This is a genomic window from Streptomyces dysideae (assembly GCF_001514305.1).
Lineage (GTDB): Bacteria > Actinomycetota > Actinomycetes > Streptomycetales > Streptomycetaceae > Streptomyces > Streptomyces dysideae.
Window position 1 is genome coordinate 1 of the sequence record NZ_KQ949125.1, and the last position, 57,671, is coordinate 57,671.

General features: G+C 70.1%; 46 protein-coding genes and 2 pseudogenes (1 of these 48 running past the window's edge). 34 read left to right on the forward strand and 14 right to left on the reverse strand.

All coding sequences use genetic code 11. The features are described from left to right. Positions 1-1,016: homocysteine S-methyltransferase family protein (locus tag AQJ91_RS43980; protein ID WP_199848182.1), on the reverse strand; the 1,016-nt coding region annotated here is incomplete at its 3' end. Between the two features lie 439 nt (positions 1,017-1,455). Between AQJ91_RS43980 and AQJ91_RS43985 the strand changes: the two genes are divergently transcribed. The 4 genes from AQJ91_RS43985 (at position 1,456) to AQJ91_RS54935 (ending at position 6,955) form a co-directional block, all read left to right on the forward strand. Then, positions 1,456-3,504: an APC family permease gene (locus tag AQJ91_RS43985; protein WP_067034462.1), complete on the forward strand. Its 2,049-nt coding sequence runs from the start codon at positions 1,456-1,458 to the stop codon at positions 3,502-3,504. 74 nt (positions 3,505-3,578) lie between these two features. Further along, complete coding sequence (locus AQJ91_RS43990) at positions 3,579-4,910, forward strand: class I SAM-dependent RNA methyltransferase (RefSeq protein ID WP_067034465.1); 1,332 nt, start codon at positions 3,579-3,581, stop codon at positions 4,908-4,910. Between the two features lie 551 nt (positions 4,911-5,461). Continuing rightward, the gene (locus AQJ91_RS43995) at positions 5,462-6,448 is read left to right on the forward strand and encodes an FGGY-family carbohydrate kinase (protein ID WP_267891311.1); all 987 of its coding nucleotides are present in this window, start codon (positions 5,462-5,464) and stop codon (positions 6,446-6,448) included. Positions 6,449-6,460: 12 nt separating this feature from the next. Beyond that, positions 6,461-6,955: an FGGY-family carbohydrate kinase gene (locus AQJ91_RS54935; protein ID WP_199848184.1), complete on the forward strand. Its 495-nt coding sequence runs from the start codon at positions 6,461-6,463 to the stop codon at positions 6,953-6,955. Between the two features lie 58 nt (positions 6,956-7,013). Here the strand turns inward: AQJ91_RS54935 and AQJ91_RS44000 are convergent, their stop codons facing one another. Then, positions 7,014-8,000 carry a carbohydrate kinase family protein gene (locus AQJ91_RS44000; RefSeq protein ID WP_067034468.1) on the reverse strand — a complete coding sequence of 329 codons (987 nt, stop codon included), beginning with the start codon at positions 7,998-8,000 and terminating at the stop codon, positions 7,014-7,016. A gap of 261 nt (positions 8,001-8,261) precedes the next feature. On the opposite strand from AQJ91_RS44000, the gene AQJ91_RS44005 reads away from it, so the two are divergent. From AQJ91_RS44005 to AQJ91_RS44035, 7 genes are all read left to right on the forward strand, one after another. Next, positions 8,262-9,614 carry an ABC transporter substrate-binding protein gene (locus AQJ91_RS44005; protein ID WP_067034471.1) on the forward strand — a complete coding sequence of 451 codons (1,353 nt, stop codon included), beginning with the start codon at positions 8,262-8,264 and terminating at the stop codon, positions 9,612-9,614. A gap of 78 nt (positions 9,615-9,692) precedes the next feature. Then, positions 9,693-10,655: a carbohydrate ABC transporter permease gene (locus tag AQJ91_RS44010; RefSeq protein ID WP_067034474.1), complete on the forward strand. Its 963-nt coding sequence runs from the start codon at positions 9,693-9,695 to the stop codon at positions 10,653-10,655. Beyond that, positions 10,652-11,536 carry a carbohydrate ABC transporter permease gene (locus AQJ91_RS44015; protein ID WP_079085662.1) on the forward strand — a complete coding sequence of 295 codons (885 nt, stop codon included), beginning with the start codon at positions 10,652-10,654 and terminating at the stop codon, positions 11,534-11,536. The genes AQJ91_RS44010 and AQJ91_RS44015 overlap by 4 nt, the downstream gene beginning before the upstream one ends. Further along, positions 11,533-12,540 (forward strand): zinc-dependent alcohol dehydrogenase family protein, encoded by a 1,008-nt coding sequence (locus AQJ91_RS44020; RefSeq protein WP_067034477.1) that lies wholly within the window; start codon positions 11,533-11,535, stop codon positions 12,538-12,540. The genes AQJ91_RS44015 and AQJ91_RS44020 overlap by 4 nt, the downstream gene beginning before the upstream one ends. Before the next feature lie 26 nt (positions 12,541-12,566). Further along, a complete protein-coding gene (locus tag AQJ91_RS44025) occupies positions 12,567-13,601 on the forward strand; it encodes a zinc-dependent alcohol dehydrogenase (RefSeq protein ID WP_067034479.1) in 1,035 nt (344 codons plus the stop codon). Between the two features lie 167 nt (positions 13,602-13,768). Further along, positions 13,769-14,578: a DeoR/GlpR family DNA-binding transcription regulator gene (locus tag AQJ91_RS44030; protein WP_067034483.1), complete on the forward strand. Its 810-nt coding sequence runs from the start codon at positions 13,769-13,771 to the stop codon at positions 14,576-14,578. Next, positions 14,575-15,312 (forward strand): HAD family hydrolase, encoded by a 738-nt coding sequence (locus tag AQJ91_RS44035; protein WP_067034486.1) that lies wholly within the window; start codon positions 14,575-14,577, stop codon positions 15,310-15,312. Before AQJ91_RS44030 ends, AQJ91_RS44035 begins: the two co-directional genes overlap by 4 nt. A 93-nt stretch (positions 15,313-15,405) precedes the next feature. Here AQJ91_RS44035 and AQJ91_RS44040 read toward each other — a convergent pair whose 3' ends face one another. After that, positions 15,406-16,287, reverse strand: coding sequence for a helix-turn-helix domain-containing protein (locus tag AQJ91_RS44040; protein WP_079085664.1), 882 nt, complete (start codon positions 16,285-16,287; stop codon positions 15,406-15,408). Between the two features lie 171 nt (positions 16,288-16,458). Between AQJ91_RS44040 and AQJ91_RS44045 the strand changes: the two genes are divergently transcribed. From AQJ91_RS44045 to AQJ91_RS44090, 10 genes are all read left to right on the forward strand, one after another. After that, positions 16,459-17,472, forward strand: a complete 1,014-nt coding sequence (locus AQJ91_RS44045) for a zinc-dependent alcohol dehydrogenase family protein (protein WP_067034488.1) — start codon at positions 16,459-16,461, stop codon at positions 17,470-17,472. Between the two features lie 85 nt (positions 17,473-17,557). After that, positions 17,558-18,229, forward strand: coding sequence for an SDR family NAD(P)-dependent oxidoreductase (locus AQJ91_RS44050; RefSeq protein ID WP_067034490.1), 672 nt, complete (start codon positions 17,558-17,560; stop codon positions 18,227-18,229). A 9-nt stretch (positions 18,230-18,238) separates the two neighbouring features. Further along, entirely contained in the window at positions 18,239-18,757 is a 519-nt protein-coding gene (locus AQJ91_RS44055; RefSeq protein WP_079085665.1) for a cyclophilin-like fold protein, read from the forward strand. A gap of 82 nt (positions 18,758-18,839) precedes the next feature. Continuing rightward, the gene (locus tag AQJ91_RS44060) at positions 18,840-19,607 is read left to right on the forward strand and encodes an SDR family NAD(P)-dependent oxidoreductase (RefSeq protein ID WP_067034495.1); all 768 of its coding nucleotides are present in this window, start codon (positions 18,840-18,842) and stop codon (positions 19,605-19,607) included. 52 nt (positions 19,608-19,659) lie between these two features. Continuing rightward, positions 19,660-20,073, forward strand: coding sequence for a (R)-mandelonitrile lyase (locus AQJ91_RS44065; protein WP_067034498.1), 414 nt, complete (start codon positions 19,660-19,662; stop codon positions 20,071-20,073). Positions 20,074-20,306: 233 nt separating this feature from the next. Then, positions 20,307-20,948, forward strand: a complete 642-nt coding sequence (locus tag AQJ91_RS44070; RefSeq protein ID WP_067034502.1) for a (2Fe-2S)-binding protein — start codon at positions 20,307-20,309, stop codon at positions 20,946-20,948. A gap of 12 nt (positions 20,949-20,960) precedes the next feature. Beyond that, positions 20,961-21,941, forward strand: coding sequence for an FAD binding domain-containing protein (locus AQJ91_RS44075; protein WP_067034505.1), 981 nt, complete (start codon positions 20,961-20,963; stop codon positions 21,939-21,941). Then, a complete protein-coding gene (locus AQJ91_RS44080) occupies positions 21,938-24,133 on the forward strand; it encodes a xanthine dehydrogenase family protein molybdopterin-binding subunit (protein WP_067034508.1) in 2,196 nt (731 codons plus the stop codon). The genes AQJ91_RS44075 and AQJ91_RS44080 overlap by 4 nt, the downstream gene beginning before the upstream one ends. 173 nt (positions 24,134-24,306) lie before the next feature. After that, positions 24,307-25,437: an XdhC family protein gene (locus tag AQJ91_RS44085; RefSeq protein ID WP_067034511.1), complete on the forward strand. Its 1,131-nt coding sequence runs from the start codon at positions 24,307-24,309 to the stop codon at positions 25,435-25,437. A 786-nt stretch (positions 25,438-26,223) separates the two neighbouring features. Further along, on the forward strand, positions 26,224-29,526 hold the full coding sequence (locus tag AQJ91_RS44090) for a type ISP restriction/modification enzyme (RefSeq protein ID WP_234383402.1): 3,303 nt from the start codon (positions 26,224-26,226) through the stop codon (positions 29,524-29,526). Between the two features lie 135 nt (positions 29,527-29,661). Here the strand turns inward: AQJ91_RS44090 and AQJ91_RS44095 are convergent, their stop codons facing one another. After that, entirely contained in the window at positions 29,662-30,330 is a 669-nt protein-coding gene (locus AQJ91_RS44095) for a nucleotidyl transferase AbiEii/AbiGii toxin family protein (protein WP_199848185.1), read from the reverse strand. Positions 30,331-30,335: 5 nt separating this feature from the next. Next, positions 30,336-30,728, reverse strand: a complete 393-nt coding sequence (locus AQJ91_RS44100; RefSeq protein WP_079085667.1) for a hypothetical protein — start codon at positions 30,726-30,728, stop codon at positions 30,336-30,338. A gap of 570 nt (positions 30,729-31,298) precedes the next feature. On the opposite strand from AQJ91_RS44100, the gene AQJ91_RS44105 reads away from it, so the two are divergent. After that, entirely contained in the window at positions 31,299-32,018 is a 720-nt protein-coding gene (locus AQJ91_RS44105) for a CDP-alcohol phosphatidyltransferase family protein (protein WP_067034520.1), read from the forward strand. Here AQJ91_RS44105 and AQJ91_RS44110 read toward each other — a convergent pair. After that, complete coding sequence (locus tag AQJ91_RS44110) at positions 31,978-32,457, reverse strand: FAD synthase family protein (protein ID WP_067034523.1); 480 nt, start codon at positions 32,455-32,457, stop codon at positions 31,978-31,980. The two genes, AQJ91_RS44105 and AQJ91_RS44110, sit on opposite strands and share 41 nt — an antisense overlap. Positions 32,458-32,816: 359 nt before the next feature. On the opposite strand from AQJ91_RS44110, the gene AQJ91_RS44115 reads away from it, so the two are divergent. Genes AQJ91_RS44115 through AQJ91_RS44125 form a run of 3 tightly spaced genes read left to right on the forward strand, consistent with a single transcriptional unit; the run spans position 32,817 to position 37,013 of the window. Further along, positions 32,817-34,013 carry a glycosyltransferase gene (locus AQJ91_RS44115; protein ID WP_067034584.1) on the forward strand — a complete coding sequence of 399 codons (1,197 nt, stop codon included), beginning with the start codon at positions 32,817-32,819 and terminating at the stop codon, positions 34,011-34,013. 4 nt (positions 34,014-34,017) lie between these two features. Further along, complete coding sequence (locus tag AQJ91_RS44120; RefSeq protein WP_067034527.1) at positions 34,018-35,712, forward strand: lipopolysaccharide biosynthesis protein; 1,695 nt, start codon at positions 34,018-34,020, stop codon at positions 35,710-35,712. Further along, positions 35,709-37,013, forward strand: coding sequence for an MATE family efflux transporter (locus tag AQJ91_RS44125; RefSeq protein WP_234383403.1), 1,305 nt, complete (start codon positions 35,709-35,711; stop codon positions 37,011-37,013). Before AQJ91_RS44120 ends, AQJ91_RS44125 begins: the two co-directional genes overlap by 4 nt. A gap of 34 nt (positions 37,014-37,047) precedes the next feature. On the opposite strand, the gene AQJ91_RS44130 is transcribed toward AQJ91_RS44125, so the two are convergent. Next, a complete protein-coding gene (locus tag AQJ91_RS44130) occupies positions 37,048-38,553 on the reverse strand; it encodes a hypothetical protein (RefSeq protein ID WP_407697049.1) in 1,506 nt (501 codons plus the stop codon). Between the two features lie 122 nt (positions 38,554-38,675). Here AQJ91_RS44130 and AQJ91_RS44135 point away from each other — a divergent pair, with 122 nt between their 5' ends. Together AQJ91_RS44135 and AQJ91_RS44140 are read left to right on the forward strand one after the other, a co-directional pair. Further along, complete coding sequence (locus tag AQJ91_RS44135; protein WP_067034530.1) at positions 38,676-39,215, forward strand: WcaF family extracellular polysaccharide biosynthesis acetyltransferase; 540 nt, start codon at positions 38,676-38,678, stop codon at positions 39,213-39,215. Beyond that, on the forward strand, positions 39,212-40,339 hold the full coding sequence (locus tag AQJ91_RS44140) for a glycosyltransferase (protein WP_067034533.1): 1,128 nt from the start codon (positions 39,212-39,214) through the stop codon (positions 40,337-40,339). The genes AQJ91_RS44135 and AQJ91_RS44140 overlap by 4 nt, the downstream gene beginning before the upstream one ends. On the opposite strand, the gene AQJ91_RS44145 is transcribed toward AQJ91_RS44140, so the two are convergent. The 3 genes from AQJ91_RS44145 to gmd form a co-directional block, all read right to left on the reverse strand. Then, complete coding sequence (locus AQJ91_RS44145; protein ID WP_067034536.1) at positions 40,318-41,001, reverse strand: hypothetical protein; 684 nt, start codon at positions 40,999-41,001, stop codon at positions 40,318-40,320. The two genes, AQJ91_RS44140 and AQJ91_RS44145, sit on opposite strands and share 22 nt — an antisense overlap. A gap of 118 nt (positions 41,002-41,119) precedes the next feature. After that, positions 41,120-43,843, reverse strand: a complete 2,724-nt coding sequence (locus AQJ91_RS44150; protein ID WP_067034539.1) for a CBM96 family carbohydrate-binding protein — start codon at positions 43,841-43,843, stop codon at positions 41,120-41,122. A 237-nt stretch (positions 43,844-44,080) separates the two neighbouring features. After that, positions 44,081-45,094 carry a GDP-mannose 4,6-dehydratase gene (gmd, locus tag AQJ91_RS44155; RefSeq protein ID WP_067034542.1) on the reverse strand — a complete coding sequence of 338 codons (1,014 nt, stop codon included), beginning with the start codon at positions 45,092-45,094 and terminating at the stop codon, positions 44,081-44,083. Between the two features lie 152 nt (positions 45,095-45,246). On the opposite strand from gmd, the gene AQJ91_RS44160 reads away from it, so the two are divergent. Continuing rightward, positions 45,247-46,191, forward strand: a complete 945-nt coding sequence (locus AQJ91_RS44160) for a GDP-L-fucose synthase family protein (RefSeq protein WP_079085670.1) — start codon at positions 45,247-45,249, stop codon at positions 46,189-46,191. Positions 46,192-46,262: 71 nt separating this feature from the next. On the opposite strand, the gene AQJ91_RS44165 is transcribed toward AQJ91_RS44160, so the two are convergent. After that, positions 46,263-47,666, reverse strand: a complete 1,404-nt coding sequence (locus AQJ91_RS44165; RefSeq protein WP_234383404.1) for a sugar transferase — start codon at positions 47,664-47,666, stop codon at positions 46,263-46,265. 594 nt (positions 47,667-48,260) lie between these two features. Between AQJ91_RS44165 and AQJ91_RS44170 the strand changes: the two genes are divergently transcribed. From AQJ91_RS44170 to AQJ91_RS44190, 5 genes and pseudogenes are all read left to right on the forward strand, one after another. Beyond that, positions 48,261-49,193 (forward strand): LCP family protein, encoded by a 933-nt coding sequence (locus tag AQJ91_RS44170; RefSeq protein ID WP_234383405.1) that lies wholly within the window; start codon positions 48,261-48,263, stop codon positions 49,191-49,193. Between the two features lie 113 nt (positions 49,194-49,306). Beyond that, positions 49,307-50,818 carry a glycoside hydrolase family 71 protein gene (locus tag AQJ91_RS44175; RefSeq protein WP_067034548.1) on the forward strand — a complete coding sequence of 504 codons (1,512 nt, stop codon included), beginning with the start codon at positions 49,307-49,309 and terminating at the stop codon, positions 50,816-50,818. A 1,636-nt stretch (positions 50,819-52,454) separates the two neighbouring features. Further along, positions 52,455-53,248, forward strand: a pseudogene (locus AQJ91_RS44185) (sensor histidine kinase); the annotation flags it as partial. Beyond that, positions 53,245-53,371, forward strand: a pseudogene (locus tag AQJ91_RS51310) (DNA-binding response regulator); the annotation flags it as partial. The pseudogenes AQJ91_RS44185 and AQJ91_RS51310, both read left to right, overlap by 4 nt. 216 nt (positions 53,372-53,587) lie before the next feature. Then, positions 53,588-53,899 carry a hypothetical protein gene (locus AQJ91_RS44190; protein ID WP_067034551.1) on the forward strand — a complete coding sequence of 104 codons (312 nt, stop codon included), beginning with the start codon at positions 53,588-53,590 and terminating at the stop codon, positions 53,897-53,899. A 209-nt stretch (positions 53,900-54,108) separates the two neighbouring features. Here the strand turns inward: AQJ91_RS44190 and AQJ91_RS44195 are convergent, their stop codons facing one another. Beyond that, entirely contained in the window at positions 54,109-54,609 is a 501-nt protein-coding gene (locus tag AQJ91_RS44195) for a MarR family winged helix-turn-helix transcriptional regulator (protein WP_067034555.1), read from the reverse strand. Positions 54,610-54,735: 126 nt separating this feature from the next. Between AQJ91_RS44195 and AQJ91_RS44200 the strand changes: the two genes are divergently transcribed. Next, positions 54,736-55,257 carry a YceI family protein gene (locus AQJ91_RS44200; RefSeq protein ID WP_067034558.1) on the forward strand — a complete coding sequence of 174 codons (522 nt, stop codon included), beginning with the start codon at positions 54,736-54,738 and terminating at the stop codon, positions 55,255-55,257. Here AQJ91_RS44200 and AQJ91_RS44205 read toward each other — a convergent pair. After that, entirely contained in the window at positions 55,235-55,507 is a 273-nt protein-coding gene (locus tag AQJ91_RS44205; protein ID WP_067034561.1) for a hypothetical protein, read from the reverse strand. The two genes, AQJ91_RS44200 and AQJ91_RS44205, sit on opposite strands and share 23 nt — an antisense overlap. Before the next feature lie 18 nt (positions 55,508-55,525). Further along, a protein-coding gene (locus AQJ91_RS44210) for a bifunctional nitrate reductase/sulfite reductase flavoprotein subunit alpha (RefSeq protein WP_067034563.1) crosses the window boundary here: on the reverse strand, positions 55,526-57,671 show its 3' portion. The gene runs 1,862 nt beyond the window's last position; 2,146 of the gene's 4,008 nt are visible here — the last part of the coding sequence; its start codon lies off the right edge, out of view — the gene reads right to left on this strand; its stop codon occupies positions 55,526-55,528.

Below are 57,671 nucleotides of genomic sequence, written 5' to 3' on the forward strand. Positions count from 1 at the left end.
TAGAGAGAGGCGGCCCCCGGCTCGGGGCGTGGATCCCGCGTGCCCGGCGCCAGTCCACGTACCCGCTCGACGACCTGCCGCAGGTGCTCGGGGGTGGTGCCGCAGCAGCCACCGACCAGGTTCAGGCCGTAGCCGCGGACGAAGTTCTCCTGGGCGTCGGCGAGTTCCTCCGCCGTGAGCGGATAGTGGGCGCCGTCCTTGCCCAGGACCGGCAGGCCCGCGTTCGGCATGCAGGACAGCGGGATGCGGGAGTGGCGGGACAGATAGCGCAGGTGTTCGCTCATCTCGGCCGGACCGGTCGCGCAGTTGAGGCCGATCATGTCGATGCCCAGCGGCTCCAGCGCCGTCAGGGCGGCGCCGATCTCCGAGCCCAGCAGCATCGTGCCGGTCGTCTCGACCGTCACCGACACGATCAGGGGCACCGCCACGCCCAGCGCCGTCAGGGCCTTCCTGGCGCCCAGCACCGCCGCCTTGGTCTGCAGCAGGTCCTGCGTCGTCTCCACCAGCAGCGCGTCCGCGCCGCCCGTGACCAGGCCCTCGGTGTTCCGCTGGTACGCGTCCCGCAGGACGGTGTACGGGGCGTGGCCCAGCGTCGGCAGCTTGGTGCCCGGTCCCATCGAGCCCAGGACCCAGCGCTGCTGCCCGGTCGAGGCCGTGAACTCGTCCGCGACCTCGCGGGCGACACGGGCGCCCGCCTCGGACAGTTCGAAGACCCGGTCCGCGATCTCGTACTCGGCCAGCGCCGCGTGGTTCGCGCCGAAGGTGTTCGTCTCCACGCAGTCCACGCCCACCGCGAAGTACGCCTCGTGCACCGAGCGCACGATGTCCGGGCGCGTCAGGTTCAGGATCTCGTTGCAGCCTTCCAGCTGCTGGAAGTCCTCCAGGGTCGGCTCCTGGTCCTGGAGCATCGTGCCCATCGCCCCGTCGGCCACCACCACACGGGAGGCGAGCGCCTCGCGGAGGGCGGACACACGGGTCCGGCTGTCGATGGAAGGGGTCAGTGGCGACGAGGCCATATAAGGGCTCCCTCGAGTGCGACGGCTGTCGGCTTAGCTGCCGCGGTGACGGCAAGCTCCGTACAACCGTACTCGGCGTGACTGATTTCACGACCCCCCGAGAAATGGGTCGTATCAGCGGCGGCTGATGCTGCGGACGCTGACGAGGGTGAGGATCCCGAGGCCGACGAGGGCGGCTGCGGCGCCGATGAGTTCTGCGGTGGTGTGCATGGGACCTCCGGGGGCGGCGACAGCCGGGGAAACGGGCGGGATTCAGTTATATAGGCATGCGGATGCCGCGACCTGCGGAATCCGTAGCCGGACCGGCTCCCGATTTCACCCGGAGGGCAGACGGGGACCAGACGGGGACACGGGCGAGGAGGGGGCGGGGAGGCGACCGCGTGCGGATGTGGGGTGGCGGGTGAGCGGCCTCGCAATCGAACGCCTACGATCCTCTGTTGTGTCCAAACTGACCGACGTGCCCAAACGGATCCTGATCGGGCGCGCACTGCGCAGTGACCGGCTGGGCGAAACGCTCCTGCCGAAACGCATCGCCCTCCCCGTCTTCGCTTCCGACCCGCTGTCCTCCGTGGCGTACGCGCCCGGCGAGGTGCTGCTGGTCCTGTCCATCGCGGGTGTGTCGGCGTACCACTTCGCCCCCTGGATCGCGGTCGCGGTCGTCATCCTGATGTTCACCGTGGTGGCGTCGTACCGGCAGAACGTGCACGCCTATCCGAGCGGTGGCGGCGACTACGAGGTGGCCAACACCAACCTCGGCCCCAAGGCCGGGCTGACGGTCGCCAGTGCCCTGCTAGTCGACTACGTGCTCACGGTGGCCGTCTCGATCTCCTCCGGGGTGGAGAACCTCGGCTCGGCCATCCCCTTCTTCGTCGAGCACAAGGTGCTCTGCGCGGTCGGCATCATCGTGCTGCTGACGCTGATGAACCTGCGCGGTGTGAAGGAGTCCGGCAAGCTCTTCGCGATCCCGACGTACGTCTTCGTCACCAGCGTCTTCGCCCTGATCGCGTGGGGCGCGTTCCGCGGGCTGGTGCTGGGCGACGACATGAAGGCGCCCACGTCGGACCTGCACATCGAGTCCGAGCACCAGGGCCTCGCGGGCTTCGCCCTCGTCTTCCTGCTGCTGCGGTCCTTCTCCTCCGGCTGTGCCGCGCTCACCGGCGTCGAGGCGATCAGCAACGGCGTGCCCGCGTTCCGCAAGCCGAAGTCGAAGAACGCGGCGACCACGCTCGCGATGATGGGCCTGTTCGCGGTGTCCATGTTCTGCGGCATCGTCGGCCTGGCTCTCGCCACCGATGTGCACATGGCGGAGAACCCGGCGACGGACCTGCTGCGCGACGGCGTCCCGGTGGGCGGCGACTATGTGCAGAACCCGGTGATCTCCCAGGTGGCGGCCGCTGTCTTCGGCGACGGAACCTTCTTCTTCATCCTGCTCGCCGCGGCCACCGCGCTGGTGCTGTTCCTCGCGGCCAACACCGCCTACAACGGCTTCCCGCTGCTCGGCTCGATCCTCGCCCAGGACCGCTACCTGCCGCGCCAGCTGCACACCCGCGGTGACCGGCTCGCCTTCTCCAACGGCATCGTGCTGCTGGCGGGCGCGGCCACTCTGCTGGTGATCGTCTACAACGCCGACTCCACCCGCCTGATCCAGCTGTACATCGTCGGTGTCTTCGTCTCCTTCACGCTCAGCCAGACCGGCATGGTCCGCCACTGGAACCGCCACCTGGCCAACGAGACGGATCCGGCCAAGCGCCGCCGCATGATCCGCTCGCGCGCGATCAACACGTTCGGCGCCTTCTTCACCGGCCTGGTGCTGGTGGTCGTCCTGGTCACCAAGTTCGAGCACGGTGCCTGGGTGTCCCTGGTCGGCATGGTGATCTTCTACGCGATCATGACCGCGATCCGGAAGCACTACGACCGCGTCTCCGAGGAGATCGCGGCGCCCGAGGGCCCCAGCGACGACAGCGTCCGGCCCTCCCGGGTGCACTCCGTCGTGCTGGTCTCCAAGATCCACCGGCCGACGCTGCGGGCCCTCGCCTACGCCAAGCTGATGCGCTCGGACACCCTGGAGGCGCTCAGCGTCAACGTCGACCCGGCGGAGACCAAGGCGCTGCGCGAGGAGTGGGAACGGCGCGGGATCGACGTACCGCTGAAGGTGCTCGACTCGCCGTACCGCGAGATCACGCGGCCGATCGTCGAGTACGTGAAGGGGCTGCGCAAGGAGTCGCCGCGCGATGCGGTGTCCGTGATCATCCCCGAGTACGTCGTCGGCCACTGGTACGAGCAACTGCTGCACAACCAGAGCGCGCTCCGGCTGAAGGGCCGGCTGCTGTTCACGCCCGGTGTCATGGTGACCTCGGTGCCGTACCAGCTGCAGTCCTCGGAGGCGGCGAAGATCCGGGAGCGCAAGCGGCAGGAGTGGAACGCCCCGGGGGCGGTGCGGCGCGGTCCGGCGCAGGAGCGGCCCAAGGAGGCCAGCGGGAAGGACTGACCCGTGCGGTGAGCCCGTAGACTGGTGGGCTGTTGTCCGCTCGTTCCCTTTCTCTTCTCTGGAGTCACCCCACCATGCAGGCAGAACCGAAGAAGTCGCTGGTGGGGGAGGAGTGCGAGGTCGAGATCGGCCCCGTCGCCCACGGCGGGCACTGCATCGCCCGTACCGATGACGGCCAGGTGCTGTTCGTCCGGCACACGCTGCCCGGCGAGCGGGTCGTGGCCCGGGTGACCGAGGGCGAGGAGGGCGACCGCTTCCTGCGCGCCGACGCGGTGGAGGTGCTGTCGCCGTCCAAGGACCGCATCGAGGCGCCCTGCCCCTACGCCGGCCCCGGCCGCTGCGGCGGCTGCGACTGGCAGCACGCCAAGCCGGGGGCGCAGCGCCGGATGAAGGGCGAGGTCGTCACCGAACAGTTGCAGCGGCTCGCCGGTCTCACACCGGAGGACGTCGGCTGGGACGGCACGGTGATGCCGGCCGAGGGCGACAAGCTGCCCGCCGGGCAGGTGCCGCAGTGGCGGACGCGGGTGCAGTACGCCGTGGACGCCGACACCGGCCGGGCCGGGCTGCGTCGGCACCGCTCGCACGAGGTCGAGCCCATCGACCACTGCCTGATCGCTGCCGAGGGGGTCAGCGAGCTCGGCGTCGAGAAGCGTGACTGGACCGGCATGGAGTCCGTCGAGGCGATCGCGGCGACCGGCTCGCAGGACCGGCAGGTGATCCTGACGCCGCGGCCGGGCGCACGCCTGCCCCTGGTCGAGCTGGACCGGCCGGTCTCCGTGATGCGGGTCGAGGAGAAGGACGGCGGCGTCCACCGCGTCCACGGCCGCCCCTTCGTCCGGGAGCGCGCGGACGGCCGTACGTACCGTGTCGGCAGCGGCGGCTTCTGGCAGGTGCACCCGAAGGCGGCGGACACGCTGGTGACGGCGGTCATGCAGGGTCTGCTGCCCCGCAAGGGCGAGATGGCGCTGGACCTGTACTGCGGTGTGGGCCTGTTCGCGGGCGCGCTGGCGGACCGGCTCGGCGACCAGGGCGCGGTCCTCGGCATCGAGACCGGCAAGCGCGCGGTGGAGGACGCCCGGCACAACCTCGCCGACTTCGACCGCGTACGTATCGAGCAGGGCAAGGTCGACGTCGTTCTGCCGCGCACGGGTATCACCGAGGTCGACCTGATCGTCCTCGACCCGCCGCGGGCGGGGGCGGGGCGGAAGACGGTGGCGCATCTGGCGTCGCTGGGGGCGCGGCGGATCGCGTATGTCGCGTGTGATCCGGCCGCGTTGGCTCGGGATCTGGCGTACTTCCGGGACGGGGGGTATCGAGTGCGGATGTTGCGGGTGTTCGATCTCTTCCCGATGACCTCGCATGTGGAATGTGTGGCGATTTTGGAACCTGCGGCGAAGGGCGTCTGACCTGCCCGTTTCCTGACTCAGGCGTCGGCTCTACCTGTTTTCCTTCATGCAGCGGGTCGAGCGGACGGTTCGCGCATCGTGCAGGCGCTGATCTGTGGTTTTGTAGCCGGGCGCGGTCTGAGTCGCCCGAGCGCCGTGGCATCGCTCAAAACTCTTGACGCTCAGATGACGCCCATTCAAGGCGCATCAAAGGAAGAAGAGCAACGCCGTCGGACTGACGGATGACGGTCAGGGCGCGTCGACCGGCTACGTGGGACGATCGGCCCGGTGGATGGTGGCTTCGGCACGCGAGGAGACCCCGGTGTGCGTTCTGGTCATCGGTGATCGATGCACCCCGCCGGGTACGTCGACGCCCTGGCAGAGGTGTGCGGCCCGTTTCGGACCGGGGCGCGGCGTTGACTGAGCGGCAACGAAAGGGCTCCGGCGCGACCACGACGCTGCGTTCGGCGTGGCTCGTCGCCGGACTCGCGGCGACCGGCCGGTGCGCCGCGACGGACACTGCCTGCGGCCTGGGGCGGGTGTGAGCTGTGGCGCGTGGACTGGTGCTCGGTGTGGACGCGGGCCATACCGTGACCAAGGCCGTGTTGTTCGATGCCACCGGCCGAGCGGTGGCGCGGGGCAGCGGCCCAGTGCCCCTGAAGACCCCTCAACCCCATTGGGTGGAGAGGGATATGGACGACGTGTGGCGGACGGCGTTCCAGGCCATCGCCGCCTGTCTCGCCGAGGCGGGGCCGGACGCGGGGCGAGCCGTCGCCGCGGTGGGACTGGCCGGGCACGGCGACGGCCTGTACGCCGTCGACGAGTTCGGCCGGCCGGTGCGCGCCGGCATCGTGGCGATGGACACGCGCGCCGAACCAATGCTGGTGGAGTGGCGGCGCACTCCGGTCTGGTCGCGCGCGCTGGAGTTGTCGGGCACTGTGCCGTTCGCTGGTTCCCCGGCCGCCCTGCTGGCCTGGCTCGCCCGCCACGAGCCGGGAGCGCTTGTGCAGGCCCGTTGGCTGTTGTCCTGCAAGGACTGGCTGCGCCTGAGACTGACGGGCGCGGTGGCCACCGATCCGACGGACGCCAGTGCCTCGTTCACCGACCTGCGTCGGGGCGGCTACTCGCCGGAGCTGCTCGATCTGTACGGCCTCGGCGCGCTCGCTCGTCTGCTGCCGCCCGTGCTGGCCTGCGACGCGGTGAGCGGAACCGTCACCCGTGAGGCCGCGGCGCTCACTGGGCTCATCGCCGGCACGCCCGTCGTCACGGGCGCCCATGACGTCGATGCCGCCGCGCTCGGGATCGGCGGCACGACGCCGGGCGAGCTGTGCCTGATCGCCGGGTCGTTCAGCATCAACCAGGTGGTCAGTGAGCGTCCGGTGGTCGATCCGCGCTGGCAGGTCCGTCACTTCGTCCGGCCGGGGCAGTGGATGAGCATGTCCACCTCACCCGCGTCGGTGGCGAACCTGGAGTGGTTCCTGCGGGTCACGGGCGCGCCGGCCGACCAGCGGTACGGCGTCCACGAGGCGATCGGCCGCGAGGTCGAGGCGTGCCTGTAGGGTCCGTCGGAGGTGCTGTTCCACCCGTTCGTCTACGGCTCTCCGCACCCGCATCCCGCGTCCGGGACGTTCCTCGGCCTTCGCGGTTGGCACGGCCGCGGCCACGTGCTGCGGGCCCTGATGGAAGGGGTGGTCCTCAATCACCGCTGGCACGTCGACGCGCTCTGCTCGAAGCTGCCGGTCACCGGGGCGGCGGCCCGGCTGACCGGCGGCGCCGCCCACAGCGCGGTGTGGAGCCAGATGTTCGCAGACGCGCTGCGACGGCCGGTGGTGGTGACCGATGTGCAGGAGAGCGCGGCCCGGGGAGCGGCTCTGCTCGCCGCCACCGCCGTCGGAATGCTCGACGACGTGACGGACCCGCGCGTCACCGCCGCCGTACTCAGGCGCCACGAACCCCGCCCCGACCGGGTCGCCGTACTCGACGAGGCGTACCAGGTGTACCGGGAGGCGTTGGAGGCTCTCGGACCGGTCTGGGCCCGCTTGGACGCGCCCGAGGCTCCGGAGTGAGTGCCGGACACGCCCGCGACGTGAGGGATCGACGGGCATCCAGGCGCTGCCGCTGCCGCTACACGGGGGTCGGCGCGCCGTCGTAGCGGTACGGCGGCTGGGCACCGGCGCGGGTGCAGGTGTCGGCCGCGATGTCCACGGCGTACGACAGCAGCCGGGCAAGCTCGCCGGCGGCGAGGTGGTCGACGCCGTCGCGGCTGAGTCGGCCGGTGTGGTGCAGATGGGCGAGCACTCCGGCGGTGAAGGCGTCGCCCGCTCCTACCGTGTCGACGACCCGGACCGCCGGGGCCGGCACATGGACGCGGGCGTCGCGGCCGATGGCCCAGGCGCCCTGGGAGCCGAACGTGATCAGGACGAGTCCCGCGCCTGACGCGAGCCAGCGTTCGGCCACCGCCTCGTACGGCTCATGCGGGTGGAGCCATGCCATGTCCTCGTCGCTCGCCTTCACCACGTCGGCGAGCGCCACCCACTCGGCGAATCGCCGGAGATAGGCGGCGCGGTCGGTGACCAGGCCCGGCCGCACGTTCGGGTCGAGGGACACCAGCCGCCGGCCCGCCTCCCGGCGAATCAGTCCGTCGAGCGTGGAGGCCAGGGGTTCGAGCAACAGACCCAGCGACCCGAGGTGCAGAGCCGTCCCCGCGGGCAGCGCGCCGCCGTCCGGGAGAGCAGCGAGGTGTTCGGGGCGCAGGCCGCGGTCGGCGGTGCCGTTCGCGTGGAAGGAGTAGGCGGCCGACCCGTCCTCGCGCAGCTGCACGGCTGCGATAGTGGTGGGTTCGGACGCGGGCAGCGCATGGGTGAGCCGGGTGCCGGATGCCGCGAGGTGCGCGCGCAGGAGATCGCCGAAGCGGTCGTCGGAGAGGCGCGCGAGCAGTGCCGTGGGGACTCGGAGTCGGCCGAGACCGGCGGCGACGTTGAGGCAGGAGCCGCCCGGGCGCGGCTGGAAGGCCGCGGCACCATCGGCCGTACGGGCAGGGGTGAGGTCCACCAGCGCGTCTCCGGCGACGACGACGGCAGGCTGGTCTGCGGGTTCCGGTCTGGCGCTCATGTGGGTTCCTCGGGGATGGCGGCGGCACGTTCGAGGGCTGGGGCTGGGCTGTTCGGTGGAGTCCCGTAGCCCCGCAGAGAACGCTTGACGATAAGTTCGAAGAGAATTTCTCGCAAGATGTGTTAACAACGGCGCAGTCTCCTGCTAATAATTCGGCCATCGAAACGCGCCCGACTCCCCAAGGACGCATCCACACCCCTGCTCGACCCGCCGCGCCTCAGTCGAGGTCCCGGCGAACCAGCACGAGAGGCCCCCCGTCACATGGCATCGACCAGATACGCCCTCATAGCCGGCGCCGCCGCCACCGCCCTGCTCGCCACCGCCTGTTCCGGAGCCGGAGCGGGCGGGTCCTCGGGCGGAGGGAAGAGCATCAACGTCCTGATGGTCGGCAACCCGCAGATGGAGGACATCGCGAAGCTGACCAAGGACAACTTCACCGAGGACACCGGGATCAAGGTCAACTTCACGATCCTTCCCGAGAACGAGCTGCGCGACAAAGTCACCCAGGACATCGCCACCCAGGCCGGCCAGTACGACGTCGCCACCATCGGCGCCTACGAGGTGCCCATCTGGGAGAAGAACGGCTGGCTGCACGACCTGGGCTCGTACGCCGACAAGGACACCGGCTTCGACAAGGCCGACCTGCTCAAGCCAATGGTGCAGTCGCTGACGGGCTCGGACGGCAAGCTCTACGCCCTGCCGTTCTACGGCGAGTCCTCGATGCTCATGTACAACAAGGACGTCATGAAGGCGAAGGGCATCACGGTGCCCGAACGGCCGACCTGGCAGCAGATCGCCGACATCGCGGCCGAGGTCGACGGCGCCGAGCCGGGAATGAAGGGCATCTGCCTGCGCGGTCTGGCCGGCTGGGGGGAGCTGGGTGCGCCGCTGACGTCCATGGTCAACACCTTCGGCGGCACCTGGTTCACCGAGGACTGGAAGGCGCAGGTCAACAGCGGCGGCTTCAAGGAGGCCACGAAGTTCTACGTCGACCTGGTCCGCGAGCACGGTGAGGCGGGCGCCCCGCAGGCCGGGTTCACCGAGTGCCTGAACGCGCTGAGCCAGAAGAAGGTCGCCATGTGGTACGACGCGACCAGCGCGGCCGGGTCGCTGGAGGACCCCGCCTCCAGCAAGATCGCCGGCAACGTCGGCTACGCCTACGCACCGACCGTCAAGACGGACAGCAGCGGCTGGCTGTGGGCCTGGTCGTGGGCCATGCCCAAGACCACGAAGAACGCCGACGCGGCCTCGAAGTTCATGCTGTGGGCCTCCAGCAAGAAGTACGAGAACCTCGTCGGCGAGAAGCTCGGCTGGTCGCGTGTACCGGCCGGCAAGCGGGCCAGCACGTACGAGATCCCGGAGTACAAGAAGGCCGCCGCCTCCTTCGGTGACATCACCCTGAAGTCCATCGAGGGCGCCGACCCGGCCAACCCGGGCGTCCAGCCCCGGCCGACCGTGGGCATCCAGTACGTGGCCATCCCCGAGTTCCAGGACCTGGGCACCAAGGTCACCCAGGAGATCTCCGCCGCCATCGCCGGCAAGACCAGCGTGGACAAGGCCCTCGACGACGGCCAGAAGCTGGCCGAAGAAGTCGCCAAGACCTACCAGAAGTGACCTTCAGCGCCCGGCCGGCCTCGTGCCGGCCGGGCGCCGCTTCCCCAACCCCGGCCTTCACCGGCAGAGGAACCATTCATGACCACGCTCACCGCACCCCCCAAGACAGCACCCCCACCCGTCCGTACCCGGAAGTCCTCAGGCACGGCCGCCAAGTGGAAGCGCCGCATCCCGCTGCTGCCCGCGCTGATCTTCACCATCGTCGTCACGCAGCTGCCCTTCGTGGCCACGTTGATCATCTCCACCTTCCAGTGGAACATCCTCAAGCCGGGCGAGAGGCACTTCGTCGGCCTGTCCAACTTCTCGTTCGTCTTCACCGACGAGCGGCTGCGCACGGCCGTGCTCAACACCGTCGTGCTCACCGCCTCGGTGGTGATCATCAGCGTGATCCTCGGACTCGGCCTGGCGATGCTCCTCGACCGCCGCTTCGCCGGCCGCGGGCTGGCGCGCACCCTGCTCATCGCCCCGTTCCTGGTCATGCCGGTCGCGGCGGCGCTTTTGTGGAAGCACGCCATCTACAACCCCGACTACGGACTGCTCAACGGCACCCTCAACGCCGTCTACCGGCTCTTCGGCGCGGACAACGGCCCCACGGTCGACTGGATCTCCTCCTACCCGATGCCCGCCGTCGTGGTCTCGCTGGTCTGGCAGTGGACCCCGTTCATGATGCTGATCCTCCTGGCCGGCCTGCAGGCGCAGCCCGGTGACGTCCTGGAGGCGGCCCGCATGGACGGCGCCTCCGCGCTGCAGACCTTCCGCCACATCACGCTGCCGCACCTGCGCCAGTACATCGAGCTGGGCGTCCTGCTCGGCACGATCTACGTCGTGCAGACCTTCGACGCGGTCTTCACCATCACCCAGGGCGGCCCCGGCTCCCAGACCACCAACCTGCCCTACGAGATCTACCTGACCATGTTCCGCAAATACGAGTACGGCGAGGCAGCCGCCGCCGGTGTCGTCGTCGTCCTCGGCGCGTTCGTCATCGCGACCTTCGCGCTGCGCACCATCGCGTCGCTGTTCCGCGAGGAGGTTTCCCGATGACCCATGCAGCAGTCGCCGCGCCCGGGACGAGGTTCAAGAAGCTCCTTCGCCGTAAGGACGACCGTGGCGGTGCGCCCAAGCTGTCGCCGCTGTGGACGTTCGTCGCCTGGCTCGCCACCCTGGCCTTCTTCGCGCCAGTGGCCTGGATGGTCCTCACCTCCTTTCACCAGGAGGCCGACGCGGCGACCAACCCGCCGACCCCGTTCGCGCCGCTCACCTTCGACCAGTACGAGCTGCTGTTCAGCCGGGACATCACCCCGTTCCTTCTCAACTCGGTCATGGCCAGTGTTCTTTCGACGCTGCTGGTCCTCGCCCTGGCGGTGCCGGCGGCCTACGCGCTGTCCATCAAGCCGGTCGAGAAGTGGACCGACGTGATGTTCTTCTTCCTGTCCACCAAGTTCCTCCCGGCCATCGCGGCCCTGCTGCCGGTGTACCTGATCGTCAAGGACGCCGGGATGCTGGACAACGTGTGGACGCTGGTCGTCCTCTACACCGCCATGAACCTGCCGATCGCGGTATGGATGATGCGCTCCTTCCTCGCCGAGGTCCCCAAGGAGATCCTGGAGGCGGCCGAGGTCGACGGCGCGGGCCTGCTCACCGTGCTGTGGCGGGTGGTCGCGCCGGTCGCCATGCCCGGACTCGCCGCCACCTCGCTGATCTGCTTCATCTTCAGCTGGAACGAGTTCATGTTCGCCGTGAACCTCACCGCCACGCAGGCGTCCACCGCGCCGGTGTTCCTGGTCGGCTTCATCACCAACGAGGGCCTGTTCCTGGCCCGGCTGTGCGCGGCGGCCACCCTGGTCTCGCTGCCCGTCCTCATCGCCGGTTTCGCCGCCCAGGACAAGCTCGTCCGCGGCCTGTCGCTGGGAGCGGTGAAGTGAGGGCGGCCGTCATCACCCAGCCCAGCAGTATCGAGATCGCCACGGTCGACGACCCCGCTCCCGGCCCGCGCGAGGTCGTCGTCGAGGTCGCGGCCACCGGGCTGTGCGGCACAGATCTGCACATCCTCCAGGGGGAGTTCGCCCCGAAGCTGCCCATCATCCCCGGCCACGAGTTCGCCGGGCAGGTCGTGGCCCTCGGTAGCGAGGTCACCGAACTCGCGCTCGGCGACCAGGTCGCCGTGGACCCGTCGCTGTACTGCTTCGAGTGCCGCTACTGCCGCCTCGGCCACAACAACCTCTGCGAACGCTGGGCCGCCATCGGAGTCACCCACCCGGGCGCCGCCGCCGAGTACGCCGTGGCGCCCGTCGCCAACTGCGTACGACTGCCCGACCACGTGGACGCCCAGGACGCGGCCCTGATCGAGCCGCTGTCCTGCGCGGTGCGCGGCCACGACGTCCTGCGCAGCCGCCTCGCCTCCCGCGTGCTCGTCTACGGCGCCGGAACCATGGGCCTGATGATGCTCCAGCTCGCCAAGGCCACCGGCGCCGCGAGCGTCGACATCGTCGACATCAACGCCGAACGCCTGGCCACGGCATGGCAATTGGGCTGCTCCGCCGGTGCCGCGTCCGCCGACGAGCTCGACCGGCCGCCCTACGGATGGGATCTGGTCGTCGACGCCACCGGAAACGCGAAAGCCATTCAGGATGCCCTCGGCCGGGTGGGCAAAGGGGGCACGTACCTGCAGTTCGGGGTCGCCGACTACGCCGCACGGGCCACCATCGAGCCGTACAGGATCTACAACCAGGAGATCACGATCACCGGCTCCATGGCGGTCCTGCACAGCTTCGAACGCGCGGCGGACCTCTTCGCCACCGGTGTCATCGACCCCCGCGTCTTCATCAGTGACCGCCTTCCCCTGGCGGCGTTCCCGGACGCCGTCGCCCGCTTCCAGGCAGGCATCGGCCGCAAGATCCAGATCCAGCTCGGCCTCGCCACCGCGTGAACGCCCGAACCGAACGGAACCCCCACATGACCGAGCAGATCCGCCGCGTTCTCGTCCGCTCCCTCGACGACATCACCCTCGAGGAGGTGCCCGCCCCCGTACCCGGCGACGACGAACTCCTGCTGCGCACCACCGTCGTCGGCGTGTGCGGCTCCGACACCCATGCGGTGGCCGGCCACCACCCCTTCATCGACCTGCCCTACCGCCCCGGCCATGAGGCAGTCGGTGTCGTCGCCGCGGCAGGCAAGGGCGCCGAGGACTTCGCGCCCGGAGACCGGGTGATCATCGAGCCCAACCTGTACTGCGGTCGGTGCCCCCAGTGCCGCTCCGGCCGCTACAACATCTGCCAGGAGCTGAAGGTCTTCGGCTGTCAGACACCCGGCGCCATGGCCGACTTGTTCACCATCCCGGCCGACCGCGTCCACCGCGTCCCCGACGGCATGACCGACATCGAGGCCGCCCTCGTCGAACCCCTGGCCACCCCGGTGCACGCCGTGGCGAAGGCCGGGGACCTCACCGGACGCACGGTCGTCGTGCTCGGCGCCGGGCCCATCGGTCTGCTCGTCCTCGCCGCCGCCCGGCACGCCGGCGCCGCGAAGATCGCCGTCACCGACCTGCTGCCGGGCAAGCGGGACCGCGCCCTGCGTCTCGGAGCCGATACGGCCCTGCCTGCCGACGCCACCGACCTGGCCGACCAGGCCCACGCGGCGCTCGGCGGACCGGCCGACGTGGTCTTCGACTGCGTGGCGCGCGAACAGTCCATCGCCCAGGCCACCGACCTGGTCACCAAGGGCGGCACGATCATCGTCGTCGGCGTAGGCGCCGCCGGCACCACCCCGGTCCGCCTCGACCTGATCCAGGACCGGGAGATCCGCATGGAGGGCACCCTGATGTACACCGGCGACGACTACCGCACCGCGATGTCCCTGATCTCTTCCGGCGCCATCGACACCGCCGAGATCGTCACCGCCACCTACCCGCTGGAGGATGCCGCCAAGGCGTTCGCCGCATCCGTCGACCCCGAGCAGGTCAAGGTACTGGTCACGGTGGACGGACCGTAGCCCACGGCAATGCAGGTGTGGATGCCGATATGGACACAGATGTGCACGTCGTACGCAGTAGCCGCCGCCACACGAGCGGCCCGGCGCCCGCGAGCCGGACGGGCCCCGACCCGCACCGGTCCGTGTGGGAAACTGCGAGACCGGAGCAACCGGGAAGGAGGGGCGCCGTGACCGCCCGTACGCGACTGTCACAGGCGGCCGTCGAGGAACGGCGCCAGGCCGTGCTGCGGTACGTCGCCGAACACGGCGAGACCCGCATCGACGACCTCGCCCGGCACTTCGACGTCAGTCTGATGACGATGCACCGGGACCTCGACGACCTCACCGGGCGTCATCTGCTGCGCAAGGAACGCGGCCGGGCCGTCGCCTTCCCCGCCCTCACCATGGAGACGGCCACCCGCTTCCGCGAGAACAGCGCCCTCGCGGCCAAGAACGCGCTGTGCGCGGCCGTCGCCGACCGGATCAGGCCGGGCAGCACGGTGCTCATGGAGGACTCGACCACCCTGTTCCCCCTGGTCCCGGCGCTGGCGGAGATGGATCAGCTGCACGTCGTCACCAACTCGGTCGGCCTCGCCCAGCGCCTCGGGTCCGCCGCCCCCGCGGTGAACGTCACCCTGCTGGGCGGCCACTACCGCGGCGACTTCAACTCCTGCACCGGCCCCACCGTCACCCGGTCCCTGTCCCGGATCCGGGCCGACCTCGCCCTGATGTCCGCCACCGCCGTCCTGGAAGGACGCCTCTTCCACCCCCTGAACGACTACGTCGAGGTCAAGCTGGCCATGCTCGCCTCCGCCGAACAGGCGCTGCTCCTGGTGGACCACTCGAAGTTCGGCAAGACCGCCACGTACGAGTACGGGTCCGTGGCCGACTACCACACCGTCATCACCGACACCGGCACCCCCGACGCGGAGCTCGCGGCCATACGCGGCCTCGAAGTCCCCGTCGAGACGGTCGAACCCGAAGAGCCCTCCCCATGATCCACACCCTGTTCGAAACGCCCAGCGCCTACCGTCCCAGCGACGTCGAGAGGGCCGCACCCGTACCCGCGGTCCAGGCCGTCCTGTTCGACTTCAGCAACACCCTCTTCCAGATGATCGACCTGGAGACGTGGCTGCGGCGGGTCGGCTCCGCAGCCGGCCGCCTGGCCGTGCTGGACGAGCCCGACGCAGTGGCCAAAATCTCCGACCAGTTGCGCGCCGCCTTCCGGCTGCCCTCCGTCGTCACCCTCCAGGAAGGCCGTGATCTCTCTTCCGCACAGCACCGCCGCGCCATGTGGGGATGGTGGGGACAGGTGGACTTTCTGCGCGGCGCGGAGGAGGCGGCCTACCGGGAACTCACCGCCCCGGACGCCTGGGTTCCCTATCCCGACACCGAACCGGTCCTGCGTGCCCTGCACCAGCGCGGACTGCGCATCGCCGTCGTCAGCGACTTCGCCTGGGACCTGCGCACCCACCTCGCCCACCACGGGCTGGACGCCTTGATCGACACCTGCGTGATCTCCTACGAGCAGGGTCGGGAAAAGCCCGACCCACAGCTGTTCCTCAAAGCCTGTGCCGACCTCGGTGCGGACCCCCGCGCCACCCTCATGGTCGGCGACAACCCGGTCCGCGACGGCGGCGCGGCCGTCTGCGGTCTGCGTACCTACATCCTGCCGGCGGAACACCGCATCGGAGAGCGCGGCTTGATGGACGTGCAGCGGCTCGTGGTCTGAGCGTGGTGGTCCACGGGCGTGTGGGGAACCGCCCCGACGGATCAGGGCGTCGGCGCGATCCGTCGGCCGCCTCCATGGCGGCGGCCGGCGCGGTCAGCCGACGGGGTAGGAGGCCGGCAGGTCCTGGTCGGCGGCCCAGGAGGCGAGGATGCGGAGCCGTTCGTGGGTGGGGGAGCCGGGTGCGGCGGTCCAGACGGTGAGGTGCTGGTCGGGGTCGGTGTTGGCGGTGAGGGTGTCCCAGTCCAGGACGAGTTCGCCGACTACGGGATGGTTGAGTGTCTTCGTGCCCACGGTGCGGGCGGCGACGTGGTGATCGCCCCACCATCTGGCGAACTGCTTGTCCCGCAGGGACAGTTCACCCACCAGCTCGATCAGGCGGGGGTCCTCGGGATACTTCGCGGCCTCCATGCGCAGTTGGGCGACGGCGATGTGCGCGGAGCTCTCCCAGTCGGCGTACAGGGTGCGCATGGCCGGGTCCGTGAAGATGATCCGCGGGTAGTTGCGGTGCCTTTCCGGGATGCGGGAGAAGTCGGTGACCAGGGCGGCGGCCAGCGCGTTCCAGGCCAGGATGTCCCCGCGCCGGCCCTGCACGACGGCGGGAGTGGCGGTGAGGTCGTCCAGGACCCGCTGCAACTGTGGCTGGACCTTCTGCCGGCCGCGGCGCCGGGTGCGGGTGGTGGTCTTGCCCGCGAGCTGGAAGAGGTAGCCGCGCTCGTCGTCATCCAGACGGAGGACGCGGGCGAGGACGTCCAGCACGGGTGCTGATGCCTGCATACGGCCCTGTTCGAGGCGGGTGTAGTAGTCGGTGCTGATGCTGGCGAGCTGGGCGACCTCCTCGCGGCGCAGCCCCTCCACCCGGCGGGGCCTGTCGGTCTCGGGCAGTCCGACCGTGCGCGGGCTCAGCTCGGAGCGGCGCTTCTTGAGGAATTCTCCCAGCTCATTGAGGGGGACGTTGGCGGTCATGCTTCCCAGCATGACATCGATCCCACCCGGTGAAGGGGGGAGAATCTACTCCCAGGATGTTCCCTTCCCGGGATGATTTTCGCCGCTTTTCGCCCCTGCCCTCGCCTGTGAGGCTCGATATCGAGCAGCCGAGCCCGACCCCGTCTGCGGCTCACCGATCCCCGCACCGAAGGAAGCACCCCCATGCGCGGAGCAGTCATCTACGCCCCCGGCGACGTGCGCTTCGAGAACCTCGACGACCCGAAGATCCTCCAGCCGACCGATGCGGTGATCCGCACGGTCGCCACCTGCGTGTGCGGCTCGGACCTGTGGCCGTATCGCGGTGCGGAACCCATCGGCGACCCGCACCCGATGGGGCACGAGTACGTCGGCGTCGTCGAGGAGGTGGGCGGCGAGGTCACCCACGTCGAGCCGGGTCAGTTCGTGGTCGGCTCCTTCGCCACCTCGGACAACACCTGTGCGAACTGCCTGAACGGCTGGCAGTCCTCCTGTCTGCACCGCGAGTTCATGAGCACCTGCCAGGCCGACTACGTGCGTATCCCCAACGCCCACGGCACCCTCGTCGCCACCGACGGGCACCCGGACGCCGCGTTCGTGCCCGGCCTGCTGGCCGTCTCGGACGTGATGGGCACCGGTTGGTACGCGGCCCTCGCGGCGGAGGTGAAGCCCGGCTCAACCGCCGTCGTCGGCGACGGAGCGGTCGGTCTCTGCGGCGTCATCGCCGCCGAAGAACTGGGGGCCGAGCGAATCATCGCCATGAGCCGCCACGAGAGCCGGCAGAAGCTCGCCCTCGAATTCGGCGCCACCGACATCATCAGCGAACGCGGCGACGAAGGCATCGCCCGCGTCAAGGACCTCACCGGCGGCATCGGCGCCGACTCCGTGCTGGAGTGCGTCGGCACCGCCGAGTCGATGCGTCAGGCCCTGCACTCCGCCCGGCCCGGCGGCAACGTCGGCTTCGTCGGCGTCCCGCACGAGGTGCAGGTCGACGGGGAGGAGCTGTTCTTCTCCCAGGTCGGCCTGCGCGGCGGCCCCGCACCCGTGCGCCGCTACCTGCCCGACCTGATCGACCGCGTCCTGACCGGTCGCATCAACCCGGGCAAGGTCTTCGACCTCACCCTGCCCCTGGACCAGGTCGCCGAGGGCTACAAGACGATGGACGAGCGCCGCGCCGTCAAGGCCCTCCTCAAGCCCTGACCCCGATCACGTCCACACCCGGGGGCGCACCCGGGCGGTGCGGCCACAGGACCGGCAACCACCCCGCTCACACAAAGGACTGACCATGACGACCTTCGCCCTCGTCGGCGCCGGCCCCGGTCTCGGGCTCGCCACCGCCCGCCGTTTCGGAGCGACCGGCCACGCCGTCGCCCTCATCGCCCGCAGTGCGGAGAAGCTGGATGGCCTGAACGCCGACCTCGCCCGCGACGACATCCAGGCTCGCGGCTTCACCGCCGACGTCCTCGACATCGAGTCGCTGACCGCGGCCCTGTACGCGGCTGCGGCCGACCTGGGCCCCATCGAGATCCTCCAGTACAGCCCCGTGCCGCGCGCCGACTTCATGAAGCCGGTCCTCGACACCGGCGTCGACGACCTCGACGCCCCGCTCGCCTTCTCCGTCAAGGGCCCCGTCACCGCCGTGAACGCAGTCCTGCCCGGCATGCGGCAACTGGGCCGCGGCACCTTGCTGTTCGTCAACGGCTCCAGCGCCGTACGCCCCAACCCGAACGTGGCCGGCACCTCGATCGCGTTCGCCGCCGAGAGCGCCTACGCCCGCATGCTGCACGACACGCTCGCCGCGGAGAACATCCATGCCGCCCAGTTGATCATCCCCGGAGCCATCCGGCCCGACGCCGAGCACAGCAGCCCCGAGGTGCTGGCACAGCGGCTGTACGACATCCACCAGCAGCGGGACGGCTTCCGCCACTACTCCGAGCCCCTGCCCGACCAGCCATAGGAAGACCTCGTGAACCCGGCACCCCTTCGCGCTTTCGCCCGCGTGGTCCCGGCCGCCGCCCTGCTGCTGGTCGTGACCGCCTGCACCAACGATTCCCCGGCCGCCGCCCCCTCCCGTCCCGCATCGCCTCAGGCTTCGACAGCACCGGCCGCCACCACATCACCCGGCAGGACAACCGCCATGAACATCCGGCTCACCCTCAACGGCCACCGCATCGCCGCCACCCTGAACGACAGCGCCACCGCCCGCGACCTCGCCGCCCAGCTCCCCCTCACCCTGTCGCTGCGCGACTTCCACCAGGCCGAGAAGATCGCCGACCTGCCGCGAGAACTGTCCACCTCCGGCGCCCCGGAGGGCGCCGACCCCGAGGTCGGTGACCTGGCGTACTACGCGCCCTGGAACCAGCTCGCCACCTACTACCGCGACGCCCCGTACGCGGCCGGCCTGGTCCCCCTCGGGCACATGGCCGACGGCGGTGCCGAGCAGCTCGCCACCGCCGACGAGATCACCATCGAAGCCGCGCCCTGACCTGCCCCACCGCTCGCCCTGCACGCCCACCCCTGACATCAGCGGTGCTGCCATATCTCCGCGCCTGAAGGGACAACACGACGTGAATCCCACGTACGACTTCACCGGCCGGGTCGCGCTCGTCACCGGGGCCGGCTCCGGTATGGGCCTGGCGACCGCCCGCGCGTTCGCCGCGTCCGGGGCCGCCGTCGCCCTCACCGACATCGACGAAACGGCCCTGAACGCGGCCGAGAAGGAACTCACCGGAGCCGGCCACCAGGTCCTCGCCCTGACCTGCGACGTCAGCGACGAGGACCAGGTCGCCGCCGCGGTCGACCGGACCGTGGAGACCTTCGGCCGCCTCGACATGGCTTACAACAACGCCGGCATCCAGATCCCGCCCAGCGACGCCGCCGACGAACCCGCCGAACGGTTCGACCGCGTCAACGCCATCAACCTCCGCGGCGTCTGGGCCTGCATGAAACACGAGCTGCGGCACATGCGCGCCCAGGGCAGTGGCGCCATCGTCAACTGCTCCTCCCTCGGCGGCCTCGTCGGCCTCCCCGGCCGCGCCTCGTACCACGCCTCCAAGCACGGAGTCATCGGCCTGACCACCAGCGCCGCCCTCGAATACGCCCCGCGCGGCATCCGCATCAACGCCGTCTGCCCCGGCACCATCGACACCCCGATGGTCAGCGACATGATCGCCAAGGGGGAGCTCGACCGGGCGGAGGCCGAGGCGAACCAGCCCATCAACCGCCTCGGCACCGCCGAGGACATCGCTCAGGCGGTCCTGTGGCTGTGCAGCCCCGGAGCGGGCTTCGTCGTGGGTGTCGCCCTCCCCGTGGACGGCGGCTACGTCGCCCGCTGAAGACAGCCCACGCACGAAGGGAGAGCTGCACGAAGGAGAGTTGAGAGACACCATGGAATTCATCAAGCAGCAGCCCAGCAGCAAGGCCCCGGCGGACTGGTTCACCGGCGACGTGTGGTGGGACGTCATCGTGGCAGGGCGGGATCCGTCCCGGATGCGCGCCAACCTGGTCCGCTTCTCGCCGGGCGCCCGCACCCACTGGCACTCCCACGCAGTGGGCCAGACCCTGCACGTCGCTTCCGGGATCGCCCTGATCGGCACCCGGGACGGCACCGTCTTCGAGGCCCACCCCGGGGAGACCGTGGCCTGCCCGCCGAACGAGGAACACTGGCACGGTGCCGCCACCGACCGGTTCATGGAACACATCGCTCTGTGGGAGGTCACAGGCGACGGCACCCCCGAGACCACCTGGGCCGAGCCGGTCACCGACCAGCAGTACAACGGCCCCCGCACCCGCAACCAGTAGCCCCCGGCCCATCGATCACGCAGCCCCTGATGATGTCGGCCGGTCGCTCCTGATGGAGCGACAAGGGGGGAGGAAAGTCTCCCTGCCACGAGCGTTGCCGACGGTGCAAGACTCCCCAGGTGACCAGTCGCTGCTGCCAGAGCGCGGTTGCCCGGTTCTCCCGGTGACGACGATCCACTCTCTCGTCCCGCTGTTGTGTACGGCCGATCCGTCCGCGATACGAAGGCGTACGTATGTCCACTGAACTCCCTGAGTCTGCCGCTCCACCCCCCACCGGATCCGGCGAGCCCTTCTCCTCGGTGCCCACTCGGCGCACCTTCATCGCCACCAGCGCCGCGGTCGGCGGTGCCGTCGTGGCCGGAGGGGCCTTCATCGCCCTCCCGGAGGAGGCGACCGCCGCGGGGGCGTCGCCCTCCAGCCGGGTCTCTCTGACGGTCAACGGCACCCGCCGGACCGTGACGGTCGACAACCGCACCTCGCTCCTTGACCTGCTGCGCGAGCACCTCGGGCTGACCGGCTCGAAGAAGGGCTGCAACGCCGGGGCCTGCGGAGCCTGCACCGTGCTGGTCGACGGCCACCGGGTCAACGCCTGTCTGACGCTCGCCGTCCGGCTGGAGGGCACCGAGGTCACCACGATCGAGGGCCTGGCCGACGGCGGCGAACTCCACCCGTTGCAGCAGGCGTTCATCGACCAGGACGCCTTCCAGTGCGGATACTGCACCCCGGGTCAGATCGTCTCCGGGGTGGGTTGCGTCCAGGAGGGGCACACCGGTTCCCCGGAGGAGATCCGGGAGTGGATGAGCGGAAACATCTGCCGCTGCGGCTGTTACGTCAAGATCGTGCGCGCGGTGGAGCAGACCGCGGGCCGGAAGTGAGGATCGGCCGCCATGTATCCCTTTGCCTACACGCGCGTCTCCGACACTCGTGAAGCTCTCAACGCCGGTCGTCGCGGCGGGCGTTACATAGCCGGGGGCACCACCCTGGTCGACCTCATGCGCGAGGCCGTCGAACGCCCCGAGACCCTCGTCGACATCACCGGCCTCCCGCTGGGTGAGATCACTGTCACCGAGCGGGGGGGACTGCGGATCGGCGCCCTGGTGACCATGTCCGAGGCCGCCGCCCACGCCAAGGTGCGCACCCTGTATCCCGTCGTCTCCGAGGCGCTGGAGCTGAGCGCTTCGGCCCAGCTGCGGAACATGGCGACCATCGGCGGCAACATCATGCAGCGCACCCGGTGCACGTACTTCCGGGACGTGACCGCCGACTGCAACAAGCGTGAGCCGGGCTCGGGTTGTGCCGCCCTGCACGGCCACAACCGCACGCACGCCATCCTCGGGACCTCCGACGCCTGCGTGGCCACCCACCCCTCCGACGCGGCCGTGGCGTTCGCCGCTCTGGAGGCCCGGGTGCACCTGCTGGGCCCGGACGGTGCACGCCAAGTCCCCTTCGTCGACTTCCTGTTGCGTCCCGGCAGCACCCCACAGCGCGAACAGGCCCTGCGCCAAGGTGAGTTGATCGCCGCAGTAGAGATCCCCGCTCTTCCCCGCCCGCTCAGGTCCGGCTATCTGAAGGTGCGTGACCGGCAGTCGTACGAGTTCGCCCTGACGTCGGCGGCCGTCGCGCTGCATGTACGTGGTGGAGTGATACGGCAGGCCAAGATCGCCGCGGGGGGCGTGGGCACCGTGCCCTGGAAGCTGCCCGCCGTCGAGCAGCACCTCGTCGGTGAACGCCCCTCGCAGGCCCTCTGGTCGGCCGCTGCCGCGAAGGCGGCGGACGGCGCCCGTCCCCTTCAGCACAACCGGTTCAAGGTCGAGCTGCTCAAGCGCACTGTCGAACGCCAGCTGCGCGTCGTAGGAGGTACCAAGTGAGCCCCCAGCCGCAGGCAGCCGTGGGCGCGCCGCTGTCCCGGGTGGACGGCAGGCTCAAGGTCACCGGACAGGCGTTGTACGCCGCCGAGCACGACGCCGACGGGGCGGTGCACGCCGTCATCGTCGACGCGGCCATCGGCCGCGGCCGTATCACCGGCGTCGACACGGCTGACGCCGAAAAACACCGGGGCGTGCTGCGGGTGATCCATCACGGCAACGCGCCGACGCTGCCGTACCGCGACAACTCCGGCTCCAACAACCCGCCCGGGCGCAGGCTTCGGGTTTTCCAGGACGACCGGGTGCTCTTCCACGGTCAGCCGGTCGCCGTCGTCGTGGCCACGACCCTGGAGGCCGCGCAGCACGGGGCGAGTCTGGTCAAGGTCGGCTACGACGCGCAGGAGCCCTCGACGGACCTCGCCGAGGCCGAGCCGGGCAAGCCGACGGACTACGCGCGCGGTGACGCGGAGGCCGGCCTGCGCTCCTCGGCCGTACGGCTGGACGTGACCTACCAGTTGGCGCGCAATCACCACAATCCGATGGAGCCGCACGCCACGATCGCCCGCTGGGACGGCAACAGGCTGACCGTGTGGGACAAGACGCAGTGGGTGATGGGCACGCATGACGAGCTCGCCGCCGTGTTCGATCTGCCCGCGGATGCGGTGCGCGTCATCAACCCGTTCGTCGGCGGAGGCTTCGGCAGCGGACTGCGCTGCTGGCCGCACACCACCGTCGCCGCCCTGGCCGCGCGGGAGACGGGCCGCCCGGTCAAGCTGGTGCTCAGCCGCAGGCAGATGTACTTCGGCACCGGTTTCCGGCCGTCGTACGAGTACCGTCTGCGCCTCGGCAGCGACCGGCGCGGTCGGCTGTCCGCCGCCATCCACGACATCGACGCCGAGACCTCCTCGTACGAGACGTTCACCGAGGCCGTCATGGGCGCCGGGCAGATGCTCTACAGCATGCCCCACGTCAGCCAGGCGTACCGGACGGTGCCGCTGGATGTGAACACGCCGATCTGGATGCGCGGCCCCGGCTTCGCCTCGGCGTCGTTCGTGATCGAGTCGGCCATGGACGAACTCGCGCACGAACTCGGCATCGACCCGATCGAGCTGCGCCGGCGCAACGAGCCCAGCGAGGACGAATCGAGCAATCTGCCGTTCTCCACCCGACGGCTGCGCGAGTGCTGCACGGTGGGCGCCCGTGAGTTCGGCTGGCACCGTCGCAGTCCCAAGCCCCGCTCGACGCGTGATGGCGACTGGCTGATCGGCCTGGGCATGGCCGCCGGTGTCTATGACCCCGGGCGGTATCCCGGGGATGCCCGGGCCCGCCTGGACGCCGACGGCACCGCGGTGGTCGAGGCGGCCACCAGTGACATGGGCCCGGGCACCTACACCTCCCAGACCCAGGTCGCCGCGGACGCACTCGGGCTGAACATGCGCACGGTCACCTTCCGGCTCGGCGACTCCCTGTATCCGCGGACCTCGCCGCACGGCGGCTCGTCGACCATGGCCAGCGTTGGTACCGCTGTCGTGGATGCCTGCAACCAGGTACGGCAGCAGGCGATCAGGCTGGCTGTCGAGGACCGCGAGTCGCCGCTGTACGGGGTGGACACGGACGAGGTGGTGGTGCGCAGCGGCCGGCTGCATGTGCAGGGCAACCCGGCGCGCGGTGAGACGTATCGCAGCCTGCTGGCCCGCAACAACCGCTCCCACCTGGAAGCAAACGGCTCCTACACCGGGCCTCCCAGTCCCGCACGGCACTCCTACCACGCCTACAACGCGACCTTCGCCGAGGTCGCCGTGGATGCGACGCTGGGTCTGGTGCGGGTGCGGCGGATGCTCGGGGTGTACGACGCGGGCCGGATCATCAGCCCCAAGCTCGCCGACAGCCAGGCCATCGGCGGCATCGTGGGCGGCATCGGCACGGCCCTGCTGGAGCACACCGTCACCGACCACCGCGACGGGCGGATCGTCAACGCCAACCTGGCCGACTACCTCGTCCCCGTCAACGCCGACGTCCCCGAGGTCAGGGCGATCTACCTGGACGGTGAGGACAACGACGGCAACGCGCTCGGCGTCAAGGGGCTTGGCGAGGTCGTCCAGGTGGGTGTGGCGGCCGCGATCGGCAACGCGGTCTTCAACGCCACCGGCCGCCGCGTCCGCCAACTGCCCATTACGGCCGAGGCGTTGCTCTGACGCCGGCACCCCACCGGCCTGTCCGGCTGGGGGTCCCCACGCCTTTAAGGCAGTGGGGGACGGTCCCCCGTCCGGCTGCCGGACCTACCAGGGTCGCCGCCGTGTATGCGCTCCCCGGCGGCGCGGCGGCGGCCCACCCCACCCCCCACCGCGAACCACGGAGAACAACGGCCATGCTGAACATCGCGGAGACACTGCACCGCTGGTGCCGCGAGGCACGCCCTTTCGCCCTGGCTACCGTCGTCGGCGTGCACGGCAGCGCCCCTCTGCCGGTCGGTACGTCGGTCGCGGTGGACGAGGACGGCGACGCCGTCGGCAGCATCTCCGGCGGCTGCGTCGAGGGCGCGGTCTACGAGCTGTGCCGGCAGGTGCTCCGTGACCGGGGCACTCCGCAGCGGGCCTGGTTCGGCTACTCCGACGACGACGCCTTCGCCGTCGGCCTGACCTGCGGCGGCGAACTCGACGTCCTCGTCCAGCGCATCGATCCCGCAGCCCAGCCGCACCTGTCCACAGCCCTCTCCGAGATCGATCGAGGGCGACCGGTCGCCGTGGCACAGGTCGTGGACGGCCCGGAGCGCCTCCTCGGCTCCACGCTGAGCGTGCTTGGCGGCGGCCATGCCGCCTACGGGCGCGTGGACGGCGGCCCGGCGGACCGGGCGGTGGCCGACCGGGCCAGGGCCCTGCTGCGGGCCGGCCGCACCGCCCGCATCGACATCGGCGGGCAGGCAGACGAATGCCCCGAACGCCTGTCCGTCCTCGTCCACGTCCATGCGTCCCGGCCGCGCCTGCTGGTCTTCGGTGCCGTCGACTTCGCCGCGGCCCTCAGCCAGGCCGGCCGCTTCCTGGGCCACCACGTCACCGTCTGCGACGCACGCCCCGTCTTCGCCACTCCCGCCCGCTTCCCGCACGCGGACAAAGTGGTGGCCGACTGGCCCCACCGCTACCTGGAACGCACCGAGGTGGACGAGCGCACCGCCGTATGCGTCCTCACGCACGACGCCAAGTTCGACATCCCCCTGCTTCGCCTGGCACTCGACCTGCCCGTCGCCTACGTCGGTGCCATGGGCTCCCGGCGCACCCACGACGAGCGCATGCGCCGCCTGCGCGAGCAGGGCGTCACGGAGAGCCAGTTGGCCCGGCTGCGTTCCCCCATAGGCCTCGATCTCGGAGCCTCCACACCCGAGGAGACAGCCGTCTCCATCACCGCGGAGATCATCGCCCAGGCCCACCACGGCACGGGCCGGCCACTGACCCAGATCACCGGCCCGATCCACCGGCCGTCGGCGTTGACGAGCTACCGGTAGGCCGACCTCACGAACCGATACTGGCTCACCGTCCCTCTGGCCTGTTCGGTCCGAAGAGGAGGGATGTGCTGTACGTCATGATGCTCGTTTGACGCTCCGGGCTCCCGCAGACGCGACAGCGAGCCGACAAATGGCCTTTGACCTGGTATTTTTCGGGACCCGCTCAGACCGGCATCTTTCCGATGACGTCGCACGTGGAGTGCGTGGCTATTCTTGAACGTGCCGAGAAGGGAACCTGACCTGCTGCTTTGTATTTCCAGGTGGTCGATTCGACTTGTTTTCGCTCGCGGAATGCGTCGGCTGAGGTTCGCTTGTGCAGAACGGTCTGAGCTGCAGCTTCAAGGGCTGGCGCGGGTCTCGCGGGCGACGTGGCGATGCGGAAAGTAAAATTTTGACGCTCGGATGACGCTCGTCTCCATTGCCGGCCCGTTCGTCGAGGAAGTCGCGCAGGACGACATCGATATGACCAACATTCGCCCCTGTTTTCCCAGCGGTCACGGAACGCGCCGTCTGTGCCCCTCACGCGCCCCCTGTGCGCACTGAGCCGGTCCCTCCGCCTCCAACAAGCTGTGTCTGCGGTGATCCACCGTCCGCGTCCACAGCTTGGAGGGGGACAAGATGCCGGAGGAGTGGATACGGGCTCTCGTGGCGGACTTTGGATCCGAGTGCAGGGAGCGTCTGCGGGTCAGCGACACGGAGGCGTCCATCAGCCTGCCGGTGGCGAAGCTGGTGGAGACATTCGGGGCGCGCTGGAGGCTGAGTCCTCGCCTTCATCCTGAGTATCCCTTGCCCGAGGCCCGTGTGCGTCCGGACTACGCGGTGGAGACATCGGGGCGCATCACCGGCTTCCTGGAACTGAAGGCGCCTGGGCACGACGTCACGCCCGACGGCTTCACGAAGCGGGACCGGGAGCAGTGGGAGCTGATGCGCCGGCTGCCCAACGTGCTGTACAGCAATGGTCACACCTGGTGCCTGTACCGAGGCGGTTTGCGGCCTCTCCGCACGGTTCGGCTCGAAGGTGATCTGTACCGGTCCGGCAGTCGGTTGCGTACCAGCGAAGCCGACGGAGCGGCGTTTCGGGATCTGCTGCGGGAATTTCTCGGGTGGCAGCCCCAACGCATCACCACCGTCGGCCAGTTGGTGTCGTCTATCGCTCCGCTGTGCCAGTACCTGCGAGAGGAGGTGCTGGAGCAGCTCGCCCTCGAACGCAGAACGCCAGACGGTCCTCGCAGCCGACGGCGGGCCCCCAAGCCTTTCACCGCCTTGGCGCACCACTGGAGCAAGGTGCTCTTCCCCTCAACCGATGGACAAGACCCCGACCACCTCTTCGCCGACCGCTACACCCAGACGATCGCCTTCGCCCTGCTGCTGGCCCGTATCGAGAACGTACCGCTCGCCGGCCGTAACTTCGTTGACGTTGCACGTGAGTTGAAGGCCGAGAACACGGTGATGGGGCGAGCCCTGCAGTTGCTGACGGAGACGGTGGACGCCGAGTTCGCCCGCCGCATCGACACGCTCGTGCAGGTCATCGACGCCGTCGACTGGGAGGCGATCCGAGCCCGGACGCCCGACGCCCACGTTCATCTTTACGAGGATTTCCTCCAGGAATACGACCGCGAGCTGCGTAAACGCTCCGGCACGTACTACACCCCGCCCCGTCTGGTGAAGGAGATGGTCCGCTTCACCGACGCCGTCCTGCGCACCCGCCTGGGCTGCGTGGAGGGCTTCGCGGACGAGCAGGTGACGATTGTAGACCCCGCCATGGGCACCGGCACGTTCCTCAGCGAGATTATCGACAGGGTCGCCGAAGAACGCTCCCGCCGCGGGGAAGGCTTCCGCGGCGAAGCGGTGGAACAGCTGGCGGGCCGGCTGATCGGCTTCGAGCGTCAGATGGCCGCCTATGCGGTCGCCCAGATGAGGATCACCCAGACCCTCCGCAAGCAAGTCACCGACACTCAACTCGGCGATCTGCGACTCCATCTCGCCGACACCCTCGCAGACCCTTATGAGAGGGCAACGCTCTTCACGTTCCTGCCCGATGGCGATCCTCTGGTCGAGAACACTCGCAAGGCGGACTGGATCAAGCGTGAGCAGAAGGTCACCGTCATGATCAGCAACCCGCCGGACAGGGAGAGAGCCGAGGGGGAGGGCGGGTGGGTGGAGAAAGGCCGAGAGGGGGATGACAAGGCACCTCTGCTCGATGCCTTCCGCCTCGGTGGCAGAAACGGAGTGCACGAGAACAAGCTCAAGAACTTGTACGTCTACTTCTGGCGCTGGGCCACCTTCAAGGTCTTCGAACAGCATCGTTCCGAGTCGGACCGCGGAATCGTCGCCTTCATCAGTACCGCAGGCTTCCTCAGCGGGCCTGGTTTCCGAGGAATGAGGAAATACCTGCGTGAGACTTGTTCGGAGGGCTGGATCATCGACCTCAGCCCGGAGGGTATCCAGCCACCGTTGCGAACACGCCTCTTCGAGGGCGTTCAGCAGCAACTGACGATCGCCGTGTTCGTCCGCAGCAGGGCCGACACTGAACCTGCCCACATCAGGTACGTCGCCCTGGACGGCAGCACTCGTGAGGAGAAGTACGCGCAGCTCGAGGCTCTCGGGCCGGACAGCGACCAGTGGCGTCCGGTGCGTCAGGACGCCCACGCCCCGTTCACGCCCGCTGCACTCGGAGCATGGGATACGTATCCCGCATTGGATGATCTGCTGCCATGGACAGTACCCGGCATCTTGCCCAAGCGGACGTGGGTCTACTCCTCGGACCCCGACACGCTGCGCTCCCGGTGGCGGAGGTTGACCGCCGAGACGGACATTGCCGAGAAGCGCGCCCTGTTCAGGGAGACCAAGGGCGGCCGTACCGTCGATCGGCCGGTCAAGCCGCTCCCGGGCTCGGCACAGCGAAGGCGGTCGATGCTGGAGGCAGGTCCCGAGTGTCCGGAACCGGTGCCTGTGGCCTTCCGCCCGTTCGATCGGCAGTGGATCATTCCGGACAACAGGGTCCTCGACAGATGCTCGCCGGAGCTGTGGGAGAACCGGGCCGAGGGCCAGATACACATGGTGGAACTGCACTCCGAACGGTTCGGTGACGGCCCCGCCACTCTGTTCACCGCGCTGATGCCGGATATGCATCACTTCGCCGGCTGGGGTGGTGGCAGGGTGATCCCCTTCCTGCAGAAGGACGGCACCCCCAATGCGACCCCTGGCCTTCTCCAGCACCTTCGTAACTCCTTCGGCGGTCTGGCTGTCTCCGCCGAGGACTTGATCGCGTACATCGCCGCGATCACGGCCCACCCCGGTTTCCGCTCCCGCTTCGACGACGAACTCACCACCATCGGCGTCCGCGTACCCCTCACCGGTGACGCCGCCCTGTGGTCGGAGGCGCTGCACATCGGGCGGAAGGTGATCTGGGCCTCCACCTTCGGAGAGAGGCTCGTGGACCCGGTGGCAGGGAGGCCCGGCGGGCCCCAGGAAGTCTGGGCGACCGCACAGCCGGCGATCACGTACCGGAGACAGGTCGGCAGGGACGAATTGCCCGAGAGCTTCGTCTACGATCCCGACCGTCTCGAACTCCACTTCGGCCAAGGTGTTTTCGTGTCGGTGACTCAACAAATGCGGGATTACCAGGTCAGCGGACAGAACGTTCTCGACGGCTGGTTGAAACGCAGGACGGGACCGCCGTCTCGCAGGGCCGTCAGTCAGCTGGACCACATCCGGCCCGACCGGTGGCAGCCTGCCTGGAGCGAGGAACTCCAGCACGTGCTGGCCGTCCTGTGGCATCTGGTCGAGCTGCAGTCGGCTCAGAATGAGCTGCTCGACCGTGTTCTCACGTCACCGCTGGTCAGCGTCGCCGAGTTGCAGCGTCGGAACGTCCTACCCGTCCCGGAAACCGCCCGTCGTTCTGCTCCCGCACCGATACAGACCGACCCCATCCCTGGTACCGAGGGAATCGAGGCGCGCGAGCCGCACGCCGTAAGGCCACTCACCGCAGAGAAGAGCTCGTCGGCCACCGCTCCGATGGCGCGGTCACGGAGGAGCAGGAATTCTGGCGCTGCGCAGTCGCCTCGCAGGAAGCGACAAGACCCGTAGAGTTGCTGCCTGACTCGGTGCCATGGGTGGGTCGTCGCAACGCCGTCTGCGGGTGGGACTGTCTCGACATCATCTTGTGTGCATCTCCGGGCTCTTGCTCTGATCGCCTTCAGATGTGCTCTCCTCCGGACGCGCTCAGTCGATGTCCGGATCATGGGCCTCTTCGAGGAGACGGGCCGCGAGGTCGTCGGCCCAATCTACGGCCCAGGTGCGCAGAGCGGTGATGGTGGCGTCATCGAGTCCATAGGCGGCGAAGGCTTCGTCGTCGGTCCACTCGGCGCCCGTGAGGTTCGACTGCAGATCCTCGCGCTCGAAGCGGCCGCGGGCGTGGCGGCGGCCGAACTCCTCGAGCTCGGCGTTGGTCCTGCGGCGGGAGGCTGCGAAAACGTCGATCAGGTCGCGGGGCGCTCCGCGGTCGGCGAGGGCGCGGACCTTGGTTCCGATCACGTCCTCCTCCGCGAGGACGGGCCCGTACGGGCTCTGGGCGACCGGCCGCCAGAAGATCTCCTTGAGGATGTCGACTTCGCACTCCTGCCCGGTGGCTGGGTCAGCCACGGTGAAGCGGGCGGACAGCGGAGCGGTCTCCAGCGCGTGCACCTTCCAGCCACGGGCTTCCAGGCCGGCCCGGAGCGTGGCGGCGATATCGGTCATGGGCGCCGGGTTCTCGGTGGCGACATCAAGGTCCTGGCTGGGGCGGTTCACGAGGCGGTGCGCCCGTACGGCATATCCACCGGTGAGGACCAGGGGATATGGCGAGCCGAGCGCGATCACATCCGCCAGGAGCCGCGCGTGCAGCTCCGGCATGTCCGTCACGCGGCTGCCCGGGTGCGGGAGGCGAGCTGGGGGAAGGCGTCTTCCCATACGGCGCGCACGGTGCGACCGACGAGCGTGCGCAGCACCGGCCACAGCTGGAGGAGCAAGTCCTGGTTGAGGTAGCGGGGAAGGTCGTCGCGCAGGCCCTCGTGCAGGACGGTGCGGTACAGGCCCATGCGCTGGCGAGGCTTGCTCATGTCGTACGAGGTCATTCCCGACCAGGCCATGTGCAGCGGCAGATCCACGATCCCCTGGGTCGGGCCGTGCAACTCGTCCAGCGACTCCGGCAGACGTCGCCGGAACTTCTCCCGGTACAGCGCGAGGTCCTCGGCGACCGCGCCCGAGAGGTCGCTCGGTGTGGGTGCGGTGTGCTGTGAGCTGGAGGGCATGAGTCCATTATGGCGGCCAGAGAAGTGGCGCGGGTCATGATGAGCCAGCTGGCGTCTGGAGTGAGCGGGACGGAGCCTGCTGGGGAACTGGTCGTAGCAGCTCGGTCTGTCCCGAGTAGGCGGGACGGGCTGTCGGCCGTGACGCTCGTTTGACGCTCTGGGCGCCCTCACGCTGGGCGGCGAGCCGAGAAAGGTGCTCTGACCTGGTCTTTTCCACTACCTGATCAGGCCGACATCTTTCCGATGACCCACCACGTGGAGTGCGTGGCGATCCTTGAACCGGCCACGAAGGGCTCCTGACCTGCGGTTTTGTGCGGTGCGCATTATGTGTGCGGTGTGGGTTGACGCTGAAATGACGCTCATTTGACGATCTGCTGCCTGAGCTGCGGTTGCCGGTGCTCAGGTGGCGGTTTGCGCGCCAGAGCCGCCGGACCCCTGCTCCGCACCCGACGCCGTGACGACGCCCGTCGTTTCGGGTCAGTACTCTGATCGTTCGTCATCGTGCGCCATCACCTGTGATGATGTGGATCAGGGGAGCGACCGGTGAGGTCATGAGGTCCGGGGGGATCGATGAGCAGTACGACGTCCGCGCTGATACGGCTGAAGTCCGCGCAGAAGAGCGCGAAGGGGGTATCGCTGTACTCGCGGTTCGTGAACCGGCCTGCTGGCCGGTATCTCGCCGCCGGGGCGTACCGGCTCGGACTGACGCCCAATCACGTCACCATGATCAGTGCGGCGTTCAGCTTCGCGGCGGTCGTGGTGGCGGCGCTCGCCGCGCCCACCTGGGCTGCGGGCTTCGTGGTGTGGCTCGGGCTCGCGGTCGGTTTCGCCTTCGACTCCGCCGACGGGCAGCTCGCCCGGCTGCGCGGCGGCGGCAGCGCGGTGGGCGAATGGCTCGACCATGTGGTCGACTGCGCCAAGATCACCGCACTGCACACCGCCGTGCTGATCTCCTTCTACCGCCACCCCGCTCACTTCGGGACCACGGCCGACGGTTGGCTGCTGGTGCCGCTCGGCTTCCAACTCGCCGCCGTCGTCACGTTCTTCGGCGGACTGCTCACCGAGCAGCTCAAGCCCAAGGCGGCCCCGGGCGACCGTGCCGCACCCTCCACGGCACGCGCGATGGCCCTGCTCCCGGTAGACCACGGGGTGTTCTGCCTGGTCTTCCTGCTGCTCGGCGGCGGTGGCACATTTCGGTGGGCCTACACCGTCCTTGCCGTCGCCGCCGCGCTCTTCCTCGTCGCCTTCCTCACCAAGTGGTTCCGGGAGCTGTCCGCAGTTCGTCGGTGAACCGGCTCCCGTCGAGGGCATCGATGGCACGTCGCAGCTGGGTGCTCGACGTGTGCACGGTGTACGGGAAGTAGACGACGTCTACGCCCACGGTGGCGAAGTCCCGCTCCAGCTGCTCCCCCTTCGGCGTGTCCCGCCAGTCGTCGCCCTTGAACAGCACGTCGAAGCGCACCTGCTGCCACGTCTCCAGTTTGTCCGGCACGGTCTCGACGAACGCGGCGTCCACGTGGCGGATGCTGCGGACGATCTCCAGCCGCTCGACCAGCGGGATCATCGGCCGTCGGCCCTTGGCCCGTTCGGCCATCTCGTCCGAGACCACGCCTGCCACCAGGTAGTCGCACTGGGCGCGTGCGTGGCGCAGGATGTTCAAGTGCCCGATGTGGAAAAGGTCGTAGGCGCCCGGCGCGTAGCCCACGCGATACGGCTTGCTCGATGGCAACAGATGCCCCCCTCGATCGATGGTGTCCCCCCAACGCACACACCTTTGCGGGGATGTGCGGACTTTGACGATAGCGTTCATGCTCGGTGCCCGGAGGGTGAACAATTAGGGTGCGTCCAGGTTCACTTCCGACCAGGGGCGGGGGCCCGTGGGACGCGGACACACAGGGGAGGCCGCAGTGGCGGCCGGGGGGAAGGTTTCGTCGCGTGACACATACCCACGACGAGCGTCGTGATCGGGGCGGAAGCGGGGCTGCTCGCACCGCGGGCTCCGTTCCGACGCAGCGCACCACCGAGCCGGACGTCACCGCGGCCATCGGCGGGGAGGGCGAAGTCGCCCCGTCCGGACGCCGGTTGCTCCTGGTGTCCACCAACTACTCTCCCGAGCACACCGGTATCGGCCCGTACGCCACCGGCATCGCCGAGCACTGGGCGAGCCGCGGGCACGACACCCACGTCCTCGCCGGGCTCCCGCACTACCCTTCCTGGAGCCTCGACCCCGCCTACCGCAGGGTGTGGCGGGCCACCGAGCGGCGTTCCGGGGTCACCGTGCACCGCCGCCGGCACAGCGTCCCCTCGCGCCAAAGCGCCCTGCGCAGAGCCCTGTTCGAGAGTTCGATCCTCGTCCACGGTCTCGTCGCACCACCCGGCACCGGCCACGTCGACGCCGTGCTCGCCCAACTGCCCAGCCTCGCCGGAGGAGTGCTCGGCGCCCGTATCGCCGCCCGGCACCACGCCCCGTACGTGCCGGTCGTGCAGGACCTCATGGGCGCCGCCGCCGCGCAGTCCGGCATCCAGGGCGGCGGCCGCGCCGCCGAGCTGGCCGAGCGTGCGGAGTCGTGGGTGCTGCGGCGCGCCACCCTCGTCGGCGTCATTCACGAGACGTTCGTCGAGCGGGTGCGGGCCATGGGCGTGGATCCCGGACGCATCCGCCTGGTGCCCAACTGGTCGCACATACAGGCGCCTTCGGCACCCCGTGCCCGCACCCGTGAGCGCCTCGGCTGGCGGCCGGAGCAGACCGTGGTCCTGCACTCCGGCAACATGGGCCTCAAGCAGGGGCTGGACGTGCTGGTGGAGGCGGCCCGCCGAGATCCGGCCACCCGGATCGTGCTGATGGGCGACGGCAACCAGCGCGAGCACCTCGCCCGTCGCGCCGAGGGACTGCCCAACCTGGAGTTCCTGCCTCCGGTGGCCGACGCCGACTTCCCCGACGTGCTGGCCGCAGCCGACGTGCTCGCCGTGACCCAGCGCGCCTCCGTCCTCGACATGAGCGTCCCGTCCAAGCTCACCTCCTATTTCGCGGCCGGCCGTCCGGTGGTCGCCTCCGTCGCCGCCGAAGGAGGGACGGCCCGCGAGGTGTTGCGCTCCGGTGCCGGAATGCTCGTGGAACCGGAGAATCCTGATCATTTCCTGTCAGCAGTGCGTAGACTCGCCGAAGATCCGGCGATGGCGGACGGGTTGGGGGCGGCGGGGCCCCGCCATGTGGCTGCTCATCTGTCACGGGAGGCGGGTCTTGCGCGGATCGACGCGCTGATCGACGAGGCGTTGGGGGGCTAGGCAGGTGAGCGACACACACGTTTCCGTCCGGGCGGAGGACGAGCCGGAGCAGTTGCGCGAGCAGTTCCGTCAACTGTTGCGCTACCGCTGGCTGATCGGCGTCGGCGTCTGCGTCGGACTGCTGGCCGGTGCCTGGCTCGGCATCACCGGCGCCAACAGCTACGCCGCCACCACCGACATCGTGCTGCGTGCCCCTACCAGCGACCCCTTCGCGCCGACCCTCTCCAGCGACAAGGCGATCAACATGGGGTCCGAGCGGCAGACGGCGCTCAGCCGCGCGGTCGCCGAAGGCGCCGCGAAGCGACTCGGGATGGAAGCGGACGAGGTCGACCGGCTCCAGGACGGGCTCCAGGTCACCAACCCGCCGCAGACCCTCGTGCTGCACTTCACGTACAACGCCTCCGATCCCAAGGAGGCGGCGCGCCGCGCCGACGCCCTCACGCGGTCCTACATCGACCTGCGCAAGGAGCAGTGGGAGTCCGTCCGGGGGGCGATGCTCAAGAGCCTGCAGGACCAGCTCAATCCCGTCGCCAAGCAGAACGACGAACTCTCCCAGCGGATCAAGCAACTGCCCGACGGGTCTGCCGCGGACTCCGCCTACGCGGTGCAGGCCAACCTGCTCAACCGCATCACCGACCTCCGCGGCAAGATCACCAGTCTGAAGGCGCTCGACATGACGCCCGGCAACGTGATCCGCAACGCCACCGTCCCCACCTCGTCCGACGGGCCGGGCCTGCCCCTCTCGCTCGGCCTGGGCGGCCTCGTCGGTATCGGCCTCGGTCTGCTCGGCGCCTGGGTGCGCCTGGTCTTCGATCCCGCGCCGCGCTCGGCCGGGGACGTGGCCCGTGCGGTGCGCGGTCCCGTCCTCGGCGCGCTGCCGCGCGACTCGGCGGGGGCCCTGGTGGTCGGCCGCGCCGACTCCCGGGCGGCCGAGGAGTACCGCTCGATCGCCTTCCGGCTCGCCTACGACGAGAGGTTCGCCGACCGGCGCCGCCTGCTCGTCGTCGCTCCGCGCGGCTCCATGGAATCGAGCGTGGCCGTCGCGGTCAACCTCGCCGCCTCTTTCGCGGAGACCGGCAAGAACGCGCTGCTCGTGGAGGCCGATCTGCGCACCCCGTCCCTCTCCGAACGGCTCGACGTGTCCGCCACCTCCCGGCCCCGCTGGAGCCGCACCGCTGAGCACGCCGAGGGAGAGTGGCCCGGTCACGGCCAACTCGTGGTCGACGCGGGCGAGTCCGGGACCTTCGGCCTCGTCCCCGGCGAGCGGGTGCGCAACGTCCCGCGCGCGCTGACCTCCGCGCGGACCACCCGGCTGATCGCCGAGGCCGACGATCCCGATGCCACCGTCGTGGTCGTCGCCCCGCCCGTCCTTGCCTACGCCGACGCCCTCGCGCTCGTCGACCGTGTCGACGGGGTGCTCATCGTCTGCGACCCGCGCACCGTGCACCGCGCCGACCTCGTTCGTATCCGTGAGCTGATCGCCGGCGCGGGCGGCACCGTGCTCGGTGCGGTGACGCACACCGAGTCGCGCCGGGGCGGAGCGCGGAGCGCCGCCCGCAGTGACAACCGGCGCCGTGGAACCGGGAGTCCGGCAGCCCGCCCCGCTCCGCCCAACACCCGCGCCGAGCACGAGCGGCACCGGGACGACGACGGCAGCACCACGATCACGCTGCGCACCGTCGGCTCGGGGGACCGGTGACCGCGCCGGGGGAGAAGCCGCCGACGTCCGACCCGCCGCGCGTACCGCGGGGTTCGACGGCCGCGTTCGCCTCTGTGCTCGACCAGGCGGCGTCCAGCCTCACCAACATCGCCGTGCTGGTGATCGCCGCCCGCGTCTCCACCGCGTACGGGTTCGCCACCTTCTCGATGGTCTACCTGACCTTCACGGTGCTGCTGGGCCTCAACATGGCGTACGTGGGCCAGGCCGTCGTCCTCACCCGGGGCGACACCGCGGTCACCGGGGCCGCCTGCCGGTCCGCGGTCTTCTTCACCGCGCTGGCCGCCACCGCCGTCGGCGCCCTGCTCGCCGCCGTCGGCGCGGTCACCGCCGTTGTCACCGGGGGCTGGACCGGGCCGGGCGGGGCCTTCCTCGCCCTGGGGCTCGTCCTGCCGCTGGTGCTGGTGCAGGACGGGTTGCGGTACGCGTTCTCCACCCTGCGGCGCCCCGGCCTGGCGCTGGCCGCGGACAGCCTGCGCCTGGTGTGCGTGGTGCCCGCGCTGCTGCTCCAGCCCCGGCATGCGGCGCCGGGGCTGCTCGTGGCCGTCTGGGGACTGTCGGCCGTGCCGGCGCTGCTGCTCGGCCTGCGCCTGCTGTGGCCCCACGTGCGCGGCGCCCGAGCCGACCTGCTGTCCTATGTACGCCGGGGTCACCTCGGACAGCGCTTCGCGGTGGAGTTCGCCGCGGGCAACGCCTCCAGCCAGCTCGCCGTACTGGGCCTCGGGCTGTTCGCCGCCCCGCTGGCGGTCGGAGCGCTGCGCGGGGCCACCACGCTCTTCGGCCCGCTCAACGTCCTGTTCAACTCGGTCAACGCGTTCGGGCCGCCGCTGCTGGGCCGTCTCCGAGGTCGCCGGGCCACCGTCCGCGCCGCCGCCGTGCTCGGCCTTGTGCTCTGCGCCGTCGGCCTCGCCTGGGGGCTGGTGCTCTACGCCTTGCCCGACGGCGTGGGACGCCAACTTCTCGGCGCCACCTGGCAGTCGGCTTCCGCGCTGCTGCCCGCCTCGGGTGCTCAGTACGCGGTGATGGGCCTGGGCACCTGTGCCCTGGTGACCCTGCGCGTGCTCAGCCCGCGCGCCACCCTGTCGGTGCAGGTGGTGTTCTCGCTGCTCTCGGTCGTCCTCATGCTCGGCGGATACCTGCTGAGCGGCTCGGCGCTGGGCGCGGCCTGGGGACTGGCCGCGGGTTCCGCGCTGAAGGCGATGGCGGCCTGGGCACGCGTCGCCCGCCTGCGCGCGGAGGAGCGGCCCACGGCCGCGACCGTTCCGGCAGTCCCCACGGGCTGAGAGCATGCCGGGGCACTGACCCGGCAGTCCCTGTTCAGCGCAGCCCCGTCGCCCGATCCTGCCGGAAAGTGGTGATCAGCGCGATGCAGCACGCCGCGATCGCCACGCGCCCCGACGCCTGCAGCAGGGGTCCCCGCAACAGGATGAAGGAGTACCCGGCGACCAGGGGCACGGTCAGCGCGATCAGGCTGCCCGGCGGGGCCCGGCGCACCGCCCGGCGCGCATAACGGCGGTCGACCCGCGCTGCCGCGTACCCCAGGGCCACGAACCCCGCCGTCATGCCGACCGGGCCGAAGTCGATCCACAGTTCGGCCCACACCGGCGACGAGAGATTGGTGTTGGTCGCCCCCATCCACTGGCCGACCGCCACCCCGGTGTCCATCGGCTTGCCCGGCCACACCGACCGGGGTACCGCGAACAGCACCGAGCCCGCCAGCTGGCGACCGTAGGTGTGGCCGCGCCCCGACTGCACGTAGGTGATGGTGTTGGCGAACATGCCGACCTGGTCGTAGTCCTTGAGTGCCAGCGGCTCCAGGGGCGAGGTGGTCTGGATCGGACGGTAGTTGGCGTCGTCGTAGCGGAACCGGTCCGCGATCGGGAAGACGATCAGCGCCACCACCACGCCCAGGCTCAGCGCGATCCGGTACAGCGCGGCGCTTACCGGGAAGACGGTGAACAGCAGTGAGAAGAGGACGGTGAGGAACCAGAAACGCGGGTTGGAGATCGGGTTGTTGACTACCAGGTTCAGCGCGGCCAGCGCCAGCCACACGGCGATGATCACCACGGAGCGGCGGGCCCGCCGCGAGGTCACCAGCCACCGGGTGTACACCAGCCAGGCGATGAGGGCGGGCACGGTGCCGAAGCCGCGCACGATGGCCTGGCCCGCCTGCGAGTCGGCCTGGGCGAGCCCCGCTTCCTCGACGCTGCTGATGATCTCCTGGCGGCTCGTGAAGAAGACCGCGGGGCCGCCCAGTTTGACCACAAGGAGCGCCGAGCCGACGAAGGCGACCAGTGTCAGCAGGTACAGGCGGCGGCGGTGCACCAGCGCCGGGCGCAGTCTGTCGTTCCGCTCCCGGCCCGGCCGCTGACGGGCCAGCAGCGAGCCGATGTCGAAGGCCACACAGCCGATCAGGACGAGCGAGACGGCTTCGGTCAGATCGGTGCGCGCCCCCACCACCGGGGTCGGCGTGCGTCCGAGCACTGACTGGGCGAACGGCGCCACCCCCATCGCCATGTAGACGAACAGCCAGAACGAACCGGCGAGCAGCTTGCGGCGGCTGGTGAGGATCATCGCCGACAGCCGGGTGCCCGCGTACATCGTCAGTGCCAACTGCATCCACAACGCCGAGTCGCGCTGGCCCGCGCCCGGCTGGACCAGCACCAGCAGCGGCAGGAACACCGAGAAGCCGAGCACGAGCGGGACCGACAGCGCGCGCGAGAGCAGCGTCCGCGGTGAGAAGAGCGGCAGCGCGGTGGGCTCCTGCGCACTAGGCTCCGGCGTCCCGGGCGTTGTCACGCTCCGGTCCGTTTGCTGCGTCATGCCGCCCCCGCCCCACAAAAGATCCCCGCCGTAGTCTACTGACGCCGCGCCTGCGGTGAACGGGTGGCTACTAGAGTGTGGCGAAGTGGCGTCAGGGGAGGCGCCGTTGGGGGGATGGATCGATGCGTGATCTGCCGGCCTTCACACTGGCCGGATACGACAAGGGGCGCGGCATACTCGTGCAGGCGCTCTGGTTCGCGGTGATGAACACGGTCTTCATGGCGTGGTTCACCCCGGCCCGCGTCAGGACCGCGCTGCTGCGGGCCTTCGGCGCCGAGATCGGAGCCGGCGTGCTCATCCGGCACCGGGTGCGGGTGCTGTGGCCGTGGAAGCTGACGGTGGGCGACCACACGTGGATCGGCGAGGGGGCGTGGATCCTCAACCTGGAGCCGGTCACCCTCGGCGCCCATGTGTGCGTGTCGCAGGAAGCCCTGCTGTGCACCGGCAGCCACGACCACCGCGCCGCCGACTTCCGGTACCGCAACGCGCCGATCAGCGTGGACGACGGCGCGTGGATCGCCGCCCGCGCCACCGTCCTGGCCGGAGTGAAGGTCGGCCGCTGCGCGGTCGTCGGCGCCGGGGCGGTCCTCCACAAGGACCTGCCCGAACTGACCCTGCACACCGCCGACAACCGGCGCCGACCCGTCGAGGAGCCGGCGTGAGAGTGCTGCACGCGGTCACTTTGCACAGCACCACCCACGCCTTCGGCGGCCCGGTCCGGGTCGCCCTCAACCTCTGCCAGGGCCTGCGCGAACGCGGACACGACGCCCGCCTGACCGCCCTGGCCGACGGCTTCCCACGGCCCCTGCCCGAAGAGGTGGAGGGCGTGCCCGCCCGGCTCCACCAGGCGCGCAGGGTCCTGCCGTTGGGGTTCAGCGGTCTGACCTCCCCGTCACTCCTCGCCGGCGCCCACCGCCTCGTACGGAGGGCCGACGTCGTCCATGTGCATCTCGCGCGTGACCTGGTGACGCTGCCGGTGGCGCTCGCCGCTCTGCGTGCCGGGCGGCCCCTGGTCCTGCAGACCCACGGCATGGTCGACCCGAGTGAGCGGCTGTCGGCCCGGCTCCTCGACGCGGTCGCGGTGCGCCGGGTGCTGCGCGGCGCCGCCGCCGTACTCCACCTCACCACGCACGAACTCAGGGATCTGCACGCCGTGGTGGGCGGAGCGGGCCTCGACCGTGCCGTCCGCCTGGTCAACGGCGTACCCGCGCAGCCCGAGGGCCCGGCCCCCCAGGGCCCGCCGCGCATCCTCTACGCGGCCCGGCTGCAGGCCCGGAAGCGCCCCGTCGACCTGGTGGACGCGGCGCCGGCGATCCTGGCCCGGCACCCGGAGGCGACCTTCGTCGTGGCCGGGCCGGATGAGGGTGAACTCGCCGCTGTACGGCGCCGGATCGACGAGCTCGGGCTCGCGGAGAAGATCAGCTGCCCGGGGCCGCTCTCCGGGACACGCATGCTCGAGGAGCTGCTCCGGGCGCACGTCTACGTGCTGCCGTCGGTGGACGAGCCGTTCCCGATGTCGGTCCTGGAGGCGATGGCCGTGGGCACCCCGGTCGTGGTGACCGACTCCAACGGCCTGGCCCGCGACGTGGAGCGGGCCGGAGCCGGGCGCGTGGTGAGCGGTCCCGACGGTATCGCCCCGGCGGTGCTCGACCTGCTGGAGCCGTCCGTGCGGCGGACCGCGTCGGCGGCGGCCCGCAAGCTCACCGCCGAGACGTTCTCCATGGACGCGGTCCTCGGCACGCTGGTCGACGTCTACGAACGGGCCTACGCGGGAAACCAGGCGTAGCAGCCCGACGAGACGAACGTACGGGTCCCGGCCGGGATCTTGGCGGTCACCTTTTTGGTGTTGCCCGGGCCGGGGCCGGAAGCCAGAACCTTGTCGCCTGCGCCCGTCGCCTTCCAGGTGCAGCCCTCGGCGGTGGTCAGCGCCCGGTACGTGCCCGGCTCCGGATTCTTGCGTGTGCCGTCGGCGAAGCCGGTCGCGGCGGCGTCCAGCAAGGGCTTCTGCTTCGGGCACAGCTGCGTGATGGCGTCGTCGGCGGACGGCACGTCCCCGGCGATGAGCGCGCCGATCGCGGCGTCCTTGTCGTGGGCGGCGGTGCGCTCGATGCGCTGGCAGGCCTCCTGGCCGATCTGGAGCACGGCGGCCGGATCCATGTTCTCGGGCACGCGGCCGTGCAGGTACTTCTTTTCCTTGGCGGTGAAGGAACCGGTCACCGGGGTGATCTTCGAGTCGGGCAGAACCGGGCCCTTGGAGGGGGTCGACGAACCCTTGGCCGAGGGGCTCGTCTGGTCGTCGGGCACGGCGGCGGCCTGGTCGTCGGAGATGCGCTGTGTGGTCTTCGGCTTTGCCTCCGTGTCGCTTCCCGAACCGCATCCCGAGAGCGTGAGGAGCGCGGCGAGAGCGACGACGCCGGCGGCAGAGCGGCGAGGAGTGCGAGTGTGCATGGTGGCTCCTGCGGGCCCGAAGGGCCTGTAACTAGGGCGGGCCCACACAGCAGTGCGGACCCGGGTAGGGCGTGCGGGGCGCCGGTCCGGCGCCCCGCACGCGTGGACGCGGTGAGGGTTACGGCGCCCCGAAGGTCAGCACCAGCTGCGGGGTGTTCTCCGCGGCCGACGCCTCACTGGACCACAGCCACAGCGCGTCCGTCCCGGTGCTGGTGAGCGCCAGGTCGTAGCTGCCGCCCAGGGCCGGGGAGAGCGCCGTGGTGTCGAGCGTCGCCGAGTAGACCGTCGAGAGGTCGGTGGCCCCGCTCAGGGTGCCGACCACGGTCGAGGACACGGCGGGCCTGGAGACGTAGGTGGTCCCCGTCTCCGTCCAGCTTCCGGTGACCGGCCGCACGGAGATGTCGTCCGTGCTGCCCGCGCTGCTCAGCGTGGTGGTCTTCACCGCGAGCCGCGCGCTCTTGAGTACCGTTCCGGCCGGCGCCGACGGCAGGTCGAAGCGCAGATAGGACTCGTACGCCGAGCTGCCGCGCACCGCCAGCGAAGTGGAGGTGCCGTAATTGGAGCCGGTGGCACCGGCGTTGACATACGTGTCGTCCGATGCCCGGACGGTCTGCACGCTGTCCGCCGGGGCCGAGGCCAGGGTGTGGTGGCTCTGCACCTGGGCCGCGCTCAGCACCGACGGGTAGATCGCGGTCTCGTCGATCTGCCCGGCGAAGTGACTGCTGGAGGGCTGGTTCGGCCAGCCGTTGAGGTTGTCGCCGCCGACGTGCCAGTATCCGCTGTAGCTCTGGTTGTTGGTCTCGGCGAGCGTGCCGACCTGGTTGCCGTCCACGTACAGCGCCATCCCGGAGGAACCCTGGGTGGCTACGACGTGGTGCCAGGAGCCGTCGTTGTATCCGTTGGCCGAGGTGATGGTACGGGCGGTGCCCGTCCACACGCCGAAGACCAGTCGGCCGTCGTTGCGCATGTAGACGTGCTTGTCGTAATTGCCGCTGGCCCGCGTGGTGTTGTTGCCGAAGCCGACCAGCTTGCCGCCCCGGCCGGTGGTCGTCTTGAACCAGGTCTCGATCGAGTACTGGCTCGGCACCGTGGTGCGCTTCTCGCTGTAGACGATCTGGTCACTGCCGTCGAAGCCGATGGCGGTGGACGGACCGGTCACGGCGGCCGGAGTCTGGCGCAGCGACGGCCCGTTGAGGTGGATGCCGCTCTGGTCGGCGGGCGAGGTGTCGCCGACGAACGGAGTGACGGAGTCGTCGTAGCGCCAGTACAGGCCCGCGCCGTCGTCGAGCACCTTGGCCGGGTACTTCTGGGCGGAGGTCGGCACCGTCACCGTGGCCGCGGCGGACAGCGCGGAGGCGTTGCCCGCGCCGTCGGTGGCCGTCACCCGGTAGCTGTAGGTGGAGCCGGGGGTGACGTCGGTGTCGGTGAACGACAGCTGAGGACGCGACCACTCCACCGAGTCGCCGTCCACGGTGGACACCGGCGTGGAGCCACCGTTGCGGTAGACCCTGTACGTCAGCTTGGTGTCGTCCGTGTCGAGGCTCGCGCGCCAGCGGACGTGCGTCTCGGTCGGCTTGAGGGACTCGGCGCTGACCGACGGCACCGTCGGCGCACCGGTGTCCGGGGAGGCCGCGAAGCGCGTCAGGCCCTGGGCCGCCGAGCCGTTGACGGTGGTGAACTCGCCGCCCACCCACATGTACTTGTTGTCGGAGGTCTCGGAGACGACCATGGTGCGCGGTCCGATGCCCTCGCCCAGACCGTCGTTGGTGTCCGGGAACCAGCCCAGCTTGTTGGTGCCGGTCGTCGGCTCCGCGAGCAGGTGGTAGCGGCGCCCGTCGGGGAACTCTCCGACGCTGGAGCAGTCGTGCGCGTGCGAGGCGCTGTACAGCACGTCCTGGTACGACTCGACGGCCTGGGTGGCGCCGAGGCAGGTGTCGCGCCAGCGCTGGTTGAACGTGGACAGGTCGAGCGCGATGCGGCCGTCGAAGACACCGCCGCCGGTGCCCTCGTTGCCGGTGTAGAAGCCCGTGGCGTCGGTGTCGAGTGCCTTGACCACCGAGTTGGTCGGGATGAACCCCGGGTAGGTGCGGACGTTGTCGCCCGTGGTCGCGTCGACGACGGCCAGGGCGTGCGAGTTCGCGCCGTTGACGGTGAAGAAGTCACCGCCGAGGATCACGTTCTCGCCGTCCGGGGTGACCGCGACGGCCCGGCCGGGCTCGTCGACGTCGGCCTGGAACGGCTTGACCGCGCCGCTGGTGGCGTCCACCGCCGCGTACCGCGCGTGCGCGCTGCCGCCGACGGAGGAGAAGTCGCCGCCCAGGTACACGGTGTCGTCGGCGACCGCGAGCGCTCGCACGGTGGCGGGGACGCTCGGGTGGAAGTCCGCCTTCGGCGTGCAGGTGGCGATGTCGATGGCGGCGAGGCTGCTGACCTGCGTCCCGTTGACCGCGCCGAAGTAACCGCCCGCGTACAGCGTCTTCTTGTCCGGAGAGACGGCGAGCGCCCGCACGGTCGCGGTGCCGCTGCCGACGGTGAAGGACAGCTCGCAGGATGTGGGATTGCCGGTCGCCGCGTCCAGCGCGACGAAGTTCACCGCGCTCTGCGCGGTGCCGCTTCCCCCCTCGGGCGGGCGCACCTGCGAGAAGGTGCCGCCCGCGAAGACTGTGCCGACTGCCTCCGCCAGCGCCCACACGATGCCGTTGGTCTGCCAGGTCGGCAGGTCGTCGGCGGTGAAGGCGACAGGCGCGGTCAGCGCGACGGCCGGTTGCGGCAGGGCCACCAGGCCCAGGCCCGCCGCAGTGGACAGGACGAGGGCGGCGCTGAGCCCTCTGGATCTATGCATGTACCCCCCGGCTTCCGGGCCCGGAAGCGGGCCCTCTGCCTTGACGAGCCCGCCGGTGTTCCCCTGAACCGAACGGGCCGCTTGAACTTGTTTGCTCGCGAACCATACGAGGACATGACACGTGATGGAACGCACTTGACTCATCTGGTAGGAAATTTGGATGTGTTCACGGTGGCCCCGCGACACCCCGGTGTTCGCATCCGGTACGCGCGGCCGGCTTTCCGCACGCGACCGGCGTCAGCGGTCGATGCGCACGACGGCGCCCGTGAGCTCCTTCTCCACCTGCCGCACGTCGGCGTCGACCATGATCCGCGCCAGCTCCTCCACCAGGACGGTGGGCTGCCAGCCCAGCGTCTCGCGCGCCTTGGACGCGTCACCGATGAGCGCGTCGACCTCGCTGGGACGCTCGTACTTGGGGTCGTAGCGTACGTGCTCGTTCCAGTCGAGGTCGGCGTGGGCGAACGCGGTCTCCAGGAACTGCCGTACGGTGGCCGGGACTCCGGTGGCGACCACGTAGTCCGTCGGCTCGTCGTGCTGGAGCATCCGCCACATCGCCTCGACGTACTCGGGCGCGTATCCCCAGTCGCGGACCGCGTCGAGGTTGCCGAGGTAGAGACGGTCCTGGAGGCCGGCCTTGATCCGGGCGACGGCGCGGGTGATCTTGCGGGTCACGAAGGTCTCGCCGCGACGCGGGGACTCGTGGTTGAACAGGATGCCGTTGACCGCGAACATGCCGTACGCCTCACGGTAGTTGACGGTGGTCCAGTACCCGAAGACCTTCGCGGCGCCGTACGGGCTGCGCGGGTGGAAGGGGGTGTCCTCGTTCTGCGGGGGCGGTGTGGAACCGAACATCTCCGAGGACGACGCCTGGTAGATGCGGGTCTCCACCCCGCTCGCCCGGATGGCTTCCAGCAGTCGCAGCGTGCTCAGGCCGGTCACGTCGCCGGTGTAGAGCGGCGCGTCGAAGGAGACCCGCACATGCGACTGGGCGCCCAGGTTGTACACCTCGTCCGGCTGTATGTCGCGCATCAGGTTCACCAGCGCCACCCCGTCGGATAGATCGGCGTGATGCAGCACGAAGCGGCGCTCGGCCTCCTGGGGGCCCTGGTAGATGTGGTCGATCCGCTCGGTGTTGAAGCTGGACGACCGCCGCACCAGGCCGTGCACCCGGTATCCCTTCGACAGCAGCAGTTCCGCCAGGTACGAGCCGTCCTGCCCGGTCACGCCGGTGATCAGCGCGGTCTTGGTCATGCGGTGTTCCCCTCCCCGCCGGACCCGTCCCTGGGACGGATCCGGTCCGTACGTCCGCCGTGTGCGGGTCTTATGTCATGAACTACGAGAAATTTCAGCAGAGTTGGCGATGTGGGCGTATCGATCACGCGGCTCCTGGCATGATCCAGCCCATGACCGCATCGCTGCTGCCCGAACGTGCCCGTGTCTTCGTCGCCGGCCACCGGGGCCTGGTGGGCTCCGCCGTGGCCCGCCGGCTCACCGCCGACGGGCACGAGGTGCTCACCCGTACCCGCGCCGAACTGGACCTGCGCGACGCCGCGCGCACCGCTGCCGAACTGGCCGCCCTGCGCCCCGACGCGGTGGTGCTCGCCGCCGCGAAGGTCGGCGGGATCATGGCCAACAGCACCCAGCCGGTGCAGTTTCTGGAGGAGAACCTCCAGATCCAGCTCAGCGTGATAGCCGGGGCGCACGCCGCGGACGTGGACCGGCTGCTCTTCCTGGGGTCGTCGTGCATCTATCCCAAGCACGCGCCCCAGCCGATCACCGAGGACGCACTGCTGACCGGCCCCCTTGAACCCACCAACGAGGCATACGCCCTCGCGAAGATCGCGGGCATCGTCCAGGTGCAGTCCTACCGGCGCCAGTACGGGGCGTCGTACATCAGCGCCATGCCGACCAATCTCTACGGTCCCGGCGACAACTTCGACCTGGAGACCTCGCACGTCCTGCCCGCCCTGATCCGCCGCTTCCACGAGGCCGCGGCCGAGGGGCGCGAGGAGGTCGTGTTGTGGGGCAGCGGCACCCCGCGCCGGGAGTTCCTGCACGTGGACGACCTCGCCGCCGCCTGCGCCGTGCTGCTGCGCTCCTACGACGGCGACGCGCCGGTCAACGTCGGCTGCGGCAGCGACCTCACCATCCGCGAACTGGCCGCCACGGTCGCCGAGGTCACCGGGTTCACCGGCCGGATCGCCTGGGACACGACCCGGCCCGACGGCACCCCGCGCAAGCTGCTCGACATCTCCCGGCTCGCGGAGCTCGGCTGGAAGCCGGCGATCCCGCTGCGCGACGGCATCGCCGCCACCTATGCCCACTGGCGCAGCGGCCTCGAGGGCTGACGGACCCGGCTGGTTCACGGACCCGGGCGCGCGGCGCGCGCCCGGGCACTGTCTGGCCACGATCGGCGCTCTCAGTACGCCCCGCGGCCGTCGATGACGGCGCGGAACGTGCGGGCCATGACGTCCACATCACTGGTGAACGACCAGTTGTCGACGTAGCTGAGATCGAGCTGGACGGTCTCGTCCCAGGACAGGTCGGAGCGTCCGCTGATCTGCCACAGTCCGGTCATACCCGGCCGTACGGCCAGCCGCCGCCACTCGACGGGCGTGTAGTGCGCCACCTCGTCGGCCAGCGGCGGCCGCGGACCAACCAGGGACATGTCACCCTTGAGGACGTTGACGAGCTGGGGCAGTTCGTCGAGCGACGTGCGGCGCAGCCAGTGGCCGACCCGGGTGACCCGGGGATCGCGCCGCATCTTGAACATCAGGCCGTCGTGCTCGTTCTCCTGGGCCAGTGCGGCCTTCTGGCCGTTGGCGCCCACCTGCATGGTGCGGAACTTCCACATCACGAAGGGGCGCCCGGCCTGGCCGATGCGCTGGTGGAGATAGAGCACCGGACCCGGCGAGGACAGTTTCACCGCGGCCGCGATCACCAGCAGCACCGGTGCCAGCACGAGCAGGCCCAGCAGGGCGGCGCTGCGGTCCAGGACCTCCTTGAGCACCGGCTGCATGCCCTCCCGCACCGGCGGGGCCACGCGCAGCAGCGACATCCCGCCGGCGGATCCGGTCTCCAGGCGCTTGACGGACACCTCCATCAGGCCGGGCGCGACGAACAGCTCTATGCCGGCGTCGTGCAGACCCCAGGAGAGGCGGCGCAGCCGCTCCCCGGAGAGCGCGGTGCCTGGTACGACCAGCACCAGATCGGCACCGAGTCGGTGCACCGCGCCGACGACCAGGTCGGCATCCTCCGTGGGGGACTCAGGCACGGTGGCGGCAAGCCGCTTCCCGGTCCGGATTCCTGAGGCGAACGGGCCGCCACCCACGGAGACGGCGCCCACCGTCACGTACGGGTGGTCGGTGCGTGCGGCCAGGTGCTCGGTGACACCGTCCACCGCCGTGGGCTCGCCCACCGCCAGGACCTTGATCACGGCCTGTGCGCTGCGGCGCACCGCCGCGAGGTGGCGGTGCACCACTTTGCGGCACGTCAGCGTCAGCACCAGGGCGGGCACCAGCGCCGCCAGGCACAGTGGGGCGCTCAGCCGCACACCCGCCGCGGTGTGTCCGACCGCCAGTACCCCCAGCAGGATGCACCAGTCATGGAGCACCGGCAGCGTGCCGCGGCTCTCACCGATGGTCCGGGCCGCGTAGCGCGAGCGAAACAGTTGAACTCCCGCCCAGGCAAGCCCTGCGACGATGCCGCTCGGTACTGCCCACGGCTGGTGGGCGGCGAAGAACACCAGCGTCACCGGCACCCCGGCGCCGACGAGGTCGGTGATCAGCGAAGCGGGCAGATACCAGCGGGATTTGCGACCCATCCAGAGTGAGGAGCGCACCCGCGAGCGCCCCTTGCGTGATCTGTCGGATTCAGTGGCCTGAACATCCCACATGTACCCCCCCAGGCACGTTCTGCTGTACGAGTCACCGGACATGACGAACACTCATTCGTCGAACGTGCGGCGCAATGGTGAACAGTACGTCAAACTTGTGCACGCGTGGGAGCGTTTACGTGAACGTCACGCAGATGCGTCGAGTCGTACAAATCCCGCGCCGGGTGAACTGGTTGATCTCGCGGGGCGATGGCCTGGCAGAAGTTTGTACGAATGCCGAACGTGCTGGCTACAGTGTGCGCCTGGTGCGGAAGGGGCCGCATCGCGTCGACGTGGGGGTGCGTGGTGGGCGACAAGAACACGGCCGAGGCCCAAGAGGCGGGTCGGGGCGAAGCGGCAGACCGGGACGAAGGGGCGGACAGAGCCGGTCGGGTCGTGTCCGACCGGGACGCCGACGTACGCGATCCATCAACCGATCTTTCACAAAAGGAAGTTGACGCTTCCGGTTCCACGCGGGTGCAGCCCGGTCGCCGCAAGAGCCGCGCGCGTCGGGTGCTCCTTGGGGCACTCGTACTGCTCGCCGTGGGACTGCTCATGGTGGCGGGGGGCGCCTGGTGGGTCGTCGACCACTACACCGGGAAGGTCGACCGCATCTCCAGTGTCTTCCCGACGAAGGTTCCCGAGGCGGCGCAGCCGGCGCCCTCCAAAGGCGGGCAGACCTTCCTCCTCGTCGGCGTCGACAGCCGCTCCGTCCTGCCGACCACGGGCCGTGACGCCAAGGCCCCCGAGTGGAAGTACGGGGCCCAGCGCAGTGACACGATGATGCTGGTCCACCTCCCGGCCGACCATTCCGGCGCGTACGTCGTCTCGCTGCCCCGTGACGCGTGGGTGGACATCCCCGGGCACGGCAGGGCCAAGCTCAACGCCGCCTTCTCCTGGGGCGGACCGCCGCTGCTCATCGACACCGTGCAGCGGCTGACCAAGGTCCGCGTCGACCATCTCGCCGTCATCGACTGGGACGGCTTCAAGAAACTCACCGACTCCGTGGGCGGGGTGGACCTCGTCGTGGACGGCGCCAGCCGCCACATGAACGGCACGCAGGCCCTGACCTACGTGCGTGAGCGTCACGACCTCCCCCGCGGCGACTTCGACCGTACGCACCGTCAGCAGTACTTCCTGCGGACGCTGCTGGCGAAGGTCATGCGTCCATCGACCTTCTCCAATCCCGTCAAGGCCACCAAGGTGTTGGACGACCTCACCGCCGCCGTGAGCGTCGACGATCGGCTCGACGACGGCGACCTGCGTGCCCTGCTGTGGGACCACAAGAAGGTGCGCCCCGGGGACATGGTGTTCATGAACGCTCCCGTCAAGGGAACCGGCACGATCTCCGGTCAGTCCGTGGTGCTCCTGGATTCCGACGCCGGCGCTCAGCTGTGGCGGGCCATGCGCGAGGACACCGTCGACATCTACCTGCAGTCGCACGACGCCGACCGGCTCGGCGCCACGACTCCCTGACGGGACAACGGTGATCGTCGGAGATGCCCGTCTGGTGGCGCTTCGTCTGACAACGGGCCGTACGTGCACTAGAGTTCGCACCGGCGGCCCACCAGCGTCCGCGGAGGACACCCATGACGGATCACGCCGTTCGTCCAACGCGCCGGCATCGAAGGCCGTCAGGCCGACGGCGGCGCACCGCACTCGGTGCCCTGTTCGGCCTGCTACTGGTCGGACTGTTCGTCGGCACTGGGCTGGCCCGCGACGGGGAGGACGCCACGCCCCGCGCCGAGCGAACGAGCTCCGCGGCGCTTCCTTTCGACCTGCCGACCGCCGATGTGCTGCGCGACAGCCCGCATCTGGTCTTCGCACACTACTTTCCGCCGTATCCGCTCTCTCTCGACAACCAGCCCGCAGAGCACGACTACTACGCCCGCAACTACCTCACGCCGCAAGGCGAGCAGGGCAAGCACGCGGCCTACGGCGGACTGCTGCGTGACCGGCCGCTGCCCGTGCGGCCGTCCAGCGGCGACTGGCAACTCGCCAACCTGGAAAGGGAGGTGAGGACCGCCAGAGATGCCGGACTCGACGGATTCACCGTCGACATCCTTTCCCTCACCGGCACCAACCGGCAGCGAGTCGACATGCTGCTGCGCGCGGCACAGCACGTCGACCCGGGTTTCCGGATCGTGCTGATGCCGGACATGACCTCCCTGCGCACCGACCCGCGCACCCTCGCCGACCAGTTGGCCCGGCTTGCCGCGTCCCCGTCCGCATACCGGCTTGCCGACGGACGCCTCGTGGTCTCCCCGTTCAAGGCCGAGGCCCAGGACCCCGACTGGTGGGGTCAAGTCATCGCGCGGCTGCGCGACCACGGCATCGGCACCGCGCTCGTCCCGGTCTTCCTGGACTTCCGCGCCAACGCCGAGAGGTTCGCGCCGATCAGCCACGCCTTCTCGTCCTGGGGCAACCGCAGTTACACACGCCAGGACAACGTTCCCGGCGACATCCAGCTCGCCCACTCCCTGGGAAAGAAGTGGATGCAGGCCGTGTCCGTGCAGGACGCCCGACCCAACCAGGGCATCTACGACGAGGCGGGCAACACCGCCACCCTGCGGTCGACCTGGAACCACGCGATCTCCGACGGTGCGGACTGGGTGCAGCTCACCACCTGGAACGACTACTCGGAAGGCAGCCAGTTCGCCCCCTCACTGCACAACGGCCACACATACCTGGACATCTCCTCGTACTACCTCACCCGTTTCAAGACCGGGGCTTGGCCGCAGATCGTCCGCGACACCGTGTACGTCACCTCCCGCGTCCAGTTCACGGACGCCGGCAGTGCCTCGCTCCAGCCCCGGCTGATGCGGCCGCGTCCGGGCACCGCGCCCCCGCGCGACCAGGTGGAGCTGCTCACCTTCCTGACCGCGCCCGCCACGGTCTCCGCGCGTGTGGGCACCGTGCCCCACACCTACCGTGCTCCCGCCGGCGCGTACGCCCAGCACCTGCCGCTGAGCCCCGGCCGCACCGAGGCCGTCGTCCGACGCGCGGGGGATACCGTCGCCGCCGTCACGACCCGCATTCCGGCGCGGCGTACGGTCATCGTGCAGGATCTTCAGTACTACGCGGTCTCCAGCGGCCGGTGACCCCCGCCGAACCCGCGGCAGCGGTGCGGCCGGATCCCCCGCGCGGCCGCAGACGATGTACAGAGCGGATCCGCAGGGACGGCCTCGTACGACGCCTCGCCCGCACACCGGAAGCGGCCGGCCCCTTGGTGGAGGCTGCGTGAAGGTCTCGCCGGTGGTGCCGGCGGAGTGCTGACGGACCGTCGCGGAGCGCTGGTCGACGGCGGTGAGGTGGTGGATGCGGGCGTAGTTGTTGACGCCCTGGCGGGACCGCCAGTACAGGGCGGCGAACAGCAGTTCCTTGCCGTTCTTGACGGCGAGGCAGCCGTTCTCCTCGTCGGCGAAGACGAAGTCGGGCTGGTCCCGGGCAGTCGGGATCCGGGCCGGGCGGGAGGCGAGGGACTGGAATGCGTCCCAGTCGCGGGAGACGAGGCGGAGCCCGGCGAGACCGACGCGGGTCCAGCTGTTCTTCACGAGCAGGTCCAGCTGCCGGTAGAACTGCCCGTCGGCCACCATCTCCTGGGTCCAGCCGACGATGTCGGGGTCCCTGAAGACCGCCGCCGCCATCAGCGGGTGGAAGTCCCAGGCGGTGCGGGAGGCGCAGGGCGACCTCGCCGGGGTAGACCTCGTTGCGCCAGCCGATGACGGTCTCGATGCGCGAGACCTTGCCACCGGTCTCGTCGACGTCCACGACCCGGAACCGGCCGCGCGCCTTGGTGATCCGGATCATCTGCTCGCGCAGCTCGGGCGCTTCCCGGGTGTCGCGGCCGCGCGTGACGGACTCGTACATCATGACCAGCCAGTCGATGACCTCACCGTAGCTGCCCACATAGCCCAACTCGCGGGTCAGGCCGGCCTTGGTGACCTGGTGGTAGGTCTCGCCGAGCGGCCTGGTCGGGTTGCCGTCCGCGTCCTCCCTGCCGAGGTAGGGCTTCATGCCGAGCGACTGGTACATGTAGTCGCGGGCCTTCTCCTCCGGCAGCGCGAGGTCGGGGTCGAGGAGTCTGAGGCCGCGGTTGGCCTGGTAGATGCCGATGGCGCAGATCTGGGACTGGTTGGTGTAGTGCGGGAAGTGCTGCCGCCAGTAGTCGCGGCTGGACTTGAGCATGTCGACGTAGGCGGCGCGGCGCACCGGCTGCTCGGCGGTGTCGGCGCTCTTCGGCGGGGTGACGGTCAGGTCGTCGAACCAGGCGGTGCCGGGGCCGGACAGCCGCAGGTGCAACTCCACCTGGGTGGCGCCGGCGGGGGTGGGGAGGTCGAGGGAGACCTGTTCCCAGTCGTGGGTGCCGGTGGCGGCGAACTTGCGGTGGTCGCTGCCGACGAGTCTGGCGTCCGCGTCGAAGAACAGCGGGTCGATGTGGGCGCCGGTCCCGGTGACCCCGTCCGTCCTGATCCACGCCCCGTAGGTGTACGTGCCCTTCCCGACCCGCGTCTTGGGGTTCGAGTAGGTGAACATGTTGCCGCCGGACGCGGGCACCTGGAGCTTCAGCGAGGCGGAGCTGGTGCGCGAGACGGTGGTGTCCCGGGACCAGGTCGCGCCGGCGGTGTGACCCCAGCTGGGCGCCGGCCAGCCCATGGGGGTGTCGCCGCCCTCCTCGAAGTCCGCGTTGGAGATCTCGAACAGTGAGCCGGTGACCTTCTGGTCGAGGCGGTCGCCGAGGTGCTCCCACTGCTGATCCTGGTCCCGATGGCCGTGGCCGCCGTCGGCCTGCGTACCTGGAAACTCCGGACCGACGAGGGCCGCACCCGGCTCTCCGCCCTGGAACGCGAACAGGTCGAGGCGCTGCGCCGGGCCGTCGAGCACGAGCGGGCCAGGATCGCCCGCGAACTGCACGACGTCGTCACGCACAACGTCAGCGTGATGATCATCCAGGCGGGCGCCGCCCGCAAGATCATGAAAGCCTCCCCCGAGGAGGCTGGCGAGGCGCTGCTCGCCGTCGAGGCGGGCGGGCGGCCATGACCGAGCTGCGCCACGTGATGGGACTGCTCACCATGGCCGACGAGGGCGAGGGGACGGACGGAGGTGCGGACCTGGCCGACACGGCGGCGGAGCTGGCCCCGCAACCCGGCCTGGACCAGCTGGAAACGCTGGTCGGACGGGTCCGGGACACCGGACTGCCCGTCGACCTGACCGTGACCGGCCCGCCCCGTCCCCTCCCGCCCGGCCTCGAACTCGCCGCCTACCGCGTGGTCCAGGAAGCCCTGACCAACACCGTGAAGCACGCGTCCGGCGCCACCGCCGCCGTGACCGTGGAATACGCCCCGGAACGGCTCCGGGTGGAAGTCACCGACACCGGTGGACACCCGGGCGCGGGCGTGGCCGCCGGAAGCGGCCGGGGCCTGATCGGCCTGCGCGAGCGCCTCGCCGTCTACGACGGAACTCTGAACACCGGCCGGCGTCTGACCGGCGGCTACCGTGTGGAAGCCCTGATCCCCTTGGAGACACCGTGACCGAGCCGCTGCGGGTGCTCCTCGCCGACGACCCTGGTCCGTACCGGATTCCGGTTGATCCTCGGCGCCGACGGCATCGACGTCGTCGCCGAGGCGACCAACGGGACCGGCGCACGCGAGGCCGCCGGGCAGTCCACCGAGCAGACGTAGACCGAAGCCGACACTTGGAATCAGCAGACCTGCGCCTGTCCGGTAGTTCACGCCTCCGAACTGCAGTCGGCAGCGCGCCGGCGCAGGTCGGCGACCCGTACCCGCCGTACCACCCCCGCAGCCACCTCCCCAGCCCCACGGCTCCCAACCCCGCAACCCCCAGCGCTGCGCCCGTGGTCTGATGCCTCCATGCGTCTTGAGCACTGCGTGACCAGAAACCACATCGACGTGTGGCATGAACGTGTGCTGCCGCCAGGGTCCGTGCGGCTCACGTTCTGGACGGTTCTACGTGGCTCGCTCTTGCCGATCCTGGTCTGGGTCGGCGTCACGTGCTTCGCGTACTTCGTCTACAAGCCGGTGCTAGCGATGGTCATAGGCGGGCTCTTCGCGATTTCCTTCCTTGTGGGGTTCGCCCTCCGCCGCAAGGCAAGGCACTCGGTCCGGTGCAGCCTGTACGGAGCGGTGGGAGGAGTATTCGACAAGTCGATGGCAGGGTTCTGAGGCGTCGCGGCTGAGGCGGCCCGTCGTTGTTTCGGGCGTGTTGACCGACGCTCAACGGGCCAGGATCGAGCCGCCGCAGCACGCGGCCGGAGCCCGCAAAAAGAGGCCACTGTCCGTCAGCACCACCGTCCCTGTTAGGGGCGCGGGGAACTGCGCGACCAGCCCCCACCGGGCCCGCACTCAAATCACCGCGGCCCCCAGCGGAGCGCTCAGCGCTCCTCCGCAAGCCCCGGCAGCAGCCCACACAGCGCCGCCCTCTGATCCGGCCCCATGAACCGGACCAGCGACTCCTTGACCGTCTCCGCGAGGGCGTCGGACGCCTCCGTCAGCAGGCGGCGGGCCTTGTCGGTGAGGGCGACCTCGATGCCCCGCTTGTCGCCGCACGCCGACTTGCGGGTGACCAGGCCGGCGTGCTGGAGGCAGGCGATCTGGTAGGTGAGGCGGGTCTTGGGGCGGCCCAGGAGCTCGGCGATCCGGGACATGCGCAGGCTGCCCGTCCCGCCGGGCTGCTCGGCGAGCAGGCACAGGACCAGGAACTCGTCGTGGGAGACGTCCAGCCGCTCCTTCACGACCGCACGCAGTCGCTGCTCCGCGGCCCCCGTCGCGGCCAGCAGGAGCATCCAGCCGCGCAGCTCGGGCGGCAGCAGTCCGCCGCCCTGCGCGGAGGGGCATTCGGGCTGGTCGGTGAGGGGTTCGTCGTCGGCGGCCATGGGGCCGAGTCTACCCGTTGTCCAATTTTGGACGGAAGGGTTGTTCAGATTTGGATTATGGGCTAGCGTTCGGTCATCCCCAAGGGTCATCCAAATTTGAAGCACATGTATGGCAGGAGAAGGATCATGACCGTCGCCGTGGAAACCGGACAGTGGCAGCTCGACACCACCACCACCTCCACCGTCGCCGTCCGGCACAAGACGATGTGGGGCCTGGTCACGGTGAAGGGCACCTTCGCCGCCGTCACCGGCCGGGGCGAGGTGCGCCCCGACGGGTCCGCCGTCGGCACCATCACCCTGGACGTCGCCTCGTTCGACACCGGCCACGCCAAGCGGGACGTGCACCTGCGCTCCGCCGACTTCTTCGACGCCGACAACCACCCCGAGATCACCTTCGCGGTCCGCAGCGCCGAACTCCGTGACGGCGACGCCGTCCACGTCGTCGGCCAGCTCACCGCCCGCGGCGTCAGCAGGCCCCTGTCCTTCACCGGCCGCCTGGTCGGCGCGGACGCCGACGCGATCACGCTGGACGCCGAATTCTCCGTGGACCGCGAGCAGTTCGGCATGGGCTGGAACCAGCTCGGCATGATGCGCGGCCTCGCCACGGTGGCCACCACGCTCCGCTTCACACGGGCGGCGGCAGCCTGACGTCGGCGCGCGACAGCGTCTGCGGTACGGCTGTGAAGGCGCGCAGCCGGATCCGTACGCCCGGCCGGGGGAGTCCGAACCTCCCGGAGGGCGGCCGGAGTTCACAGCGCGCCGACGTGTGCGCGGGGAGCGTCGCCGCGCCCCGCACGATCGTCCAGTACGGGTTCATGCCCTGTCCCGTGGTGAGCGTGAAGTGCGGAGCGACGGCGGCGCTGTCCGTGTTGGTGCGAGGCCGGTAGGAAGCGCTCACGGCAGGGCAGTTGCTACGTCAGTACACATCCCGTACGTAACGCTTCGCCGCCGCCAGCTGCTTCACCCACGCCGACGCCGATGCCTCCGCCAGCCCGCCGTGCGCGACCGCGATGTCCCGCAGGGCCCGGTCCACGTCCTTGGCCATACGGGAGGCGTCGCCGCAGACGTAGAAGTGGGCGCCGTCCTGCAGCCAGCGCCACAGCTCGGGGCCGTGCTCGCGCATCCGGTCCTGGACGTACACCTTGTTGCGCTGGTCCCGGGAGAAGGCGGTGTCGAGGCGGTCGAGCGTGCCCTCGCCGAGCAGCGCGGTCAGTTCGTCCTCGTAGTAGAAGTCGGTGGCGCGGTGCTGCTCCCCGAAGAACAGCCAGTTGGGCGCCTCGTGGCCGAGAGCGCGCCGCTCCTCCAGGAACCCGACGAAGGGCGCGACCCCCGTTCCCGGCCCGACCATCACCATCGGCGTCGAGGCGTCGGCGGGCGGGCGGAAGTGCGGCGACCGCTGCACGAAGACCGGCACCTCGGTGTCCGGCTCGGCGTCGGCCAGGAAGGGCGAGCAGACACCGCCGCGCGGACGGCCGTGCAGGTTCTCGTAGCGCACGACGGACACGGTCAGCGAGACGCGGTGCGGGTCGACGAGCGGGCTGGACGATATGGAGTACAGGCGCGGTTGCAGCCGCTTGAGCACCTCGGCCCACTCGCCGGCCGAGGCCCGCACCGGATGCTCCGCGAGCACGTCCACCGCCTGCCGTCCCCAACTCCACTGAGCCAGCCCGTCCTTGTTGTCGGGCCGCAGCAGTCGGCGCAACTCCCGGTCGTCGCGGACGCGTTCGCCGACGAAGCGGAGCAGATCCGGGGTGATCTTCGTGATGTCGAGATGCCGGTGCAGCGCCTCGGCGAAGGAGACATCACCAACTCCCTCGACCTGAACGGCGGTTGAGCCGTCGACGCCGGTCGCGGACAGCCACTCCTGCACCAGCGCGGGCGAGTTGACCGGCCGTACGCCGAGTGCGTCGCCCGCCTCGTAGGTCAGCGGGGTCCCGGTCGTGTCGAAGGTGAAGCGCCGGACCTCCTTGTCCGCGCCGGGCAGGCTGAGCAGCCGGTTGCCGACCAGGCGGGCGGCGGTGGGGGCGGGCTTGGCGGCGCGGGCGGGCTTCTTCGGCGCCGCCTCCGTCCTGCTGCCCAGCGCGCCGAGCACCTGGTCCAGCCAGGCGTCGGCCGACGGCTCGTAGTCCGGCTCGCAGTCGGTACGCGGCGCGAGCCGCACCGCGCCCAGCTCGTCGAGGCGTGTGTCGAGCCGCCGCCCGTGCCCGCAGAAGTCGTCGTACGAGGAGTCGCCGAACGCGAGGACGGCGTACCGCACCCCGTCCAGGCGTGGCGCCTCCTCCCCGGCGAGCGTCTCCCAGAACCCGGTGCCGTTGTCGGGCGCGTCCCCGTCGCCGAAGGTGCTGGTGATCAGCAGCAGGTCGGCGCCGGTCGGCAGGGTGCCCGGGTCGGCGTTGTCCATGCCGACGAGCGTGGCACGGTGCCCGCCGGCCGACAGCCGGTCGGCGACGGCGCCCGCGAACTCCTCGGCGTTCCCGGTCTGCGAGGCCCACAGGACGACCACCTCACGGCCGTGCTGCGGACGGGGTTCGGCCGCCGTCCGCGAGTACATGCCGGCCAGGACGCCGTTGACCCACATCGCGTGCTCGGGGCTGAAGGGCGCGTCCGGCGGGAGGACCGGGACGCCCGGGGCGCCGGAGTCGAGGCCGGCGAGGAAGCCGGTCAGATAGAGGCGTTCCTGCGAGGTCAGGACGGGCGGCGGGGTGGGGTCGAGCCCGAAGGGGTTGGCGCCGCCGGGGGTGACGGTGGTCGGGACGAGCACCTCCGGCGCGGCCGTCACCGGCTCCGCGACCTTGGTCAGGGCCACCGCGCACACCTTGAACTCCGGCTGGAAGGACACTGGATCCACCGCGTCGCTCGTCACGGCGTTGACACTCAGATACTCACCGAACAGGTCGTTCCAGTGGAACGGCGCGAAACAGCCCCCCGGCCGCACCCGGTCCGTCACCACCGCCGGCAGCACCGCCCGCCCCCGCCGCGAGGCGACCTCCACCCGATCCCCGTCGGCGATCCCCAGCTCACGCGCGTCGTCCGGATGCACCTCCACGAACGGCCCGGAGTTC

Excerpts from the sequence above, each read along its gene's own strand:
- AQJ91_RS43990 (WP_067034465.1), top strand. The coding sequence starts at position 3,579 with ATGCAGGCAGAACCGAAGAAGTCGCTGGTGGGGGAGGAGTGCGAGGTC.
- AQJ91_RS44000 (WP_067034468.1), bottom strand. The coding sequence starts at position 8,000 with ATGAGCGCCAGACCGGAACCCGCAGACCAGCCTGCCGTCGTCGTCGCC.
- AQJ91_RS44005 (WP_067034471.1), top strand. The coding sequence starts at position 8,262 with ATGGCATCGACCAGATACGCCCTCATAGCCGGCGCCGCCGCCACCGCC.
- AQJ91_RS44010 (WP_067034474.1), top strand. The coding sequence starts at position 9,693 with ATGACCACGCTCACCGCACCCCCCAAGACAGCACCCCCACCCGTCCGT.
- AQJ91_RS44015 (WP_079085662.1), top strand. The coding sequence starts at position 10,652 with ATGACCCATGCAGCAGTCGCCGCGCCCGGGACGAGGTTCAAGAAGCTC.
- AQJ91_RS44025 (WP_067034479.1), top strand. The coding sequence starts at position 12,567 with ATGACCGAGCAGATCCGCCGCGTTCTCGTCCGCTCCCTCGACGACATC.
- AQJ91_RS44035 (WP_067034486.1), top strand. The coding sequence starts at position 14,575 with ATGATCCACACCCTGTTCGAAACGCCCAGCGCCTACCGTCCCAGCGAC.
- AQJ91_RS44040 (WP_079085664.1), bottom strand. The coding sequence starts at position 16,287 with ATGCTGGGAAGCATGACCGCCAACGTCCCCCTCAATGAGCTGGGAGAA.
- AQJ91_RS44045 (WP_067034488.1), top strand. The coding sequence starts at position 16,459 with ATGCGCGGAGCAGTCATCTACGCCCCCGGCGACGTGCGCTTCGAGAAC.
- AQJ91_RS44050 (WP_067034490.1), top strand. The coding sequence starts at position 17,558 with ATGACGACCTTCGCCCTCGTCGGCGCCGGCCCCGGTCTCGGGCTCGCC.
- AQJ91_RS44065 (WP_067034498.1), top strand. The coding sequence starts at position 19,660 with ATGGAATTCATCAAGCAGCAGCCCAGCAGCAAGGCCCCGGCGGACTGG.
- AQJ91_RS44070 (WP_067034502.1), top strand. The coding sequence starts at position 20,307 with ATGTCCACTGAACTCCCTGAGTCTGCCGCTCCACCCCCCACCGGATCC.
- AQJ91_RS44075 (WP_067034505.1), top strand. The coding sequence starts at position 20,961 with ATGTATCCCTTTGCCTACACGCGCGTCTCCGACACTCGTGAAGCTCTC.
- AQJ91_RS44085 (WP_067034511.1), top strand. The coding sequence starts at position 24,307 with ATGCTGAACATCGCGGAGACACTGCACCGCTGGTGCCGCGAGGCACGC.
- AQJ91_RS44095 (WP_199848185.1), bottom strand. The coding sequence starts at position 30,330 with ATGCCGGAGCTGCACGCGCGGCTCCTGGCGGATGTGATCGCGCTCGGC.
- AQJ91_RS44100 (WP_079085667.1), bottom strand. The coding sequence starts at position 30,728 with ATGCCCTCCAGCTCACAGCACACCGCACCCACACCGAGCGACCTCTCG.
- AQJ91_RS44105 (WP_067034520.1), top strand. The coding sequence starts at position 31,299 with ATGAGCAGTACGACGTCCGCGCTGATACGGCTGAAGTCCGCGCAGAAG.
- AQJ91_RS44130 (WP_407697049.1), bottom strand. The coding sequence starts at position 38,553 with ATGACGCAGCAAACGGACCGGAGCGTGACAACGCCCGGGACGCCGGAG.
- AQJ91_RS44135 (WP_067034530.1), top strand. The coding sequence starts at position 38,676 with ATGCGTGATCTGCCGGCCTTCACACTGGCCGGATACGACAAGGGGCGC.
- AQJ91_RS44145 (WP_067034536.1), bottom strand. The coding sequence starts at position 41,001 with ATGCACACTCGCACTCCTCGCCGCTCTGCCGCCGGCGTCGTCGCTCTC.
- AQJ91_RS44150 (WP_067034539.1), bottom strand. The coding sequence starts at position 43,843 with ATGCATAGATCCAGAGGGCTCAGCGCCGCCCTCGTCCTGTCCACTGCG.
- gmd (WP_067034542.1), bottom strand. The coding sequence starts at position 45,094 with ATGACCAAGACCGCGCTGATCACCGGCGTGACCGGGCAGGACGGCTCG.
- AQJ91_RS44160 (WP_079085670.1), top strand. The coding sequence starts at position 45,247 with ATGACCGCATCGCTGCTGCCCGAACGTGCCCGTGTCTTCGTCGCCGGC.
- AQJ91_RS44165 (WP_234383404.1), bottom strand. The coding sequence starts at position 47,666 with ATGGGTCGCAAATCCCGCTGGTATCTGCCCGCTTCGCTGATCACCGAC.
- AQJ91_RS44175 (WP_067034548.1), top strand. The coding sequence starts at position 49,307 with ATGACGGATCACGCCGTTCGTCCAACGCGCCGGCATCGAAGGCCGTCA.
- AQJ91_RS44190 (WP_067034551.1), top strand. The coding sequence starts at position 53,588 with ATGCGTCTTGAGCACTGCGTGACCAGAAACCACATCGACGTGTGGCAT.
- AQJ91_RS44195 (WP_067034555.1), bottom strand. The coding sequence starts at position 54,609 with ATGGCCGCCGACGACGAACCCCTCACCGACCAGCCCGAATGCCCCTCC.
- AQJ91_RS44200 (WP_067034558.1), top strand. The coding sequence starts at position 54,736 with ATGACCGTCGCCGTGGAAACCGGACAGTGGCAGCTCGACACCACCACC.